38 protein-coding genes, 1 tRNA gene and 6 pseudogenes (2 of these 45 cut by a window edge) are annotated in these 57,671 nt (G+C 62.9%); 18 read left to right on the top strand and 27 right to left on the bottom strand.

Features of this window, described 5'->3' with window-relative positions:
* The 4 genes and pseudogenes from K3724_RS16050 to K3724_RS16065 form a co-directional block, all read left to right on the top strand.
* Window positions 1–872 carry the 3' portion of a pyridoxal phosphate-dependent aminotransferase gene (locus tag K3724_RS16050; protein WP_259987138.1) on the top strand. The gene continues 313 nt to the left of window position 1, outside the view, so 872 of the gene's 1,185 nt are visible here — the last part of the coding sequence; the start codon falls outside the window, past its left edge; it ends in the stop codon at window positions 870–872.
* On the top strand, window positions 869–2,473 hold the full coding sequence (locus tag K3724_RS16055; RefSeq protein WP_259987140.1) for a 5-guanidino-2-oxopentanoate decarboxylase: 1,605 nt from the start codon (window positions 869–871) through the stop codon (window positions 2,471–2,473). The genes K3724_RS16050 and K3724_RS16055 overlap by 4 nt, the downstream gene beginning before the upstream one ends.
* A gap of 5 nt (window positions 2,474–2,478) precedes the next feature.
* On the top strand, window positions 2,479–3,261 hold the full coding sequence (locus K3724_RS16060) for an arginine deiminase family protein (protein ID WP_259987151.1): 783 nt from the start codon (window positions 2,479–2,481) through the stop codon (window positions 3,259–3,261).
* Window positions 3,262–3,561: 300 nt separating this feature from the next.
* Window positions 3,562–4,371, top strand: a pseudogene (locus K3724_RS16065) (transposase); the annotation flags it as partial.
* 14 nt (window positions 4,372–4,385) lie between these two features.
* Here K3724_RS16065 and K3724_RS16070 read toward each other — a convergent pair.
* The 6 genes and pseudogenes from K3724_RS16070 to K3724_RS16095 all read right to left on the bottom strand — a co-directional run.
* Window positions 4,386–4,682 (bottom strand): hypothetical protein, encoded by a 297-nt coding sequence (locus tag K3724_RS16070; RefSeq protein ID WP_259987154.1) that lies wholly within the window; start codon window positions 4,680–4,682, stop codon window positions 4,386–4,388.
* Window positions 4,682–6,319, bottom strand: a complete 1,638-nt coding sequence (tnpC, locus tag K3724_RS16075) for an IS66 family transposase (protein ID WP_259992664.1) — start codon at window positions 6,317–6,319, stop codon at window positions 4,682–4,684. The genes K3724_RS16070 and tnpC overlap by 1 nt, the downstream gene beginning before the upstream one ends.
* A gap of 62 nt (window positions 6,320–6,381) precedes the next feature.
* Window positions 6,382–6,729: an IS66 family insertion sequence element accessory protein TnpB gene (gene tnpB, locus K3724_RS16080; protein ID WP_259987156.1), complete on the bottom strand. Its 348-nt coding sequence runs from the start codon at window positions 6,727–6,729 to the stop codon at window positions 6,382–6,384.
* Window positions 6,726–7,034, bottom strand: coding sequence for a transposase (locus K3724_RS16085; RefSeq protein ID WP_259992558.1), 309 nt, complete (start codon window positions 7,032–7,034; stop codon window positions 6,726–6,728). Before K3724_RS16085 ends, tnpB begins: the two co-directional genes overlap by 4 nt.
* Window positions 7,035–7,551: 517 nt before the next feature.
* Window positions 7,552–8,114: pseudogene (locus K3724_RS16090) on the bottom strand (tyrosine-type recombinase/integrase); the annotation flags it as partial.
* 88 nt (window positions 8,115–8,202) lie between these two features.
* Window positions 8,203–8,655, bottom strand: a pseudogene (locus K3724_RS16095) (integrase core domain-containing protein); the annotation flags it as partial.
* A gap of 162 nt (window positions 8,656–8,817) precedes the next feature.
* Between K3724_RS16095 and K3724_RS16100 the strand changes: the two are divergent.
* Both K3724_RS16100 and K3724_RS16105 read left to right on the top strand, forming a co-directional pair.
* Window positions 8,818–10,545, top strand: coding sequence for a DUF927 domain-containing protein (locus K3724_RS16100; RefSeq protein ID WP_259987158.1), 1,728 nt, complete (start codon window positions 8,818–8,820; stop codon window positions 10,543–10,545).
* A 403-nt stretch (window positions 10,546–10,948) separates the two neighbouring features.
* Window positions 10,949–12,121 (top strand): IS5 family transposase, encoded by a 1,173-nt coding sequence (locus tag K3724_RS16105; protein ID WP_259987160.1) that lies wholly within the window; start codon window positions 10,949–10,951, stop codon window positions 12,119–12,121.
* Between the two features lie 116 nt (window positions 12,122–12,237).
* Here K3724_RS16105 and K3724_RS16110 read toward each other — a convergent pair whose 3' ends face one another.
* Entirely contained in the window at window positions 12,238–13,143 is a 906-nt protein-coding gene (locus tag K3724_RS16110; RefSeq protein ID WP_259987162.1) for a L,D-transpeptidase family protein, read from the bottom strand.
* A 478-nt stretch (window positions 13,144–13,621) separates the two neighbouring features.
* Between K3724_RS16110 and K3724_RS16115 the strand changes: the two genes are divergently transcribed.
* The 3 genes from K3724_RS16115 to K3724_RS16125 all read left to right on the top strand — a co-directional run bounded on the left by K3724_RS16115 (window position 13,622) and on the right by K3724_RS16125 (window position 33,635).
* Window positions 13,622–24,949 (top strand): hypothetical protein, encoded by an 11,328-nt coding sequence (locus K3724_RS16115; protein ID WP_259987164.1) that lies wholly within the window; start codon window positions 13,622–13,624, stop codon window positions 24,947–24,949.
* A 15-nt stretch (window positions 24,950–24,964) separates the two neighbouring features.
* Window positions 24,965–32,578 carry a hypothetical protein gene (locus K3724_RS16120; protein WP_259987166.1) on the top strand — a complete coding sequence of 2,538 codons (7,614 nt, stop codon included), beginning with the start codon at window positions 24,965–24,967 and terminating at the stop codon, window positions 32,576–32,578.
* A gap of 97 nt (window positions 32,579–32,675) precedes the next feature.
* Window positions 32,676–33,635: an IS481 family transposase gene (locus tag K3724_RS16125; protein ID WP_259987168.1), complete on the top strand. Its 960-nt coding sequence runs from the start codon at window positions 32,676–32,678 to the stop codon at window positions 33,633–33,635.
* A gap of 384 nt (window positions 33,636–34,019) precedes the next feature.
* Here the strand turns inward: K3724_RS16125 and K3724_RS16130 are convergent.
* Window positions 34,020–34,109, bottom strand: a tRNA-Ser gene (locus K3724_RS16130).
* Window positions 34,110–34,260: 151 nt separating this feature from the next.
* Here K3724_RS16130 and K3724_RS16135 point away from each other — a divergent pair.
* The gene (locus K3724_RS16135) at window positions 34,261–34,458 is read left to right on the top strand and encodes a hypothetical protein (RefSeq protein WP_259992726.1); all 198 of its coding nucleotides are present in this window, start codon (window positions 34,261–34,263) and stop codon (window positions 34,456–34,458) included.
* Between the two features lie 11 nt (window positions 34,459–34,469).
* On the opposite strand, the pseudogene K3724_RS16140 reads toward K3724_RS16135, so the two are convergent.
* The 3 genes and pseudogenes from K3724_RS16140 to rlmF form a co-directional block, all read right to left on the bottom strand.
* Window positions 34,470–34,696: pseudogene (locus tag K3724_RS16140) on the bottom strand (transposase); the annotation flags it as partial.
* A 103-nt stretch (window positions 34,697–34,799) separates the two neighbouring features.
* A pseudogene (locus K3724_RS16145) lies at window positions 34,800–35,935 on the bottom strand (IS5 family transposase).
* 200 nt (window positions 35,936–36,135) lie between these two features.
* The gene (gene rlmF / locus K3724_RS16150) at window positions 36,136–37,062 is read right to left on the bottom strand and encodes a 23S rRNA (adenine(1618)-N(6))-methyltransferase RlmF (protein WP_259987170.1); all 927 of its coding nucleotides are present in this window, start codon (window positions 37,060–37,062) and stop codon (window positions 36,136–36,138) included.
* 458 nt (window positions 37,063–37,520) lie between these two features.
* Here rlmF and rsgA point away from each other — a divergent pair, with 458 nt between their 5' ends.
* Window positions 37,521–38,546 carry a ribosome small subunit-dependent GTPase A gene (gene rsgA, locus K3724_RS16155; protein ID WP_259987189.1) on the top strand — a complete coding sequence of 342 codons (1,026 nt, stop codon included), beginning with the start codon at window positions 37,521–37,523 and terminating at the stop codon, window positions 38,544–38,546.
* A gap of 250 nt (window positions 38,547–38,796) precedes the next feature.
* Window positions 38,797–39,339, top strand: a complete 543-nt coding sequence (locus tag K3724_RS16160) for a YaeQ family protein (protein WP_259987201.1) — start codon at window positions 38,797–38,799, stop codon at window positions 39,337–39,339.
* Between the two features lie 184 nt (window positions 39,340–39,523).
* Here the strand turns inward: K3724_RS16160 and K3724_RS16165 are convergent.
* The 8 genes and pseudogenes from K3724_RS16165 to K3724_RS16200 form a co-directional block, all read right to left on the bottom strand.
* Window positions 39,524–39,925, bottom strand: a pseudogene (locus K3724_RS16165) (integrase core domain-containing protein); the annotation flags it as partial.
* A gap of 481 nt (window positions 39,926–40,406) precedes the next feature.
* Entirely contained in the window at window positions 40,407–41,327 is a 921-nt protein-coding gene (locus tag K3724_RS16170) for a nucleoside hydrolase (RefSeq protein ID WP_259987203.1), read from the bottom strand.
* A 16-nt stretch (window positions 41,328–41,343) separates the two neighbouring features.
* Window positions 41,344–42,021: an aminoacyl-tRNA hydrolase gene (gene pth / locus K3724_RS16175; protein WP_259987212.1), complete on the bottom strand. Its 678-nt coding sequence runs from the start codon at window positions 42,019–42,021 to the stop codon at window positions 41,344–41,346.
* Between the two features lie 76 nt (window positions 42,022–42,097).
* Window positions 42,098–43,339: an FAD-binding oxidoreductase gene (locus K3724_RS16180; protein ID WP_259987214.1), complete on the bottom strand. Its 1,242-nt coding sequence runs from the start codon at window positions 43,337–43,339 to the stop codon at window positions 42,098–42,100.
* 136 nt (window positions 43,340–43,475) lie between these two features.
* Entirely contained in the window at window positions 43,476–44,111 is a 636-nt protein-coding gene (locus K3724_RS16185) for a 50S ribosomal protein L25/general stress protein Ctc (RefSeq protein WP_129371936.1), read from the bottom strand.
* A 126-nt stretch (window positions 44,112–44,237) separates the two neighbouring features.
* The gene (locus tag K3724_RS16190) at window positions 44,238–45,404 is read right to left on the bottom strand and encodes an alpha-hydroxy acid oxidase (protein WP_259987216.1); all 1,167 of its coding nucleotides are present in this window, start codon (window positions 45,402–45,404) and stop codon (window positions 44,238–44,240) included.
* A gap of 141 nt (window positions 45,405–45,545) precedes the next feature.
* Window positions 45,546–46,337 (bottom strand): tryptophan synthase subunit alpha, encoded by a 792-nt coding sequence (trpA, locus tag K3724_RS16195; protein WP_259987218.1) that lies wholly within the window; start codon window positions 46,335–46,337, stop codon window positions 45,546–45,548.
* Between the two features lie 93 nt (window positions 46,338–46,430).
* Window positions 46,431–46,928: an acyloxyacyl hydrolase gene (locus K3724_RS16200; protein ID WP_259987220.1), complete on the bottom strand. Its 498-nt coding sequence runs from the start codon at window positions 46,926–46,928 to the stop codon at window positions 46,431–46,433.
* 206 nt (window positions 46,929–47,134) lie between these two features.
* Between K3724_RS16200 and ychF the strand changes: the two genes are divergently transcribed.
* The 3 genes from ychF to K3724_RS16215 all read left to right on the top strand — a co-directional run bounded on the left by ychF (window position 47,135) and on the right by K3724_RS16215 (window position 49,257).
* On the top strand, window positions 47,135–48,232 hold the full coding sequence (gene ychF, locus K3724_RS16205; protein ID WP_259987229.1) for a redox-regulated ATPase YchF: 1,098 nt from the start codon (window positions 47,135–47,137) through the stop codon (window positions 48,230–48,232).
* Window positions 48,233–48,406: 174 nt separating this feature from the next.
* Complete coding sequence (locus K3724_RS16210; protein ID WP_259987231.1) at window positions 48,407–48,784, top strand: DUF2237 family protein; 378 nt, start codon at window positions 48,407–48,409, stop codon at window positions 48,782–48,784.
* Window positions 48,785–48,936: 152 nt separating this feature from the next.
* Entirely contained in the window at window positions 48,937–49,257 is a 321-nt protein-coding gene (locus K3724_RS16215; RefSeq protein WP_259987239.1) for an antibiotic biosynthesis monooxygenase, read from the top strand.
* 56 nt (window positions 49,258–49,313) lie between these two features.
* Here the strand turns inward: K3724_RS16215 and trpB are convergent, their stop codons facing one another.
* The 4 genes from trpB to ihfB all read right to left on the bottom strand — a co-directional run bounded on the left by trpB (window position 49,314) and on the right by ihfB (window position 52,370).
* Window positions 49,314–50,573 carry a tryptophan synthase subunit beta gene (trpB, locus tag K3724_RS16220; RefSeq protein WP_259987241.1) on the bottom strand — a complete coding sequence of 420 codons (1,260 nt, stop codon included), beginning with the start codon at window positions 50,571–50,573 and terminating at the stop codon, window positions 49,314–49,316.
* Between the two features lie 501 nt (window positions 50,574–51,074).
* Window positions 51,075–51,728: a phosphoribosylanthranilate isomerase gene (locus K3724_RS16225; protein ID WP_259987243.1), complete on the bottom strand. Its 654-nt coding sequence runs from the start codon at window positions 51,726–51,728 to the stop codon at window positions 51,075–51,077.
* Between the two features lie 7 nt (window positions 51,729–51,735).
* Window positions 51,736–52,086 carry a LapA family protein gene (locus K3724_RS16230; protein ID WP_129371945.1) on the bottom strand — a complete coding sequence of 117 codons (351 nt, stop codon included), beginning with the start codon at window positions 52,084–52,086 and terminating at the stop codon, window positions 51,736–51,738.
* On the bottom strand, window positions 52,086–52,370 hold the full coding sequence (gene ihfB / locus K3724_RS16235; protein WP_129371946.1) for an integration host factor subunit beta: 285 nt from the start codon (window positions 52,368–52,370) through the stop codon (window positions 52,086–52,088). Before ihfB ends, K3724_RS16230 begins: the two co-directional genes overlap by 1 nt.
* A 633-nt stretch (window positions 52,371–53,003) precedes the next feature.
* Between ihfB and K3724_RS16240 the strand changes: the two genes are divergently transcribed.
* On the top strand, window positions 53,004–54,365 hold the full coding sequence (locus tag K3724_RS16240) for an ammonium transporter (protein ID WP_259987245.1): 1,362 nt from the start codon (window positions 53,004–53,006) through the stop codon (window positions 54,363–54,365).
* Between the two features lie 113 nt (window positions 54,366–54,478).
* On the top strand, window positions 54,479–54,676 hold the full coding sequence (locus K3724_RS16245) for a hypothetical protein (protein WP_259987247.1): 198 nt from the start codon (window positions 54,479–54,481) through the stop codon (window positions 54,674–54,676).
* Window positions 54,677–54,957: 281 nt separating this feature from the next.
* Here K3724_RS16245 and K3724_RS16250 read toward each other — a convergent pair whose 3' ends face one another.
* Window positions 54,958–55,083, bottom strand: a complete 126-nt coding sequence (locus K3724_RS16250) for a hypothetical protein (RefSeq protein WP_259987249.1) — start codon at window positions 55,081–55,083, stop codon at window positions 54,958–54,960.
* Between the two features lie 47 nt (window positions 55,084–55,130).
* Between K3724_RS16250 and K3724_RS16255 the strand changes: the two genes are divergently transcribed.
* Window positions 55,131–55,478 carry an IS66 family transposase gene (locus K3724_RS16255; RefSeq protein WP_259987251.1) on the top strand — a complete coding sequence of 116 codons (348 nt, stop codon included), beginning with the start codon at window positions 55,131–55,133 and terminating at the stop codon, window positions 55,476–55,478.
* A gap of 274 nt (window positions 55,479–55,752) precedes the next feature.
* On the opposite strand, the gene K3724_RS16260 is transcribed toward K3724_RS16255, so the two are convergent.
* From K3724_RS16260 to K3724_RS16270, 3 genes are all read right to left on the bottom strand, one after another.
* Entirely contained in the window at window positions 55,753–55,938 is a 186-nt protein-coding gene (locus tag K3724_RS16260) for a biopolymer transporter ExbD (RefSeq protein WP_259987253.1), read from the bottom strand.
* 363 nt (window positions 55,939–56,301) lie between these two features.
* Window positions 56,302–57,303 (bottom strand): DUF6925 family protein, encoded by a 1,002-nt coding sequence (locus K3724_RS16265; RefSeq protein WP_259987255.1) that lies wholly within the window; start codon window positions 57,301–57,303, stop codon window positions 56,302–56,304.
* On the bottom strand, window positions 57,296–57,671 hold the 3' portion of the coding sequence (locus K3724_RS16270) for an adenosylcobinamide amidohydrolase (RefSeq protein ID WP_259987257.1). 281 nt of this gene lie beyond the right edge of the window; only the last 376 of its 657 coding nucleotides appear in the window; its start codon lies beyond the right edge, outside the window; it ends in the stop codon at window positions 57,296–57,298. The genes K3724_RS16265 and K3724_RS16270 overlap by 8 nt, the downstream gene beginning before the upstream one ends.

The following is a 57,671-nucleotide window of genomic DNA, read 5'->3' on the forward strand; positions in this document are numbered from 1 at the left end:
TTTATGCCGTTCTGCAGGGCGTAGCGGAACCCGGCACCGAGGTGCTGGTCGGCGACCCGATGTATGCGACATACGAGGGCGTGGTCCGCGCTTCCGGTGCCGATATGGTTCCGGTGCCGCTGCGGCCTGAGGCCGGATTCCGGATGCAGGCCAGCGACATCGCCGCGCGCATCACACCCCGCAGCCGCGCGATCCTGCTAACCACCCCGCATAACCCCACCGGCGCCATCCTGACCGCCGATGACCTGCGTGAAATCGGCGCGCTGGCAATCAAGCATGACCTCTGGATCATCTCTGACGAAGTCTACGAGCATCTGATTTTCGAGGGCGCAGAGTTCATCTCGCCGCTCTCTGATCCTGCCCTGGCGGATCGGGTGATTGCGGTCTCTTCGATCTCCAAGTCCCACGCCGCACCGGGCTTTCGCAGCGGCTGGTGCGCCGGGCCTGCGGCCTTCTGCACCGCGCTGCTGCCGGTGTCGGAAACCATGCTGTTCGGCAATCAGCCCTTTATCGCTGACATGACCGAAAAAGCCGTGCGCGATGGCTCCCCCGTGGCCCCTGGCATGGCCGCCCGTTTTGCAGCCCGCGCCGATCTGCTGGTCCAGCGCTTGCACGGCGAGACCGAATTGCGCGTCCACCGCCCCGAAGCCGGCATGTTTGCCCTTATTGACGTCTCGGCCACCGGCCTGGACGGTGATGCCTACGCTTGGGACCTTTTGGACAGTGGCGTCGCCGTGATGCCCGGCTCCGCCTTTGGCGGCAGCCTCAAGAACTGGGTGCGCGTCGCGCTTACAATCGACGACAGCAGCTTTGCTACCGCGCTGGACCGGATCACCGCCCACGCAAACCGCAAGGCAAGGAGCGTCGCATGACCGCAAAAACAGTTGGTGAAGCCCTGGTCACAGGGCTGCAGAAACGCGGTGTGACCTGCGTGTTCGGCATCCCCGGCGTTCACACGGTCGAGCTTTACCGCGGCCTCGCAGATTCCGGCATCCGCCACATCACCCCCCGCCACGAGCAAGGCGCAGGTTTCATGGCTGACGGTTATGCCCGCGTCTGCGGCCAGCCGGGCGTCGCCTTTGTAATCACCGGCCCCGGCCTTACGAACACGCTGACTCCGATGGCCCAGGCGCGGGCGGATTCGGTTCCGATGCTGGTGGTCTCGGGCGTCAACACCAGCGGCACCCTCGGCATGGGTCTCGGCCACCTGCACGAACTGCCAGACCAGCACGCCCTGGCAAAAACCGTGGCTTTGGCGTCAGAACACGTGGCGCACCCTGCCGGATTGGAGGCAGCGCTGGACCACGCTTTTGCCCCCTTCTCCGCCGGCCGCCCCGGCCCCACGCACATACAGGTCCCGCTGGACGTCGCAGGCGCCGCATCAGACGACGGCCCGGCACCAGCGGCCCCGCCCCCGCCGCAGCTGGACCCGGCCCTGATCACCAAAGCCGCAAACAGGCTTTTGGCAGCAACCAATGTTGTGATCCTGACCGGCGGCGGCGCGAAAACAGCGGGTGCAAACCTCCAGGCCCTGGCCGAACGCCTGGACGCCCCCGTCGTGCAAACCGTCAACGCCCGCGGCCTGATGCACGGCCACCCGCTGACAGTCCCAGCCAGCCCCAGCCTGCAAGCCACCCGCGCCCTGATCGCTGACGCAGATTGCGTGCTTGCCTTGGGAACCGAGCTGGGACCAACCGACTATGACATGTACGCCACCGGCAGCATGCCCCGGATGGCCGGGCTGATCCGGGTGGATATCTGCCCCGACCAGCTTGCCCGGCATGAAAGCGCGCTGGACATCACGGGCCGCGCAGAAGACGCCGCCGAGGCACTTCTCACCGCCCTGCCCGGACCGGCGAAACAAGGCCAGGGCGCTGAACGTGCACAACACGCCCGCGCCGCTGCTTATGAGGAAATCGGACCGGACTACCGCCGCCAGGTCGAAGTGCTGAACGCCATGCGCGCCGCGGTTCCGGGCTCCTTGATGGTGGGCGATTCCACCCAGCCGATCTATGCCGGCAACCTCTACTACGACCACGACCGTCCCGGCGGCTGGTTCAATGCCGCCACGGGTTATGGCGCGCTTGGCTTTGGCATCCCCGCTGCGATCGGCGCCGCCATCGCCGCGCCGGACACACCAGTGATCTGCATTGCCGGCGACGGCGGCGCGCAATTCTCCCTGCCCGAGATCATGGCCGCCGTGGACGAGGACCTGCCCATCACCTTTGTCCTCTGGAACAATCGCGGTTACGGCGAAATCGCTACCTCAATGGAAGCCGTGGACGTTCCGGTGGTGGGCTGCGACCCGACTCCGCCGGATTTTGAGGCCGCCGCCAAGTCTTTTGGCATCCCCTTCACCCGCGTCTCGATGGATCCGCAAACCGTTGCCGCCGCACTCCGCGAGGCTAGCAGCCGTGGCGCCCCCACCCTTCTTGAAATCGACATTACCGGACCCGTTCCGGAACAGGAGTAACCCCCATGCAAAACCCCACATTTGAGTTCACCCGCGCCATCACCCGCCGCCCCGCCGCCTCCATTGCAAAAGGACTGCGCGCCGAGGACATCGGCAACCCGGATCTGGACAGCATGCTGGCTGCCCATTCGGCTTATGTCATGGCCCTGCGCAGCACCGGCGCCGAGGTGATCGAACTGGATCCGCTGGACGCCTTCCCCGACGCGCAGTTTGTCGAGGACACCGCACTGTGCCTGCCGCAGGGCGCCATCCTGATGCGCCCCGGCGCACCCTCGCGGCTGGGTGAAGTGGCTGAAATGGCCCCCACCCTGCGCGGCAGCTATGGCGACATCCGCGAAATCAAAGGCCCCGGCCATATTGAAGGCGGCGACATCCTGGTGACCGGCAAGGAAATCCTGGTTGGCCGCTCCGACCGCACCGACGCCGCAGGTGTAGCCGAACTTGCTGAAATCGCCGCCGATTGGGGCCATACACTGCGCGAAGTCTTCACCCCGGAAGGCGTCTTGCACTTCAAAACCGATTGTTCGCTGATGGATGCCGAGACAATACTGTCGACCAAGCGCCTTGACGCCTCCGGCTGCTTCAAAGGCTACCGTGTGCTGCATGTGGCCGAAGGTGAGGAAGCGGCGGCAAATGCCATCAGGTTCAACAATCTGGTGCTGATGGCAGCAGGTTTCCCGCGCACTGCAGACATGCTCAACAAGGCGGGTTACCAGATTGTTGAAATCGACAACACCGACTGCGCCAAACTGGACGGCGGCATGTCCTGCCTGTCCCTGCGGTTCTGACCCCGGCAGCAAAGGCCCTGGAGCCCTTCCGCGCAGCGGTGTCAACCAAAGCTGCGCGGAACCTCGGAGTGGACGGCTTTCTGCAACCCTTGCGTCCAGAAATGGCCCCGCTTTTTTGACCTGTTTGCAGCCTGTTTAAGGTGGACCAGGGTTTCACATCAGGCTTCATGGGTTCTATTTTGCTTTCACAGGCCTCATCCGGGGTTAAGATGCCATGGGCCTGTTCTGTTGAAAAACCCGGGTTGTTTTGGGTGTTGAGTGCTGATTCACTTTCCGCGAGGCAAGCGGAGGTGCGTGGCAATGATGGGGCCACGGCAGGAAGCGCAGGGCGCGCTGTTCTATAAGTTCCCGATCGAGGATCATGTCCCGCAGGATCACATGCTTCGGGCGATAGATCGGTTCGTCGACCTGTCTGGCATCCGGCGGCACCTGGCTCCTTTCTACAGTCCGGCCGGCAGGCCGCCGGTTGATCCGGAACTGATGATCCGGATGCTCCTGGCCGGTTACACGATGGGCATCCGCTCGGAGCGGCGGCTCTGCGAGGAGGTGCATCTCAACCTCGCCTATCGCTGGTTCTGCCGCCTTGATCTGACCGGCCCAGTGCCCGGCCATTCGACCTTCTCAAAGAACCGGCACGGCCGGTTCCGCGATAGCGATCTCTTGCGGCATCTGTTCGAGACGGTGGCCGCGCGCTGCATCGAGAAAGGATTGGCGAGTGGTCAGCGCTTTGCGGCGGATGCCAGCCTGATCCAGGCCGATGCCAACCGGCAGAACTCGTCGCCGCAAGCGGACTGGGCCCCCGAGAAGATCAACCCCGAGAACGCGCCGCGCGCTGTCAGGGAGGATCTGGCGGCGCTCGGCGATGCGGCCTTCGGCGCGGCCAGCCCGGTAAAGCCGAAGTTCACCTCGCATTCCGATCCGGCCTCGCAATGGACCGGCGCACGGGGTGGACCCGCCTATTTTGCCTATTCCACGAACGACCTGATCGACACCGGCAATGGCGTGATCCTCGATGTCGAGGCGACCCGCTCGATCCGGCAAGCCGGGGCCGATGCCGTGCGGACAATGGTGGATCGGGTGAGCGATGCCTTCGACCTGAAACCTGAACGGTAAGCGCCCGATTTCTACCGCAGCGGCTGGTTCTTGACCCGAGCGATAATGTCCGGTTCCCCGACGAAGTCATCGAGGAAGCTGTGCCATGTCTCAACGGACACACGTGCTGACGCCAGCATGTCGCGCAATTCGTGGATGCCCTCGTCGGTCAGTGCCGTAATGTAGTCGTCGCGTCCGATGTGGACGCTAACTATGTTGCCGTAGGAGAGGTTGTCGTCGTTGCTAACAATAACCTCGAGAAGTCCGGGATCTTCTCTCAGCAGGTCGGCGGCATGGGCGATGGAGCAGACGTAGGTCGTGGCTGCCATTACGCAGCCTCGTTGCGTGTTTGATCTGCCGGCTTCCAATTCCAAGGAAGCAATTCGGCCAGCCGGTTGACCATGTGATCGTGGATGCGGTCCAAGACATCTGCAAGGTAGGCCTGAGGATCGAGGCCGTTCATCTTTGCCGTCTCGATGACGGTCATCGCGCGGGCGAGCGTGTTACCGCCGGTATCCGAACCCGCGAATAGCCAGTTTCGCCTGCCGGCGCCAATGGGTCTCAGCGCGCGCTCGGCGGGATTGTTGTCGATAGCCACGCGCCCGTCCTCCAGGAACAGCGTGAACGAGGGCCAGCGGCTCAGCCCGTAGCGGAACGCCTTGGCCAGATCACTCTTGCCGGGAATGCGCGTGAGCTGCTTTTCGGCCCAGTCCCGGAACGCATCGGCCTTGGGCTTGCTTTCCTTTTGGCGCACGGCCAGCCGCAACTCGGCAGGCTTGCCGCTGATTTCCCGTTCGATGTCGTACAGCGCTCCGATACGGTCGAGCGCCTCACGCGCGATTTCGGATTTCGTTGCTGTCCAGACATCGTGGAAGTCGCGCCGAAGATGCGCCCAACACGCGGCCTCCCGGAACTGGCTCTTGCCGTCCAGACCGGCGGCATAGAGCTTGGCATAGCCCTTGTAGCCATCCGCCTGGAGAATGCCGCTGGTCTCGCCAAGATGGGCAAGCACATGCTCTTCCTTCCAGTCCGGGGCAAAGTGATAGACCGCTCCGGGCGGAGCCGTGCCCGCCCATGGGCGCTGATCGCGGACATAGGCCCAGATCCGGCCTTTTTTGACGCGCTTTCCAAGCCCCTTGTCGCGCCGACCTCGGTCGAGAACCCGGATGGGCGTGTCATCTGCGTGCAGAAGATCGCTGGCCATGATCTCGGCCTCGATCTTCTCGATCTTCTCGATCAGCGGCGCCAGCGTCCTCATCGCGCCGCCGCACCAGTCGACCAGGGTCGTGTCCGGGATGTCCGCGCCCATGCAGGCGAAGATCTCATTCTGGCGATACAACGGCACGTGGTCGTCGAATTTCGAGGTCAGCACATAAGCCAGAAGGTTCGGGCCCGCCATGCTGCGGGGAATGGGACGGCTGGGCGCGGGGTTCTGAACGATCTTTTCGCAGCGCCGACAGGATTTTTTGATGCGCGCGATCTCGATGACCTTCAGCTTGGCTGCGATCATGTCGACCAACTCGCTGACATCCTCCCCGATCACCCGCAGATCGCCTCCGCAATCCGGGCAACTGTCTCCGGGATCAAGCTCGCGGCGCTCGCGCGGCGTGTCCTTCGACACCTTCGGACGGCGGCGCTTCGGGTCCCGCGGCGCGGCTGGTTCCGGGGTCTGGCTGTCCGTCTCCGGCTCCTCACCGCCATCCGACAGCAGTTCATCCGCCTCGGCGAGTGCAACCCGCAAGTCTTCCAGCGCCAGTTCCAGTTGTTCGATCTCGCGTTCGATCTTTTCCGAACTGGAGCCGAATTTCTGCTTCTGCAATCTGACGATCCGGACACGCAACGCCTGAACCAGCAGATCATGGGCCCGCAAACTGGCAGATATCTTCTGGTTTTCCGCCTGCAACGCGGCGATCATTGCCTTCAGAACGGCGGGGTCGTTGGGGAGAGGCATGGCTTCTGCGGACATGGCCGTGGATACCATACCTCCAGTCCAGACACCATAAAAACAAGAGATTCCAGAGGGATAAATCAGCCTGTCCGGGCTGGTGGCGCGCCCCAATCCGGCCTGCGCCAGTCGATCCCCTCCCAGAGCATGGCCAACTGATCGGCGGTCAGGCGCACGCTGCCATCCGTCGCCGCGGGCCATGGGAAACGCCCTTTCTCGAGGACTTTGTAATAAAGGCAAAAGCCCTGGCCATCCCAATACAAAAGTTTCACCCTGTCGCCGCGGCGCCCCCGGAATGCGAACACGGCACCGTTTGACGGCCTCTGCCGCAAGACATCCTGCGCGATGGCGGACAGGCCCGCGATACCCATGCGCATATCAGTGTGACCGCAAGCCAGGTAAACGCGAACGCCGGTGCCTGGGCCGATCATGCCGCCTCCACCGCTTGGATCAAACGGGTCAGCACCGCCGGGTCCAAATGGGCATCGACCCGCAAGCTGCGGCTATTGCGTAAAACCACCTCGATCAGCGCCGAGTTCGCTTCAGAGGTGCAAGGTTCCAGCGGACCGGGCGGCAGCGCCGGAATATCAACCGGCAAAAACAGCGCGGTGTCGTCAGGCCCCAGAAGCCCCTTCCTCCTCAGCTCGTATCGCCAGGCATAAATCTGCTGCCGTCTGATCTCGTGGCGCTGTGAGACCTGCGACACGGTCGCGCCGTTCACCCCAACCGAAAGCACAATCGCCAACTTCTCGTCGTCACTCCATCGGCGCCGACGTTTCAAGCCCAGAATTTCGCCCCGCACAGCTGTCTCCATCCCTGTAGGAGACGTCATTAAAGACGTCTTTATGGACGTCTCTTAGCAATCTCCGGGACACACGAGCAGGCGGTTCAAATCGGGCGGTTACAGCACATGATGTTCCAGACCGCTTACGGCACGGGCGAAATGCTCGATTGGCTGGACCGGCAGCGCGGGATCGCCCCGCATATCCCGGTGATCCACTGCCCGGCAGGGCATTGCGCAGCAATGTCCAGAGAGGGGACAAGTCCGGGCGCAAGGACGGCACCTTTGAACGGACCGACTTCAACTACGATGCCGGGAACGACGCCTGCATCTGCCCTGGCGGCAAGGAGCTCAAGCAATACCGGCGCGCGTTCACGACACCCAGATCGGGCGCCAATAAGGACGGCACCTTGCGCTACCGGGCCCGCAAACCAGACTGTGAGGCCTGTGCCCTGAAGCCGCGGTGCTGCCCCAGCATCACGTCGCGATCCTTGCCGCCCTTGCCGCGCTCAACATGGATCAGCATCCGATCACTGTCGACGTCCCGAACCTTCAGGTTGGTTACTTCAGATGCTCGTAGCCCGGCGCCATAGCCGATGCCGAGCGCCGCCCGATACTTGAGACCGGGGCCAGGTGCCGAGGCCAGAACCGCAGAGACCTCCTCGAAGCTCAGCACAATCGGCAGCTTCCGTGGCTCGGTGCGGAACTGCATGTACTTCGTTTGGCGGGAAAATGATCCCCCGGATCATTTTCTACTCCGCCTGCACTTTCCTCCCGGTCGCAGGTCATGCCGAAGAAGAACCGCAGCGCTGTAATCCGGGCGTTGTAGACCGAAGGCGTGACCTCCGTGTCGGTCATGTGAAGTTGATAGGCGCGCAACTCATCCGGTGTCGCCGTATTTGGCGACCGCCCCAGAAACGCAGTGAAATCCCTCAGCGCCCGGATATGCGCCTTCTGCGATGTCTCCGCCATCCCGCGAATGCGCATATCTTCGATCATCCGCGCACGCAGCGGGCTCATCTTCTCCTGTGTCATGGGACCCTCCTGTCCGATTGAGAAACCTCAATCGTCAGGCAGGTCAGTCACATTGACCTAGCCCCACTTGAGTGGTCCAAATTGAAAGTTAGTGCATGGTTGGCCTTTGGTCTATCAGGACGATGGCCTCTGGCGCAGGCGGGCGGTAGCCCAGAGCACTGTGGGGCCTTTTGGTGTTGTAGTGTTTTCTCCAGCTTTCGATAATGATCTGGGCCTCGCGTAGCGAATAGAAGATTTCACCATTCAGCAATTCATCTCGCATCCGCCCATTGAAGCTCTCGCAGTATCCGTTCTCCCAGGGCGATCCAGGCTCGATGTATGCGGTTTTGGCCCCGACAGCTTTGATCCAGCCTCTGACGGCCTCAGCAATGAACTCAGGGCCATTGTCCGACCGAATGTATGCTGGTACGCCACGTAGGATAAACAGGTCCGTCAGTGCATCGATGACCTCGTTTGCATTCAGCTTCCGCTTCACTCGGATCGCAAGGCATTCCCGGCTGTGTTCGTCCAGGATGTTCAATGTTCTGAAAGCCCTGCCATTACCTGCAGGGGTCCATCGACCTGTCTTGGTTGTCTTGGGTAGCAACCGCAAACGATCTCGATAGGGTTCCGGATCCGATCAAAGACAGGATGAAAACCTTCCAGATTGACGCCCCTCGAGGCGAGGGGCTCTGGAAAGTCGTGGCCGCTCATCTCGGCCCTGTTGGAGCTGATCCCGAGCCTTGGCGTGATCAAGCATGATGTGGACCGCCGCGGTAATCCGGTTGACATCTATGCTGGCTCGCCGTGTGTCGTCCTGGGCCGCACAAGAACGGACAGCACCGGGCATGGTTGGGGCTTCTTGATTGCCCTGCGCACACCGCTGGAACAGTGGGAGACGGTTTCGATTCCCGCGCGCTTGCTTGCGGGCGACGGCCGCGAACTCCGCGAGGTTCTCGCGGCTTCTGGTGCAATCGTGCCGCAGGACCGGGCCGGACGGCAGGCTCAAGCCGAGTTTATCGGCTACGCGATGCACGGGCCCATCGTGCATGTCGCAACGCGGCCTGGCTGGCATGGCGGCAGCTTTGCCCTCCCACAAGGGAATGTCCTAGCAGAAGGTGCCGTACAGGATCTCATGCTCGACATGGGCGTGCAGCAGCATTTTCTGAAACGCTCAGGCACGTTGGAAGGCTGGCGCGACCTGGCGCGTTATGCTGAAAACAACAGCCGCGCGTGTTTTGCGATCAGTGCTGCCTTCGCACCCCCTTTGCTTAGAATCATGGATCGCCCGGGAAACGGGTTCAATTTTTTCTGCAGGAGCTCACGCGGAAAGACGACCGCCCTGATGCTCGGAGGTTCGGTCTGGGGCGGCGGCGGCAAAGACGGCTTCGTGCGCAGCTGGCGCCTGACTGACAATTTTGCCGAGGCCCTCCTGGCGGAGCACAACGACTTGCTCCTGGCGCTGGATGAGATGACGGCCGCCACGCCGGAACTCGTCAGCCAGCTCAACTATATGTTCGCAAACGGTCATGGCAAGGGCCGCGCGAACCGCGATGGGTCCGCAAGGGCGACATTGCAGACGCGCCTTATCGTTCTGTCGAGCGGAGAGAATGCCACAGCGGATCAGGTGGAGAGCGGTCGGGGGCGGACCCGCATGACAGGTGGCCAGGCCGTGAGGATGATCGATATCCCCTTCGAATACGAGGAAGATCACAGCTTCGAGGATCTGGCCGGTTTCGACAGCTCCGGCGCTTTCGCGGAAGCCCTCTCCGGGCTTGCGAAAATGCATTTCGGTCATGCCGGGCCTGCGTTCATCGAGGCGATCATCAACCGGCAGGCGGAGGTTTCGCAGGAGGCAGAGCGGATCATCCAAATGATGATCGACAGTCTCGTCGAAGAAGGGAACGATCCCCAAGTCCGGCGTGTCGCTGCGCAGTTTGGCATGGTGGCTGCCGCGGCCTCAATTGCAAGTGATGCGGGTATTTTGCCATGGCAGAACACCGCAGGCATCAAGGCCGCTGCCACGTGCTTCCGAGCTTGGAAGAAATGGCGTGGCGGGGGTGGATCTCATGAGGAAGCGGCCGCTCTTAAGAACCTGAAGGCGTTCTTCGAGCTTCACGGCCGGACCCGCTTCGAGAGGATCTCTGGCAGTGACGATGGCCATGCGGGCGAGGTCCCGAGCCGGTCCGATGGCTTCGCCGTCCGGGATCGTTGCGGATACTTTGAAGAGCGGGAAGACCAAGGTAAGGGCCCCCTTTACTATATTCTGCCTGAAGCGTTCCGGAACGAAGTCTGCGGCGATCACAGCATTGATCTTGTGCTGCGAATTGCGAGGAAACACGGGGCTCTGCACCACGACAAGGATGGTCGGCGCTGGCAGAAGAACAAACGTCTTCCGGACTTCCCGCAAGGCAAAAAAGTCTACGTTCTGGAGCCTGACCAGCTGCCGTGAGAGTGAAAGGGAATAGGTTCGGAACCGGCCCTGCGCCGCTTATCGGCGGCGGCGTGGGGGGCGATCCCAAGAACGCGGTCGGTGTTGAAATGGCAGTGCTGATGGAAAGGCAATTGTCAGCAGCATGGCATACGACCTCAAGAGCAAGGAGTCGGATACTGATGAAACCTGAGCGTATTAAGGCGCGAGATCGCCGCATGTCGGCCGTTCACGAGGCCGGCCACATCGTGATCGCCCAGCACTTCGGAATCGAAGTCGCCATATCGCAGAGCTACGGGCAAGGGAAGCCACTCGCAAACAGGATGAAGAAGTTCGGGACCTAGCAGGCTGCTGAAGAAGTCGGCTCTCGACGCGGCCTGAGGAACATAATTCACCCTCAGCACAATTTCGGCGGGGGGTGGTGATGCGCGGGACGGACGAAGCGAGCGGATCGCTTTTCAGCTATGTCGATCTGGAAGAGCGCATCCCCGCACGGCACCCTCTCCGCAAGATCAGGCAGGTGGTCAACGGCGCGCTGGCCAGTCTGGATGCCGATTTCGAGGCGGTCTACACCGATTTCGGCCGCCCCTCGATCCCGCCGGAACGACTGATCCGGGCCAGCCTGCTGCAGATCCTGTTCTCAATCCGCTCCGAGCGGCAGTTGATGGAACAGATGCAGTACAATCTGCTGTTCCGCTGGTTCGTTGGCCTCGGGATCGAGGATCCGGTATGGGTGCCGACGGTGTTCACCAAGAACCGCGACCGGCTGCTGACGGCCGACATGTCGCGCAAGGTGATGGCGGCTATCCTGGCGCATCGCGAGGTCGCGCCGCTACTGTCGGACGACCACTTCTTGGTCGATGGCACGCTCATAAAGGCCTGGGCGTCGATGAAGAGTTTCCAGCCGAAGTCGGCGGGCACGCCGCCCGGCGATGATGGGCCGGATGACTCGCCCGCGACATCCATTGCCCCTGCCGCACAACCTGCCCAGACCGAACCCGAAACCACTCCAATGCCCCGCTACAGCCGCCGCACCCGAAATCCCGAGGTCAACTTCAAGGGCGAGAAGCGTTCGAATGCGACCCATGCCTCGGTCACCGACCCGGACGCACGGCTCTATAAGAAATCCCCTGGCACAGGTGCGGTGCTGTGCTTCATGGGGCCTGCGCTGATGGAGAACCGGCACGGGCTGGTTGTGCAAGGCGACCTAACCCACGCTGACGGCCGCGCCGAGCGAAAGGCTGCGCTGGACATGCTGCACCGCCACTCCCCCGGATCGACTCGGCAGCTGACCTTGGGAGCCGACAAGGGATACGATGCGGCCGAATTCGTCGCAGATCTCCGCCATGCTTGCGTCACCCCGCACGTCGCCAGGAAGGCGCGGTATTCAACAATCGACGGGCGCACAACCCGGCACAAAGGCTATGCCCTGTCCCAGAAGCACCGCAAACGGATCGAGGAGGCGTTTGGCTGGGCCAAGAACGTTGGCGGCATGTCCCAGACTGTCTATCGCGGCGTCGAACGGGTGCGGTCGCGCTTCATCTTGACGCTCGCAGCCGGAAATCTCGCCCGGCTGCCCCGGTTGCTGGCGGCATGAGGTTGTATGAGGCGGCCACAGGCCTGCTTCCAGCCGCCCGATCCGGAAGGGAGATAAGGAAGACCATCCCCTCAGAGAGAACAGCGTCCCGCTCGCTTGACTAATTCAGCGACCTGTTAGGCGTCGATGACCTTGACGGTCACGTTCTTGCCGTCCATCGGCGTGATCTCGTTCCACATCTCCATCATCTTGTCACGGGTCAGAACGATACAGCCGTCGGACCAACTGGGGTCCTTGCCCTCGTGAATGAAGATCGAATGATTGTCCGTCCCCGGCACGACAGCATCCGGCAGATAGATCCCGGGCCGTTTCTTGCCGGTGACCGAATCCTTCTTGGATGACATCCGAGTTTTGGAGCATTTGGTATAGGTTCCGGCGGCAATCTTGACGTTCGGATCCCACCAGCAGGTTTCATCCAGCGATACCGACCCTGACGAGAACTCCAGCTTTCCCGTGTCCTTGCCCGTGCGGGTCACGGTGATCGTATAGCTGGCCAGCAGATGCGCTTCATCCGAACCCGCAGCCTGACCCTCGGTTTCGAACTTGGTCGAGACGCTGAGGAACCCGCCGCGGATGATCTCGGCCAACTCGTGAAACAGCACCGCGCCGCCTGCCATCAGGCCTGCCGAGACGATGATGTCGGTGCCGTGCCAGATCAGCGAGGTGATCCAGGCCGGGTCTTCGGGTTGACCCAGCGTGGCCATCAACCGCACACCGGCGGTCGCCACCAGCAGGCTCAGGACGATGGCCGCCGTGTTCGCAACCGGCGTGGCGTTCTTGCCCCTGTTCCGATGGGCCGGGGCAAATCGGTCATCCCCGTTCTGATGGCTGGCGTTCAGATAGACCTCGACCGACCGTTCGATCAGGACGGCGAAAATGAACATCTGCTGAAACCGGGGCCAGAAGGCGTCGGACCAGTTGTCGGTCGGCGTGACCTCGGCCCCGATATGGTGGCCAACCCAGCCCACGGCGACGCAGCTTGCGATGATGATCAAGGCCCTGACGATCTTGTCCCCATTCATGTTCTTTCCTCCTCTGACTTGCGTTGAAAACGGCTTTTCAAATGGCTCTGACCGGGGCGCTTGGCCTTGGAAAACAAGGCTTGGGCGGGGCCGCACGGGCGGCTTGCCGCCTGGCGCAGGGCACCGGATCAGGATGGCGCAGCCACACGATTCAGGCAACTGTCTTGATTTTCACTCACCTTCTGATAGCGTAAATATCGGACGCAAGGCGGAGCGCGCAGACGTGTCGCGCAGGCAGATTGCCGGATGTCCAGTACGGATTGGACCTGATTTTCTTTCGGTTTCACCTTCATCCGGGCCACCAGAATCGCGACGGCTGAAACGGCTGACATAACGCGGCAGACCTCGGCCCGGGACATTTGAACAACAACGCATGCGGGTGGCTTGGCTGCCCGGCCAGCAAAAAAGAAATTCGAGCTGAAGAGGGGCTTTCTGGGCTTTCGGGACCTGTCACGCTGGGACAGAGCGGGGGGATTGTATGAGCCTGCAGCTTGAGCTGTTTCGCCAGACGCGCGGAAGCGATTTCCTGTCAATTGTCGGCACTGTCGAAGAACGCGGCGCAGATTACGTCCTGACCGATATCACCCTGTCGGCCCGTGCGCAGGGGGGCGGCAAGGTCGAGACCGACCTGTCCATTCTCGAAACCGCCGACACGCGCGTCGAATTGCCCGGCAAGCTGTTGCGCCAGGAAAACGGCGGGTTGCGCTTTGTCACCCGCGCGGAAATCGACGCGATGGCGCGTCACGAGCTGGAGCAGCTGGAAAAGCTGCGCCGCCGTCTGCGTCAGCGCCTGGCCGATCCGATCGTGCTGAAGCGCGGCGAAACGGTCCTGGGGTTGACGGGCCTGGCCCAGGTGTCGTTGAAACTGTCGCCGCTGCTGGCGGATATCCCGGACGCCAAATTTCACGACGACACGGTCCTGCTGGCGCTGCAGGCGCGAGTCAAGGTCGAAGGCAAGCTGGACTTTGATCAGACCATCAGGGGCAATCGGGTCGAGGCCAAGGTTGATGTGGACGGTCAGGTTGGGCTGGACCTGTCCATCACATACGGCGACGTTCAGGATGCGGGCGCGAAACTTCGCGAGGCGTTCAAGGCTCTGGTTTCGGTCGACATCCCGGCACTGCCCGGCTTCGATTTCGATCTGCCCCGCGTCAGCCTGCCTGGCCTGAGGTTCGACGGGATCGACATCCCCTTTCCCGATATTCCCACAAATTGGCCCTGGCTGGTGCCGATCAAGCTGCCGCTGGGCAAGCTGCCGATCAAGGCCGCGTGGACGCAGGTTCCGAAACTCAAGGTCGCGAATGTCGAAGGCGGACCGCCCAAGGTCACCGCCACGGATGGGGCGATCAAGGTGACCTATGGGGATGAGAACGCCCGGGCGTTGACGCTGGACCTTGCCTTTACCGGGCTGGAACTGAGCGCGGCGGGCAGCAAGGGCAAGATCACCTATACGCTCACTTCGCAAGACATCCCCCTGCCCGCCCCCGACCCGGTCGAGGTCATGGGGCTGAAAGTCGCGATCGGGAAATCGGCCCTGACGCTTGTGGTGAAAGACCAGGGGGGAAAACCGCATCTGCTGATCACCCACAAGATCACCGGGGCGCAGGGGGTCGGCATCGTGCTGGCCGATGCGGGCAACCCCGACACCGCCCTGCATCTGGACCTCGAGGTAACCTACACGGTGCCGCTGGAGGGCGGTGGCCAAGTCACGACCCAGGTCACCAGGTTCGCCATTCGCGCGCCCTATCCGTTCGAGCTGATCGACCAGGCGATCGGACAGGCGGGCCGCCTGTTGCGCTATCTGGGCCAGATCAAGATCCCCAAGCCGGATCAACCCGACCTGCCCGAGCTGGAAGGCCTCAAACAGGTGTTGCGCCGGATCGCGGACCTGGTGCAGGCCGCCGCCAGGTGGCTGGCCCGCCAGGCGGGGGCGGCGGGCAATGTCATCGCCGGCGCCGCCGAGGGCCTGGCCGAGCTCATCAAGGCGCTGTTCGAACGGGTGTCGCAGGTCGACCCCGGCGGCAACGCCTTCCCCGCGCTGGCCTTTGACATTCGGCTGGATCCGAAAACCTATCTGCCGGTTCAGGTCATCGTCATGCCCGCCGGGACCGCGCCGAGCGTTGACTACAAGGTCGAGGCCCTGGGCGTGTCGCTTGCGGTCAATGCGGGCATGCGCCCGGCCCTGGTGTTTGACCGCACCGGGGCGGATTGGTTCGGCCTGTGCCTGTTTCCCGAAAGGGACGCCAAGCTGACCCTGGGCACCGACCTGTGGTTGGACCGTGATGACGGCCCCGACCGGTCGCTGGGCACGATCCAGGATGACAAACCACCGACCGACAAACCGCCGCATCTGATCGCGCTGAAGGCCAAGGGCTTGTCCGCGAATGGCGCCCCCCGGGTGGTGGTCCTGGCGGCGCTGCAGCGGGGCAAGCTGAAACTGTTCCAGACCTATTCCGACGGGAAGCCCGAAAAGACGAAGATCGGCAACAACACCGTCATCACCCTGGGCCGTCCCGGTCCGCTGAAAACGGCAGGCATCGTCTTTGGCTCGGGCGCGGCGGGCGCAGAGGATGTGCTGCGGGTCGAGCATGACATCGACGTTGACGAGCTGAGAAAACGCGCCCTGGCCTTGATGCCGAAAAGCGAAGGCACGGGCGACGGTGCCATCGGCAAACTGGTCCAACGGGTGCAGATTACCGAGGTCCAACCATCCTTCGACGGCCGGGTGTTCAAACTGTCACTGGGGGTCAAGGTCACGCTGGACCAGGGGTTCGACCCCAGCACCAAGCTGAATGTCCTGGTGTCGCTGGACGACCTGTCGACCCGGCTTACGGGCGGCACTGACATTGTCATCCACGCCGACCGGGAACAGACCTATCGCCCGCTTGGCCTGGACCTGAAAATCGCCCCAAAACAGGGCCGACCGCCCTGGCCCGCCTTCCGTCTGAACCTGGCCCGCGGCGCCGAGCGGTTCGAGATGACCGAAGACACCCTGGCCACGCTGACCTACAAGCGGGTCTCGACCAGCGGGCGCGGCCTGGTGTTCCAACTGAACGAGTTCGGCGCCAGCCGCGGCGGTTTTGACCTGACCGCCGAGGTTCTGCCCGAGCCGGTCAAACTGGGCGGCATTGATGTGCCGTTCCGCTTCACCAGCGGGCAATTGTCGATCAAGGGGTCCAAGTTCACCTCGGCGGGCCTGGCGGGCAAGGGCCAGCTGCCCCCTGCCCTGGTCGGCGAGGCAAATGCCTCGATCGCGATGCAGCTGGGGCGCGATGACAACGGCAATGTTGCGGTGCTGGGGGCCACGGCTCAGCTGGACAAATCGGGCGATCCGATCCGCTGCCATGGCACGATGTTCGACCTGACGATCACCAACTTGGGCTTTGATTTCGTCAATGATGGCGCCTATCACTTCTTCTTCCTGCTCACCGGGTCGGCGGTGTTCCGGCCGGATAGCGGCGCCTTTGCCGCCGGGCTGATGAAGAACATCCGCAACATCGAAATCAAGCTGGACAAGGCGCCGCTGGGCGGCAACAGCGCGACCCTTCTCAGGTCGCTGTCCTTCCTGATCCCGGTCGACCCGCCCTCGCGCACGAAAGTGTTCGATATCTTTTCCTTCGACCTGCGCGGCATCGCCTTTTATCCGGCGTCGGACCGGTTCGATGGCGACCCGGCCATGGGCATCTCGGGGGTGGCCAAGTTTTCCAGCTTTGGTGACCTGCCCACTCCCCGGTTCGACTTTCACGAGATGCTGGTTGCGAAATCCAAGGGCGACAGCCTGCTGCCGCGGGTCAAGTTCGACGGGCTGACCGTCGGGTTGAAGATGGGGGCGGTGGATGTCGAAGGCACCGCCTTTGCCGTGGACGACCGGCTGCCCAGCCTGGTGCAACCGGCCCGCGATGATCTGGACCTCAAGGCCAATGGTTTCCTGGCCTCGGCCAAGGTGGCGATGCCCGGCTGGGCGCCGATGTCAGGGGCGGCCGGATACCTGGAGCTGGACCGGCGCGACGGCCCCTCGGACAAGCGCCACGCCTTTTTCATGTACGGTCAGTTGAACAAGCAATCGGTGCAGATCACCACGCCGCTGGGCACGATCTTCCTGCGCGAATACGGCTTCGGCATCGGGCGGCGCTATACCCTGGCCGGCATTGCCAAGGCGGAAACCGCCCGCTCGCCCGGCGAGCTGATCCGCATCCTGGACGAAGTGTCGAAATACCAGGGCAGCCTGGACAAGTTCGAGGCCTGGACCCCGACCTATGACAACAGCGACATCACCCTGGCCCTGCGCGGGATGTTCTCGGTCGCGGCGGCCAACCCGGGCGGGCCTTATGACGAAACCCGGGAAAAGAACCTGCCGAACCCGCTGCTGTTCGATATTGTCGCCGCCTTCCGCACCGATTTCACCTTCCTGATCAACTTGCGCGCCTGGTTGACGACGAACTATAACGATTGGGTCAATCCCGAGGATGACGAGACGTTCAAGACCAACCCGACCCTGCGCGGCTATATGTACTTCTCGGTGCCACGCAAGGAATTCCTGGCGCGGATGCTGTCGGACAAGGGAGGCCATGTCGGCAACCGTCCACAGCTGCCCGATCCCCTGGTCAAGGCGATCAAATCGGTTCAGTTTTCCTCAACGCTCTACATCCGCCCCGGCCTGTTCCACATGGAATTCGGCTGGCCCTATGAACTGGGCTTCGACCTGGGCGGGCGCGACAAGGCGTTTTCCCTGAAGCTGCGTGGCGGGTTGATCAACCGGATCGAAGACGCCTCGCTGCTCTATGGCATGGCCTTCCGCGCCGATGGGCACGTCAAGTTCGGCGGCTCAATCGACCTGGGCATCGTCGGCGCCTCGGCGCGGGCCGAGGCGGTGTTCAGCCTGCAGGCCAAGATCCTGGCCTATCTGTCGCTCAAGAAACCCTCGGATTCGATCTTTTACGGGATGCTGCGCTTTGACTTGACCCTGTCGATCCGGGTCGAAGCCTGGTTGCGCATTCCGCTTGTTTTCAAGACGATCACCCTGCGGATCGGCTTTTCCATCCACATCGCCATTTCCATCGGCCTCGAGGCGGTCGTCTCGCCGCGTGGCCTGGGCGGCCAGGCGCATGTCACCGTTGGGGTGCGCGCCTTTGGCCGGACTCTCAGCCTGGGTCTGAAGATGAGCTTCAACAACGGGCTTCTGGCCCGTGCCCGCGCCCAGGTGGCCCGGTTCGAGGCGCTGGGACTGGCGGCGGATATCCCGCCGGCCTCCGAGGATGGCCAACGCGCCGAGCGGGTGCCGCGCCCGGATATCCCGCGCGGCGAAACCGTGCAGATCGGTGACGATCGCCTCGACAATGACCTGGGGCAGATGCCGATCCCGCAACCCGCGCCGCAGCCGGGCGAGCCCCTGCCCCCCTATGCCGAATACAAGGGCGACACGATCCGCGCGACGGATTTCTGGGCGCTGCTGTTCCCGCTGGCCTCGGGCAGCAATGAGTACGTTTTGCAGTTGATCCCGCGCGATCAGAGCGACCTGGATGATCTGCGCGCGGATCGCTCCAGCTTCTACGCCTCGCCGTTGATCAAACAGCTGGGCGATATCAACACCTTCTCTGCCAGCCACACGCTCGAGGCCGCAGACCAGACAATCCTGAACAAGCTGACAGTTCAATCCGACCCGCGCCTGGCGCATACGCCTGAGATCGTGCAGACCGACGAAGGCCGTGCGCAACTGGTGCTTGACCTGAAGATGGACACCAAAATTGCCGGGGCCGAGGATGGCAGCTCGCTGTACCTAGGCGAGCTGCTGCAGACCCTGTTCCTGAACCAGAAAAGCGGCAATGGCGCGACCCTGTGGGAGCCCCGCGCACCCCTGCAGACGCGCGAACAGATCGCTCTGCCAGACGACCCGCAGGCGGCGGCGGATGAGCTCGGGCGCATCGGCCGCAGCCGGGCCCATCTGACCGGGCAGGTCAAGTTGGAAGCCGAGATCGAGGAACAGCGCTCGGCCCTGGTGTCCGAAATCGTGGAGGGCGCCGATTGGCTGGCCCGCAACGGCGTGACGGGCGGGGCTGCGAACCCCGACGCCCCGGTCGACCCGCGCAGTTTTGGGCTGACCTTTGTGGTGAAAGACGAAGACCTGGCCACGCTGTTCGATTTGGAGGGGGCCGACACCATGCCGCCCGATGGCCGGTTCGGGGTGATCAAGAGCGACGACATCACCGAAGAGTTTGGCAAAGTCCACCTGTTCAACCCGCCGCAGCGGATGTTCCGCAACGCTCAGCCCCAGCTCAAGCCCAGGATCCTGGGCCTGGACGACCATGACTGGCTGCGCGAGCCGGATCGGGGCCTGCGGTTTGACTGGGACCTCGAGCCCGCCTGGGGCAGCTCGCGCAGTTTCTATGACGACCCCGAACAGCACCTGAAGCATTACAAGATCACCCGCCATATCTTGGGCTTCCCGGGCGGGCGGTACAGCGCCAGCTTTATCGTTAAACCGGCCACGCCCACCGAGTTTTCGCTGGAGAAGGGCGCAGGTGACCAGCTTGTCACCCGTGTGCGCCAGCTGCGCGCGCCGCAGCAGTTCGTGGATGACCTGCGCGAGGCGGACCCGGGCGCGGACGGGCGGGCGCGCAAGCTGCCCGAGGCCCTGCGCGACGTGTTGCTGGGCCGCCAGCCGCTGGCGGGTGACGAGGAGACCCCGGAACAGGCCCGGCTGCGCCAGCAGATCACCGAGCTGCGCGACCTGCGGGTCGAATACCAGTTCACCCCGGTTGATATCGCCGGCACGTCGGAAACCGCCCGCGACGGCAGTTTCGGCGCGGTGGTGACCTATTACGCGCCCCATGCCCATCGGTCCCGTCCGGTGGCGCCGCAAGAGGCCACGCTGCAGGTCATCTACCCTGCCCTCCCCTCTCTGGTCGCCGCGGATATCGCCCCCGACAGCCGCCCTGACGGTGGCGAAACCGGCGTGCCGGACCTGCGGTTGATGCTGCGCGAAGCAGCACCTCTGGACCCGAACGGACGGGCCGCACCCGCCCCTGATTGTGCCTTCCATGACGCCACTTTCGACCTGCGCCTGTGGACCGACCATGCACTGCCCTCGGGCGGCTATGGCGCCGATGCGGTCAGCGAGGCGCGCAACCGGTTGGGTCAGGAGCAGATCGATGACCTGGCCGAACGGGGCGTCGCGGTGGATATCCGGCTGCTGCTTGAGGCGGCCAAGGCAGGGGATGACCTGGCCGAAGACGCCATCCCCGTCGTGATCGAACGGCACGGTTCCGGCGCGTTGGAGACCTATCACGCGACGCTTTCGAAACCTGATGGGTCGTCCGTCACGGCGGCGCAGCTTGCGGGCGACCTGGGCGCCACCTGCTATCAGACCAGCAGCGATGCAATCACCCCGGTTCCGGGCCGGGTGACCCGGGCCTACCTGCGGCGTCGCCCGCCCGCACATGGCGCCGTCAAGGATGACACCACAGACCTCAGCGCCTGGCGCGGCGTGACCATGAACCTGGCCATCCTGGGCCAGGGGCACGGCGAGGGGCAGACCCAACCGTTGCCGGTCGACACGATCCTGGAAAGCTTCGAACAACCCGTGGCATTGGCCTTCCGCGCGCTTGCCCGGGGTGACATGCAGGCCCGCAGCGGGCGGATGCATATCTATCGCCCGGCGGCGCGGGGCACCCTGGCCGGTCTGGCCAGTGACAAGATCGAGCACAACCTGTCGATGGCGCCCGATCCGCTGCGGCGAACGGCCACCCGGCTGCGCTGGAACGTACGCCCGAACAGCCTGGCTCTGGCCGGGGCCGACGGCGAACCGGTCGCGACCACGACGCAGGAACTCTATCGGCTGGTGTCGGGCTTCCGAGTGTTCTCGCTCAACCCCGAGAGCTTCACCGGCGATGCCAATGATCCCGCCGATCTGGCGGCCGCGGCCGAGAACCTGGCTGATCTGCGCCTGTTGCCCGCCGAACAACGCGGGTTGTCGCCCGCCACTTTCGGCGACATGGCGCGGCTTGAAATGGCCTTCCCCTCGCAGGCCTGGCGCGATCCCGGCCAGCGTGACCCGAATCTGGCACAGGCCACGGTTGCCGAGGATGGTGAATACCCGGGCGAACCGCCCTGGTTCTCGCTGGCCGAAAGCCTGGCGTTGTTCCCGCTCCCGCGCCTGCGCCGGATGATCCTGGCAGACCTCGAAGATGGCGCAGTGTCGGACCTGTTCCAGGGCGGCAGCCCCGATTTCGTGATCGCGAAACTGGCGCATTCGGACGCTGCTCAGACCGGGACCCTGGCCCAGCGGCTGTCGGGCTGGCAACTCAGCACGGATGAACCCGAGACCGCCAGCACCGATCTTGAGATCAAACTCATCGCCAAGGACAGGTTCCGCGTTGCCGAGCTGCGCGAAGCCCTGCGCAACCTGCTGCTGTTGCCAGCCCGGGATCAGAACACCGAGGCGCTCGCGGCCGAGCAGGCCCTGCTGGACAGTGCCGAGGATCGCGCCCTTCTGGCCGGGGCGCAGATCGTGCTGACCGGATGGCGCTATGCCCGCGACGCCCAGGGCACCAAGATCGGCAAGCCACAGCTGGTGGCCCAGGACATTGCCCTGCCGCTGGACCTGGTGCCGGGGCTGCATCCGATCCTGGCCGATACCCTGGCCCGGGTGACCCTCAGCCGTCTGGACCAAGACCGGCCCGGCCCGGTGTTCCACCGCTATGCGCTGGTCCCCGACCAACCCGCCAATCCAAAGGCGGCCACCTTTACCGAACACCTGTCCGAAATCCCTGCCAAACGCGACCCGCACGGCTTTGCCGCGCTGCGCACATTGGGGCTGGCGACGGGGTTCCAGCTCTTTGACACCGATACCGGCAGCTTCCTGCGCGGCAGCGAGCTCTTGAAGCGGATCAACACCGCCTTTTCTCAAGTGATCGAGGTCTATCGCCGCGGCAGCGCCCTGCCCCTGGCCGACGAAGGGCTGCCCTTTGCCGATCTGCTGACCATGCCCTGGGGCAATGGGCGGCTGCATTGGTTCGATGGCGGCCAAGAGGACATCCAGGAAGGCGACTCCCTGCGCCTGCGCGACGACGAAACACTGGCCGCCGTGCAAATCTCGCTGCGCCCGGCCCCGGACCGCCTGATGCCGCGCCAGGAACCGCCCAAGGTCACCTATTGGTCGATGAACATCTCGGGCGATTGGTTGCAGGAAAACTCACTCGTTCAGGATCCGGAAAGGGGCCCCCTTCGGCTCGAGCGGTTCCGGGTCACCTGGAAACAGCCCGATGGCGGGCATCCATTCCTGGTGGACCTGCACCCGATGGTGCAGGGGATCGAAAGCCTGCCGCAGACACGCATGCACGATGGCCCCGACAGCCAGGGCGGCGGCAATGGCGGCGGCGAGCTCCCCTCGGTTCAGATCGGCTATACCGGGCCAGTGGGGCTGTCTGAGGGCAATCCGGCAGACCACCTGCTGGCCTTCCTGCGCCAGGCCCGTCTGAAGTCGCTGGGCAGTGGCGACCTGCAAGCACTCAAACCTTTCACGGTGCAGGCAATCCTGGTTGCGCCGGACGGGTATGAGAGAACCGTCGAGGCGCCCGACAGCGCTTTCACACTCGACCGTTCGCATCTCGACCCCACCCGGTTGGGCGGGATCGAGGTCGGGATGGGCGTGTTCAAGCCGCTGCCGGATCAGGATTGGGGCCGGATTCTTTGGCAGACGGCGGGCAAAACCCCACAGCCGATTTCCGCTTTGCGCCGCCTGATGCACTATGCACAACGGCGGTTTGACCGCCCCTATCCCGAAGCGCAGCAACCGATCCCCGTGCCGGGCGACAATGATGATGGCAGCACCGCGCGCACCGGCCTGGCGGGTGCCTTCACGCGGTTTTGGCTGCGTTTCGTGGAACATACCGTTGTGCCCGCCAGCCTGGACGCGCCCGGGTTGGATGTCGCTCCGGACATCCACTTCTCGCTTGGGACGATCGCCGATCCGGGGGTTTGGCAGCAGGCGCCCGATCGGCGGGGCCGCGTGTCGATCGTCATTCCCGACAGCAACCGGCGCGGCGGGCGCCGCGCCTATGCGGTGCGTCCGACCGGGCGGTATGACGATTGGGCCCAGGCCGCGCGTTGGCGGATGGTGCATGACGGCACCGATTGGACAAAGGCCCAGGTTGCGCCGGATCAGGCCGTGACACAGGGGTTGGACGGTGCCCTGGGCAAGAACGCGGCGCTGGCGCAATGGATCGGGGTGACCCTGCCGCGCACCGCGCCGCTCGAGAAACCGGTGATCCTGTCGGCCCGCCGCGTGCCGCTGAATGGCGGTTTCGATGGCCGTGGCCGGTTCGAGGTGGTGGTGGCGCACCCTGCCGACATGGTCCTGGCCGAGGCGAACCGCAACAACGAGGCCCTGTTGGCCTTCGAAGCGATCTCGCCCGAGCTGTATCGCTCGTTTGCCCATGGCGCCTGGATGGAATGGATCGTGACGCAGGACGCGAAGGGCCGGGATCGGCTGCGGGGCTATGACCCGCTGGGCGCCTTTGGTGCGGCGCTGTTGGCCAGCGATGACCGGACCACCCACCGCGAGCCGCTGACCCCCGCCGTGGCGCGCACACGCCTGCGCCAAGTGCAGGCCCATGCGCCGGATGCCTGGCTGGGTGCCACGGCCTTCTCCTTTGCCCAGCTGCCCTATTTCTTCCGCACCCATATCAACATGCATTTCAGTGCAGGCAACATGGTGTCGCAACGCGCGCATGTCGCGCTGGAAGAGGGATTTGCCAAGCTGCACATGGCCTCGGCTGACGATGGCTATGATCAACGCGCGAAATCCGCCCCGGCCAGCTGGCAGGTGAATGCGGCGCGCGACGGGCTGGAGTTCGACCTGCCGCTGACCCGTTTCGTCGATGCGATGTCGGCCCAGGACGGCACCCTGTGGTTCGGCGCGGACGGGTCCGGCTTTGGCGCGATCAAGCCCGTGGCCCACCTGCCTGATCCGCTGATCAGCTATCGGCTGGGGATCGAGACCCTGGCCGACACCGCGGTCACCGGGCCAACCCGCGCCACCCAGGCACAGAGTTTTGACATCGAAATCATGCCCCGCCCCCCACAACAGCCCACCGCGGGGCAGAAGGTTAAAACCGGCCAGACCCTCAAGGGCACGCCCTATGTGGCGAAATACAGCAGCGGTCAGTTGCAGCTGGCCGGAAAGGCCTCGCAAACCGATCTTGTGCCCGAGCTGGTGCGCGAGGATCAGTTCGATTGGCGCATACGGGTGACGGCGGCCATCGACACGCCCGCCCCGACTTCCCTAGCCCTGGCCGAGGGTGGCGGGGACGCCCTTCAGGACAAGGCAGAGGAACTGGCCGAAACCGGGGTGTTCGACCTGACTTGGCAGGCAACCCTGCGTTTTGACAGGGGCCTGCCCGAGGACGAAACAACCAAGCGCGCCGCGATGCTCAAGGCGCTGCGCGACATGGGTTACGACGCCCTGGCAGATCGCCTGGAGGTCGAATTGAAGGCCGCCGCCGATGTGGGCACGCTGGCGCAGTACCAGCTGCAGGTCACCCTGCCCGCCCTGTTCTGGACCGATGTGCCCGAGGCCTTGCAGGACTATTTCCAGACCGAAACGGTGGACCGCAGCGGGGCGCTTCTGCGCCTGATCGCGCCGCCGACCCCATCGGACATGGACCTGGTGAAGGTTGAGCTTGCTGACCCGAATGGGCTGACCCAGACGGTTCAGGACTGGCTGTTCGGCCCGGGCCGCCGCCCCGCCTTTACCGCGACACGCGGCGACCTGCCGCCGCTGTCCGAAATCGTCGCGCCGGCCCCGTAAGTGAAGGAGAAGACCATGTCAGAGCTGAAAACCTTCCTTGCACAAACCGCCCCGCAGGCCACGCCCCTGGGCACCCTGACCCTGACCCTGGGCGACGCCCTGCCTTTCTGCCTGCTGACCTTGCGCAGTTTTCACCCCGAAGGGGACGAAGGCGGTGACCTGTCGATCACCCGCCGCACCTTTGGCGCGCGTGCGACGATGCTCAGCGGCGAGGATGTCCTCTATGGCGACGAAACGGGCGAAACCCGCGCACGGCTGCCGACCCTGCTGCGGATCGCGGCGCGGGCTCGCGATTTTGGCGCGAATGAAAACCGCGCGCGCCTGGCGCTGTGGTCGCCCGCGGGCACGGATCCGATCGAGGGCGCACTGATCCAGGGCGACGCGGCGCAGGACATCCTGGCGGTGCCCGAAGCCTTTGAAGACCTGCGCGGCGATCACAGCATCCACCTGCCGGCCCTGCGCCTCAGCGACGGGGCGGCCGCCCTGGTGCTGGACCTGGGCGACGGTACGAACGAGCTGGCCCATTTCCTGGGGTTTGACCCGGCCCACGAAACGCTGTTCGGCCATGTTGCCATCACGTTGGACAAGACCACCAAACCGGGTCGGCTGTTCTGGCCGGTCACTGTAGTGGCGCAGGGCATCGAATTTCCCGCCACCCTGCCCGATCCGACCATCGGCATGTCTGCGACCAAAGAAACCGCCCGCCTGAACGCCTGCCTGCGGCTCGAGGTTGACGACGACCGGGGCGCCTATCGGCTGCGCCTGATCGGCCCGGGGGCGACCGGTGAACTGGCCCCGCCGCGCGAGCGATTGCAGCAGGTCGTGACCAGCCTGATCAATGCCGAGGCCCCGCAACGCTATCGCATTGACCTGGGCGGAGACACGCCGCCGTTGCTGTGGCCGCTGACCCATGCGAAGGGGCAGCTTGCCCTGTCCCAGGTCCCCGGCGCGACCCCCCATGTTCTGGCCGAAATCGACCCTGACCGCATCGACCTGCGCCTGGTCACCAGCGCGGCAGGGGTTGGCGAAGGCAGCGCCCTGGCGCAGGTCGCATTGTCGCGGGTGGAGATGCATTCCTCGGATAATGATTTCAAACTGATCGCCCACGCCGGGCAACCGGTTCAGAAGCCGACCTATGACCTGACCTATCGCAAGAACGGCTCAGTCTGGAGCGGCAGTTTCACCGGCACGTTCGGGCGCAAACCCGTCGCGCTGCCGCTGGATCAGCTGCGCGACCGCCTGACCACCCGCTATCGGGATGCGGGCCTGTTGGATGCCGAAAACGAAACCGCGCCGTATGCCTTCTTTGCCCTGCGCGATGGCTGGTTCCAGCACCCGTTGCCCGCGCCGGATGCTGCCCCCGAGGTGCCCGGGCTGGAGGGGGCGAAGGGCGCCCCCGAGGCCGAAGATCGCGCCCGCAGCGCCCTGTCCGGGCGCATCCTGTTTTCCGCCTCAGACCCTGGGGGCGGAGCGGACAGCGGTTTGCCCCGCGCGTTGGAGTTGACCTCGGCCGAAGGGCTGATGGTCACCACCACCTGGCGCGGCAATGAAGACGGCATGCGCCGGCTCCGGAAATTCGTGATCAACCCCATTGGGGAAATCGGCTCGATCTACGGGTTTCTCTATGTCGCCGATACCAGTCCCACCGCCTTCGAGGCCGTGCCGGATTGGACCCTGGGCCCGGCCACGGTGCGCGAGGTTGCGCTGGGGTTCGACAGTTCTGACCGTGACGGGGCAAGCTTCCGGTGGACGGCCGAACAGGAGGGCACGGACACTTGGGACCTGGCCTTTGATCTTGGCCCCTCGGCACAGGTGGGCGATGCGGAAACGGCGCCCCCTGCCCTGGGCTGGGTGACCATGCAGGATGCGCCGTTCATCACCAACTACCCGATGAGCCGCAGTGCCCGTTCCGCATCAACGCCCTCGCGCAGTCGTGGGCTGTTTCCACGCGCCTTGTCGGGCCGGGTGCATCTTCGGTTCCAAATGGACCAGGGTGGCTCGGTTGAAAACGACCTGCCGGTTCTGAAGGGGCCAGAGGCGGTGACCGCGCCGGGCGCGCCGTTCGGGCCTGCCCCGGTGGACCCTCTGCGCGACCGGTTCGTGCAGAGCGCCATATTGCCGACGCTGCACGGGATCGAGTTCAAACCCGACCCGGACAGCGCGGATTGGCAGTTCACCGCCGCCCTGCGCTTTGACTATCCCGTCCTGGACGAGCTGTTTGCCTGGTCTGACCTGCCGCCGGTCGAACCGGACGGTGCCCTGGCCCCTCGGCCTGGGCCGGAAGCCGAACCGGCAGACAAGCCCGCCCCGATCGTCACCGCGCTGCACCCCGAACGGCTGGTCGCGCTCTGGCGCGACGCGGAACAGCGCATGCAGCTGACTTGGACACAGGATGCCGTCATCACCAACACGCTTTCGGTCAACGCCGGGCCGGTCGACATCCGGCTGGACACGCTCGCCTATCCCTATCGGTTCAGGGAAGAGGCCGCGGTGCAGGTCGATGCGCAAACGCTGTTTGGCGACCTGTTGCTGAACGGGCGCGAGGGGCTGGCCGCCGCCGCCGTCGGCCTGGGGGGCGCCGTGGGGCCCAAGGATGTCGGGGTCGAGCTGCAGGACACCACCGAGTCTGGCAGCGCAAAAGTCCATGTAACGGGCTATGGCATCGACCAATACCCGGCCCACCCGATGGATACGGATGACACGGACGCCGCCGAACACCTCGCAGACGCCCGCGGTGCGGCCCTGCGCACCATAGCCACGCGCGATGGCACGTTGCGCGCTACGCGGACCTATGCCCGGAACGCCCGCACCGATAAAATCGAAAACCGGCCGGTGCTGCTGGCCACGTTGCCCCAGCCGCATGGGGCGGACATGTCCATCGGCCGGGCATCGGCAGAGGTTCAGCTCTATTTGCGCGACCTGCCGATCGACCCCGAGGATCTGAGCTTTCTCGGCATCATCAATGCCGGGGATGATCAAGGCGCCGCTGGTCCGCAAGGCAACCCGATCGAGGGCACCCGCGGCAATACGGGGCAGGCGCTTGATCGAGGTAACTTCTTGTTTTCGCTTTACGAATGGCGCTTTTTCCAAGCGCGTGACCGGTCGGATGAGGCGGAGATCCTGGGCGAGTATGATATCCCCGTCGGCCCGTTCCGCTTCCGCCCGCTGCGCCTGATCGACGCCGAACTGGCCGAACAGGGCGGCGCGGACAAACCGCTCGGCCTGGCCAGCGCCCGCATCCTGGGCAGCTTGTCCTTCCGCGCGGACGGGCAACAGGGCCACGATGATTTCGCCTTCGGGGTCGACCGCATCTATGACCGCGATGACCTGTTTGTTTTCAGCATGGGTGACACGCCCATGTGGCAGAGCGCCAAGATCGCCAGCGGCGCGGCGCCGAACACCCTCACCTGGTCGGATCGCGCGCCCACCCTGACCTTCACCCGCAGCCTGCCGGTCGTTGCGGACAGGAAAGCGGGCTGGTTCACAAGCGTGGACGCGGATGGAAACGACCAGCCGGTCGATGTGACCATCGAGCTTGGGTTCGACATCTATGACCATGGCATGGAGCCCGAAACCGCCACCCTGCGGGCCCGTCTTTTTGGGGCGCAGCGCACGATCACCGGCGGCAAGGTCGCGCTGAGCTCGGATGACGGCGGCACCTTGGATATCACCTTTGAGCCGGACTTTCCCTGCACCCCTCCCCTGCCCGACAGCCTGAAAGATGTCACGATCCGCGCCCGGTGTTCGGCGCAGGGTGACACCCAGGATCTGTCCATCGACGGCACGGTCGAGCTGCGGTCCCAAAGCGGCTCGGGACCGGTGGTCTTCGCGCTTGGCAAAACGGCGACACGCTGGCTCGACCTTGACCTCGGACACCTGGAAACGCCGCCAAACATCGACCACCAATCCGGCGTTCTGACCTGCAAGGTCCAGCAAGAGATCGCCGGGGGCACCGCCCCGCTCTTTGGCTTGCCGATCGGCGCAAAGGGGGCCAAGATGGCCGATCTGGAAATCTCGTTTGCCGAGGTGCTGGACAGCTCGGACAAGGTCGCGGGGCGCGTCCTGCATTTCCTAGCCGATCTCAGCCTGGGCAATGGCGACAGCTTCCGACTGAACCACGAGATCTTGCGCGGGGCCGGCGATGCCGACCTGAACGCAGCTCGCCTGACCTGGCAATCTGAACAACAGCCCTCGCCCATCCACTGGCTCACCCTGAAGGGGCTAGAGCTGGAGGGCAGCCCCAGCCTGATGGACATCGCGGGCGGCGCGCTTGCCCCGCCCGCGGATACGGCCAACAGCCCCTCGGGCGTGCCCGGCCGCCTGCTGACCCTGACAAATCAGGGCGATTCAATCACACACAGCTTTCAGTTCCGCCTGTCCGACTTCCATATCGACCTTAACCGGTTGCAACGGGACGGTGACGGCAAGCTGTCCCCTGCAGACGGCCCGCTGCGCGGGTTGGCACAGGTCCGGCACAGGCTGGTTGACGGTCGCTGGTCCCGCAGCTGGCTCAGCTGCGATCACATCGCCCTGACCACCGCCGCGGCAATGACCGCCGAGGCGCGCCAGGTGCTGTCCTTCGTGCCCCGCCATTCGCACCAGTTCCGCAAGGAAAAAACCTCGCCAGCGCTGCGGTATCGGGGCAAGCCCGAACATAATGGCAGTGATCACCTGGCCGAAGGCATGGCGCGGTTAGAGAATGCGAACCTGTCGGGCTGGCATGACGCGGGCATGGTTGAACACCTCTGGACCAAGATTGATCAGAACCAGGTCTTTGTCCTGGCCGTGGCCCCCCTGTGGATGCCCCTGGACGCCGGTCACAAGGCGTTTCAGATCAACCTGCCCTGGGCCTATGGGCTGCCCAAGGACGTGGTCTTGCAGACACCGCCCCAGGACAGTCCGGATATCTACCGCATTCCAACCATGGAAAGCTGGGCGGCCCATGCCATGGCCTCCACCCGGCGCGCCGCCCCGGTTGGGCTGAGCACACATATGCGCGAAGACGAGATGCTGGCCGCCCTCGCAGACAGCCGCACCGACCGGCCCAAGCTGCGCGACATGCTACCCACCTCGCCCGGGTTCTTCGAATCCTGGGTGAAAGGTGCGGCGGCCGATATCGACAGCGCCGATCTGCACCGGCGCGCGCCTTATTTCCTGCGTGCGATGCTGGCGCTGGCTGCCTATCGGCAGGCGAATGGGGCACAGGTAGATGTGATGACGCTGGTTCCGGATATGAACTGGAACGACAAGGCCTATCAGGCCCCCACCCGTGCCGCCACGCGGGCCCGGCTGGCCCGTTTGCGCGACAGGGCCGTGCCCACGGCCCCGGGCGACCCCAGCCGTGTGCCGGTCGATCTGGTGATCCTCGGTCGGCATGGCGCGCGGATGGTGGCGCGTTATCGCCAGGCGCTGGTCACCGATCAGGATTGGGGCCGCCCGGCCGAGCTGTTCGACGCGGCGCATCGCCTGATGGAGGGCGCGCGCTTTGCGCTGATGCGCCATGGTCCCCAGGGCCGGGTTGTCGGGCGCAGCGTCAGCCCCCCAACCGATCCGCTGGCCCGCTCGGGTGTGGCCCTGACACCGCGTGACGCGGATATCGTGGCCTCGCCCGCGCTGGGATGGCCGATGGAACCCACCCAGGGCCACACCGCCCATGCCCCCGGTTTCGAAGCCGAACTGGCCCTGCAATCACCGCAGGCGGGCTTTTCCGGGCGCGGTCAGCGCACGCTCTGGCCCGCCACGGCCGAACACCCGCCCCGTCAGAGCGGCGACATTCAGTCGCTGGGGCTGCGGTTTTCGGATCAGGTCGTGTTTGATCGCGGCAGCGCGCCTTTCCCCCATGACGGGCCTGCCGCGCGGCATCTGGTTGCCGCCAATGCGCGCCGCCGTGTGCCGCTGCCGGTGGTGGCCAAGGACGGGTCGGCGCCGCCATGGGCGCCGATCATGCCGCCGGTGGTCGACCGCCTGTTGATCGGGCGCCGCGCGGGCGTTCTGGACATCACCACAGTCTCGGCCACGCTGGTCACCCAGGCGCCCGGCCCGGCCCTGGACGCGGGCTGGCCCGGCATGGGACAACCGGCCACGTCGGGGCCGGTGATCGGGGCCCAGATGCGCAATCCGCGGGGCATGATCCTGCCGCCCCATCCCAAGGATGACGCCCTGTTCGAACCCGGGCTTTCGACCGCCCAGATCCTGCGCTTCAGCCGCCGCACCTTCGTGTCACGCACGGATCTCGAACGTGGCCGGGGCGACAGCAAGAGCCTGACCCCCTTCCTGTATCAACAGGCCTTCTCGGACGTGCTGCGCCTGGAGGGCCCCGGCGCGCTTGATTGGCGGATGAGCCTGACCGGCAGCGGCGGCACCCTGACCTTGCCCGCGAAAACCCGATGGGAGGGCATGTGCGACCTGTTTCTTGAACTCAAGGCCGTCGACGCCGCGGGGGATGACGCGGCCACCCAGGAAAATATCGCGGGCCTTTTCAAGGCGGTCGATGGGTGGGACCTGAAGCACGCAATCCACGCCAGACTGAATATCGGCGCCCGGAACTGGGATTTTTCGGTGCGCCGCGCCTGGGTGGTCGAATCTGGGGTGCGCATTGAGCTCGAGATGCCTTCGACCCCGAAGATCGAAACGGACCCTTCCCCGCTCGAGTTCGTCAATCAACTGCTGCGGCAGGCCAATCCGGACACGCCGATGTGGATAGATCTGGGGTTCAGAAGGACAGCAGGCGTGGTGCAAACCGAGCAACCGGTCCTGCCCACCGCCGGGTTGGTGCGGTTCCAGGTGCCGGTTTTGTTGGACCCCGAAAGGCCCCGCGAAATTCCGGTCCGGTCCGAAACCCTGTGTTTCGGCGATCCCTCCTATGACCGGGCGCTTGGCAGCCCCACCCTGGCGCGCGATTTTCAGGCGATCCATGCCGATGATACGGTCGAACGGTTGCGCCTCGCGGTCGACCGGCAGCAGGCCAATGCCGACACGCAGCTGCACATCGCCTTCGACCTGATTGATGATGCAACCGGCGGATTTGCCACCAAGGGGAGCGTCAAGGAAGGTGGCAGGATCGAGCTGGGCTTCGAACGCATCCTCTTGCATGCCGACAGCACGGGCGAGGAACCGGCGCAACAGGATCTCCTCCTCTGGCGGGCGGATATCGGGCATCAGGTCAATCAACTGTATCCTCGCATGCCCCACATGCTGCGTCTTGGTGACTTGTATGTGTCCGGTCAACGCGCAATGGGATCGCCGCTGAAACCCGGCGACATCCTGCGGCTGACGGCGCGCTATAACGTCGGGAACACCACCCTCGCCACCGAGACCCTGGACATCCCCATCGTTGCCGGCCCTGTAATTCCCCCTGCCCCGTCGGTCTTTGACTTCATCGAAGAGACCGGCGAGGAGCTCGAGGACAAGGTTGCCAAGGCCGCCCGACTGCGCCTGCACGCCCCCGCGCCTCTGCCCAGCCGGGTCGAATACCCGGCGTTGCTGGTCGATCTGGGTCTGGGGCATGTGCGGCGTGAGGGCCTGTTCGTATGGCACTATGGCGTTCCGAACGGGACGCGGGCGCCGTGGGACAACAGGCCACATCTGCTCAAGACAGACCGTTCGGGCGGCACCCAGCTGCCCCAGTGAGGCCGCCTGCCCTCTTGCTGAGGATTGCTGGGGCGGCTAGGTGTTTGATCCCAGGGTTTGATGGTGCGATCCATTCGATTGAATGGAAGGATGCTTTATGGGACAGATACGTCACGGCTGCGCCACGACAACGCACGCCATCCGAGCAACAATACAGCGATCGCAAGCTTCGAACGCGGAGCTGAGCCGCGAGCTTGGCATCAACGTCAAGACCGTAGCCAAGTGGCGAAAGCGTCAAACGGTCGAGGACAGAAAGACAGGCCCAAAGGAGCCGAACTCGACTGTTCTAAGCAAAGATGAAGAGGCAATGATCGTTGCCTTCCGGCGGCATACTTTGCTGCCGCTTGATGATTGCCTCTATGCTTTGCAGCCCTCTATTCCTCATCTGACACGATCTTCGTTGCACCGCTGCTTGCAGCGGCACGGCATTTCACGCCTGCCGGACATGGATGGGGACAAGCCGAAACGGCAGAAGTTCAAGCGGTATCCAATCGGCTATTTTCATATCGACATCGCCGAACTCCGGACTGCCGAAGGCAAGCTCTTTCTCTTCGTAGCCATTGACCGAACCAGCAAGTTCTCCGTGGCCCAACTGGTAGACAAGGCAAACAGGAAAACCGCCTGGGAGTTTCTGGAGCACCTGCTTGAAGCGGTGCCCCACCGTATCCACACAATCTTGACTGACAACGGTATCCAGTTTGCCGAACAACCCCGGAACCGGAACACCTTCTATTCCCGACCAATGCGGTTCGACATGATTTGCGAGGCCAACGGGATTAAGCACCGTCTCACCAAGCCGAACCATCTTAGGACCAACGGCCAGGTCGAGCGCATGAACCGCACCATCAATGATGCGACCGTCAAGCGTTACCACTACGGCAGCCACGATCAACTCCGCGCCCACTTGGCCGACTTCCTCGATGCCTACAATTACGCGCGTCGCCTGAAGACCCTCAGCGGCCTCACTCCTTACGAATACATCTGCAAAATCTGGACTTCAGAGCCAGACAGATTCATGGTGGACCCGATCCACCAGATGCCGGGACTGAACACCTAGGACTTCCAACCGATCTTGCTCGCGAGGCGTCAGCTGGGCGCCTATCGCCTTCTGCTGAAGGGCTGCGAGCCTCTTGACGTCGGCCTTTTTCATAGTGTGAGCCCCGACCCTGTGCTGGGCGAGGCGGACCCGCTTGATCGGATCGATGTCCATGTACGGATGCCCGTACCATTCGGCTATGTGAAATCTCTCTGCCATGAAATCTGCCCCTCAAACGGTTTTCTCGCAGAAGAAACGGATTCCCATTGAATCTCAAGGCTTCCAAGGCAACTCGCTACAGGGTGGCGGGCTGACCGGATTACCGTTTGGTAACGAAGCCGCTCCCCAAATACCTCTGGCCACCAAGGCGTGGCTACGTGAAATACCAACAATTTCAGAGGCTTGTGGCGGAGACGAAGGGATTCGAACCCTCGAGACCCTTCCGGGCCTACTCCCTTAGCAGGGGAGCGCCTTCGACCACTCGGCCACGTCTCCGCTGACCCGTATATTTGCCAGAGCCTAGAGAAACAAGGCGTTTTTTTAAATTTTTGCCGCGCCAGAAAAACAGGGAGATTTCCCCGATTTTCCGGGAACTTTTACGGAACTGCACGTGATTCGCGTGCAAAATCCGTGCAGCCGTGTTCGCATGATGTTCACGGCAACCGGCCTGAAATTGATTCCCCCTGCTCCAGCCGTAATGAGAGCCGCCAAGGCGAGCGCTGCCATGGAAGAAGCGCTCGCGATCCTCGACACCATGTTGGTGGGCATCGGCGAGCGCGGTGATTTCATCACGCTTCACCTTGGCTCTTTTACCACATGCAAGAACGGATGCTGTTTTCGCTGAGAGGCGGCGTGAGATCTTACGCCGTTGCAGCATAACCGGCCAGGAGCATCCGGATCATCAGTTCCGGATCAACCGACGGCCTGCCGGTCGGACTGTAGAAAGGAGCCAGGTACCGCCGGATGCCAGACAGGTCGACGAACCGATCTATCGCCCGAAGCATGTGATCCTGCGGGACATGATCCTCGATCGAGAACTCATAGAACAGTGCGCCCTGCGCTTCCTGCCGTGGTCCCATCATTGCCACGCACCTCCGCTTGCCTCGCGGAAAGTGAATCAGCACTCAGCACGGCGTTGTTGCAAAACTCCCTCTTGAGGCCTGACTACCCCTTTCCCCTCTGAACTTAGGCGACGCGGACGATCTCGGCGGTGCCGAGTGCATTGAAGCGATTGATGAGGGCGATGCGGATGTGGATTTCAGCGGTTTGGCTACCAGGGTCTCTTGCGGCGATGCGTTCGCCGAATGCCTTCAAGCAGCGCATCTTTGCCTCGACCCGGCTCCGGGCGTGGTATCCTGTCCAGCGTTTCCAGAAGGCCCGGCCGTAGTGCCGGGTGGCGCGCAAGGTTTCGTTTCTGACCTGTGCCGCCGGGCAGTTTTCTTTCCACGGCTGGCCATTCTTGCGGATAGGGATAATCGGGACGGCCCACGCTTGATGATGGCGGAGTGGCAACGGCGCGTGTCATAGGCCCCGTCTGCAGTCACGCTGCCGATCTCTTCGTCCTTCGGACTCTGGTCGCGCAGTTCCGGCAGGACCGGGCTGTCCACTGCCCGGCAGTGGTTTGCGCAGCATAACCACGAGAGGGGCCGTCGCGGCTGGGGGTGAATTCCCTCTCGTCAGATTTGCTTTGCAAATCGCCTGCCGGACAAGGGACAGCACGGATGTCAGACGTGGCAGCATCCATCGCAAGATGCACCTTGCGCCCCTCTCATTGATTGCTCTGCAATCAACTGCCGGGCAGCGATTGGCGTCGCCCCTGAACGCCGTGCTTGCGGGCCTGCCACTCACCATCGCCAAGGAACTTGATCCCGGTGCTGTCCGTTGCCCGGCAGGGCATTGCATAGCAATGTCCCGAGAGGGGACGCAGGTTCAGCGGACCATCGGCGCGGCGATACGGGATCTGGACGGCCAGCGTTCTATGGGCTTACGCGGCCCCACTGGGGCCACGGTCCCATCTCACTCTGCCGGCGGCACAGTGTAGAGAAATCGGGAACGGGCCAGTCCAACCCCGCCAGGTGCAAAAGGCTGGCGACCATCCCGGCGGTCTGCCGGAGTGGCAACTTGAACAGAACCTTGATCGACAGGCAGAACTGGATCGCCGAGTTCGAGAAGACTGGTGGACGCCCCGGTCGCCCTTCATGCGGCGCGAGCCAGGTCATCTCTTTGTCCAACCGGATCAGAAGCGACCCGCGCTTCCTGAGCGCATCGTTGTAGCTGGACCAATTCGTCGTGCGGTAGCGGGCAGGTGCGGGCTTGCTCATCTAACCCGTCTAACCGCATGGATTCGTGATGTGAATCCTTAGCGGTCAGAGTTCTGCAACAATGCCACTCAACACCCAAAACAATCCAAGTTTTTCAACAGAATAGGCACTTAGCGGACATCCACAGTGCCCTGGAATGCTGCGATGCTGCTTCACCGAAGCAGACTTTGTCTGCACACCAGAACTTCGATTGAGGGGTCCTACGTCCGAGCTTTCTTCGCAAAGGAGGAGCGCAGACTTTTCTTCATGTAAGTCCAGGCAACAAAACGACTGGTTTTTTGCCCCTGTGCCATTTCGACGACTTTGCATTCAGCAACCCTGGCTTTCCCAAGAATTCGATTGAGGGGCTGGAGGTTATCTTTTTTCGACACCAACGAAGTAAACCACAGGCACTGGCCGGCGAACTCCATGCTCTGTTCAACCATGCAGGCGAGAAACTTTATCTCCCCACCGGGACACCAAAGTTCAGCGTTTTGGCCACCAAAGTTGAGTTTTGTTGAACGCCCCTTGCCAAGGTTCGCCCACTTGCGCTGGGTACCCTTTTTCGCTTTCTCGATAGACCCATGGAATGGCGGATTGCACATGGTTACGTGAAAAGCATCGTTGGGCTGGATCACACCGTGAAAGATATTCTCAGGTTTTCTTTGTCGCCTAAGCGTAATTGCCAGCTTGTTGAATTCACAGATTTGCCGCGCCGATTTGATTGCGCCTGCGTCGATATCGACGCCCGTGAAGTGCCAGCCGTATTCGCTCTGGCCCGTAAGGGGGTACACCAAGCTTGCACCAGTGCCGATGTCCAATACCTTGATATGGCGCCCACGCGGGACTTCTTGGTTATAGCTGTCAGCAAGCAAGTCCGCGAGATAGTGGATGTAGTCGACACGGCCGGGGATTGGCGGGCATAAATAACCGGCGGGAATATCCCAAAAATCAATATCGTAATGCGCCTTTAGCAACGCCCGATTAAGCATACGGACTGCCTGCACGTTTTGAAAATCAATCGTCGCCTGATCGGCTGGGCTTTGGATCGTGAAGGCCTCAAGCTCAGGTGTCTGCGCCACCAAGAGCTCGAAATCGTAGCCTCGTGAGTGTTGATTGCGGGGGTGTAGCTTCGTCTTGATGGTCATGGGAACGCCTTCATTAAAGTTTGGTAGACGTCACTCGCCAGACGATTTGTTGCTTTTAGCCCCTCATAGACAAATAGTAAAATGTGGAGCGGTGCGGATCCTCCGCTGACGCGACGTCCCGACCGTTCGTTACTTTTGCAGCATCTGAAATGTTGGTCTCGAAGCTGACTTTCTATAAAGCGCAGCATATCGCTGTTCCAATAGGTGAGTCCGCCAACCACAGCCCAATGGAGAAACCCATTCGGTCGGCTTACGCTGCGGTGCGGCTTACGCATTCCTGCCATTCGTGGTCTTGCAGCGTTTGCCAATTACAGTTGATAGGTGTGCGAGGTGTGGCGCTACTCATTTCTGGCAACGTGGAAGCGATCAAGTAAGGATGCCTTGATTGTCGCCAACCGGCTGTAGATCTGGCCGGAACGGGTTGCTGTTCCCTGATACCGTGGCCATGCAAGGTCACCGTGGTACATTCCATTGTTCAATCACCTCTGTCTTTGGCCGATCTCGGCTGGTCTCAGTTCTTTGGCAACCAGCTGGGACCTGACGAAATGGATCTTGCCCGGATGCGCATAGCGGCTGTCCACCGGTCCCGTATGACTGCTGTATCTGCAATGGGCCCAGTGAAGCTGAACCTGCCCGCCCAAACTACTACGGCAGATTTCGCCGTGGGGGACTGGATCTTAGCGGATCCTCCAACTCACATAGTCCTTAGCCGTTTGGAAAGACGTGCCCTATTGCAACGCCGGACCGAGTGTCCCCGGACCCCGCAACTGATCGCCGCAAATGTGGACACGCTCTTCATCGTTACATCCTGCAACGGTGATTTCAATCAAGCCCGGCTGGAACGCTACCTGGCCCTCGCAAATGAGGCGGGCGTAAACCCAGTGATTGTCTTGACGAAAGCCGATCAAGCGGCGGATGCGGAACCGTACCGGCAGCAGGCGGCAGACCTTCAGCGCGGAGTGGCCGTCATTGCGGTGAACGCGAAAACCCGCGATGCGGTGACGGCTTTGGCTCCGTGGTGCGGGTCAGGGCAGACTATTGCTCTGGCCGGATCATCCGGGGTGGGGAAATCAAATCTGCTCAACACTCTTTCTGCCAAGCCACCTGAGGAAGCACAGCTTACTGGCGGCATTCGGGAGGACGATGCTAAGGGGCGCCACACAACCACGTCGCGCTCCCTGCACTCTATCAAGGGCGGCGGCTGGGCAATTGACACGCCGGAAATCCGTACGCTGCATGTCAGCGATGTCCGGGCTGGTCTGGACATGCTGTTCGCGGAGATCACAGAGCTGGCACCCAAGTGCCGCTTTCGGGATTGTACCCACGCACACGAGCCAGGCTGTGAGGTTCAGGCAGCGGTTGCGGTTGACCCAGGTCGACTTGGCCGGTGGTGCAAGCTTGTCGAAGAAAATCCCAACAACACACGCTCTGGATCCAGGGCCCGTGGCTACAAGACCCCAGACGTCCGTGGCAAGCGACGCTGAGTCCATTCCCACTATGCGCGGCCTATGATCCACCGGGACTGACCTCTCCAGCACAGTCGCATTAGCCCGGCTCATTCAACGCTGCCCGCAGCTTACCCAGGCCAGCCATTCGTGCTCAGTTCAACACTGTGATGGCTACTAAGGTCGGCGGCGGGTCGGGAACCTCGCGGAGCGATGCCAGTTGCTTTCCGCTTTCGCAAAGCCATGCTGCGGTCTAAACATCCCTATCTTCGCTAGTCCGGGAAAAATCATGGCGCAAAATGCCACCATCTATAAAGTAGAGCTTTCCGTATCTGATATGGATCGACACTATTACGAGACCCACAAGTTGACCGTCGCCAAGCATCCTTCGGAGACGGATGAACGGTTGATGGTGCGTATTCTCGCTTTTGCGCTGAATGCCCATGAGCAATTGGAACTTACTAAGGGCCTTTCAACGGATGATGAGCCAGATATTTGGCAGAAAAGCTTGAGTGGCGAGCTTGAACTATGGGTAGCGTTAGGGCTTCCAAGCGAGAAGATTGTTCGTCAATCTTGTGGCAAAGCCAAAGAGGTGATTGTCTATAGTTATGGCAGGACCGCTGAGGTGTGGTGGGAAAAGATCAAAAACAGCACCACCCGGTTTGATAACCTTCAGGTTGTTAATTTTTCAGAGACGGATACCCGTGACCTGGGAAATCTTGCAAGTCGGTCGATGAAGCTGCAGGTCAATATTCAGGATGGTGATGTCATGGTCAGTGTTGATGATAGTATCGTCTACGTGACCCAGGCCAAATGGAAGAATGCGGTGTAGGCACGGCAGATTAGGCATCTGCCTTACCTCTGGATGATGCCCTCTTTTATGTGCCATAATCAGCTCCCCCAAGGCGACCGGCCCAATGCCGACCTTGAGCGGGTCTGGCTCTTGCTGCAGTGCGGCTCGTCAAACCGGGCCTTGCTCCACTGATCAGCCCCACTTGAATGGTCCAGTTTGCTTGTTAGTGCATGACTTGCCTTGGGTCCATCTGGACGATGGTTTCCGGCGCCGGTGGGCGATAGCCCAGAGCACTATGTGGGCGTTTGGTGTTGTCGTGTTTCCTCCATTCTTCGATGAGGATTTGCGCCTCGCGCTGGCTGAAGAAGATTTCGCCGTTCAAGAACTCGTCCCTGAACCGTGCGTTGAAGCTCTCGCAATATCCGTTCCCCCATGGAGACCCTGGTTCGATGTATGCGGTCTTCGCGCCAACAGCCTTGATCCAGTTCTGGACGGCCTGAGCAACAAACTCCGGACCGTTGTCTGAACGAATGAACGACGGCACCCCGCGCAGAATGAACAGGCCGCTCAAGACATCGATGACGGTGCCTGAGTTCAGCTTGCGATCCACACGGATGGCAAGACAGAGAACGGAGGGCTGGTTATGAGCATCAACGATCAAACGTCACAGTCAGCAACTGGCAGGTGCGCGCCCTTGAGGGGGCATACGTTGGCCTCGAACACCAATCTGAGGGAACGGCAATCTGAAACCGCAAGGCTGTCGAGCGTTTTGGGTTTTCAGCAGATTCCAGGCAGCTCTGGCCGGTGGCCACACAGAGTACCGAAGCGCGCCTTCAATCGGGCCGAGGGCCTGCATCGATATTGGGAAAACCTCGGCAACGGGCCTGCCGTCCTCCGTCTGCTTGATGATGAACGCCTTCTGCGCGTCCGTGAACTTTGATGCCTTCAGGCGTTTCCGGTTCAGCGGGAAAACAGTCCTCTGGACTGTTTCCTGATCCGCCTCACTCTCCCAGCCGGGGGTTCTCTTCGGGAAACTCCAGCTTCAAACGGTCCAGTTTTCAGGGGGCAGAGCCCAACAGTGGAGTTCCCCCCGGTCCGGTCCCTGCTTAGGGCAACAGCGCCAGGCGCCGCAGAAACAGTGATTTCACCGCATCCGCCTCCACCGTCATGCAGACCTTGACCGGCGCCCGTCCGCTGTCCGGTGCAGCCAGGGTCGCGCCGGAGGTTTCACCCTCGCAGGACACCTCAAGCGGCACGTCGCGCATTGCGAACAGATCCGGGTGAGTACAGGCAATCACCGCCGCCGGGTCGTGCAGCGAACAGCCGTAGAGGCCCGCAACCTCCCTGTAGAACTTGATATAGAAATGCGACATCTGCTGCAGCATGCCGCCCAGTTCCGGAGATTTGGCGGCGATGGCGGTAAAATCCTCCGGCCGGCACAGGATCCGGTGGGTAACATCCAGCCCCACAAAGACCACTTTGGCGCCGCCCTGGCAAACCATGTCCGCAGCATGCGGGTCGTGATAAATATTGGCCTCGGCGTGGGGCGTGATATTGCCGCCCTCTTCCAGCGAGCCGCCCATCACCACGATGGATTTGACGTTCCCGATGAACTCCGGGTCGCGCTGCATTGCCAGCGCAATGTTCGTCAGCGGTCCGATCGGACAGACCACCAGTTCGCCCTTGTGCTCGCGCGCCATGCGGCACAGGAAGCCCGCAGCCTCCTCGTTCAGCGCCCGGCCTCTGGGCTCGGCGGCGGGGATATCGCCAAAGCCCTCCTCGCCATGCACATAGGCCGAGGGTTTGAACGGCGGCAGCACCAGCGGCGTGGCGGCGCCGCCGGCCACCGGCACATCCAGCCCGGCGGCCTCCAGCAGGCGCAGCGCATTGCGGGTGGCGGTGGCGGTCGTGACATTGCCAAAGATCGTGGTCAGACCCAGCAGATCAATATCCGGCGCCGCGGCGGCATAGAAGATCGCCATCGCATCGTCGATGCCCGGATCGGTGTCGATAATCAGTTTCACCATCTGCTTGCCTCCCGGCTTACTTGAACTTGTCCATCAGCTTTTCCATCGCTGAGCGGGTGTCGGGCGCAGGCTCTGCCTTGGCGGGCTGTTTCGCCTCCGCTTTGGGCTTGGTGGTGGAGCTGCGCGGCGGCGCCACGCGCAGGGCCACCGCATTCATGAACTTGCCGCCATCGCCGCGGGCCAGGTCCGCCGCGCCGTCCGAGATGCCGCGCATCACATCGTCCAGCCAGCCCTCATCCGCTTTGGGGAAGTCACGCAGCACATAGCCCGCCACCGCATCCTTGTGGCCCGGATGGCCGATCCCCAGCCGCACCCGCGCATAGTCCGCGCCGATATGGGAATGGATCGAGCGCAGACCGTTGTGTCCGGCATGGCCGCCGCCCTGCTTGATGCGCGCCTTGCCCGGCGCCAGATCCAGCTCGTCATGCAGCACCACCACATCGGCAAGCGTCAGCTTGTAAAACCGCATCGCCTCGCCCACCGACTGGCCGGACAGGTTCATGAAGGTTTGCGGCTTCAAGAGCAGCACCTTTTCGCCACCCAGATTGCCCTCGCAGATCATCGCCTGGAACTTGGCCTTCCAGGGGCTGAACCCGTGATCGCCGGCAATATTGTCCAGCGCCATGAAGCCGATGTTATGGCGGTTGCGCTCGTATTTCGGGCCGGGATTGCCAAGGCCGACAAAGAGTTTCATGGGTTCTGCCCGATCTGCGTTTCAGTAGACCCGTTTGATGCCCTATTTGACGTCCGGAATCCAGTGGTCTCCAGCGTCAGGCAAAGGCCCGGTCTGCAGCAAAGGGCGCCAAATCCACATTGGGCTGCCGGCCTTCCGCCAGATCGGCAACCAGCCTCCCGGTGATGCCGCCCAGGGTCAGGCCGATGTGCTGATGGCCAAAGGCGTGGATCACCCGGTCCGACTGCGGGCTGCGGCCAATCACCGGCAGCGAGTCCGGCATGGTCGGGCGGTAGCCCAGCCAGTCGCTGTCCGGGTCCGGCAGCGACCCCAGCATCTCTGCCCCCTTGCGAACGAGATAGTCCAGGCGGCGCGGGTTTGCAGGCGCGTCCAGCGCGGCGATCTCCACCGTGCCGGTCAGCCGCAAACCTTTCGCATGCGGCACCGCATAAAACCCGGCCTCGCCCCAGCCGACGGGCCGCGTCACCCGATGCCCCTCACTTTCATACATCACATGATAGCCGCGCTCGGTGCCAAGCGGCAGTTTCTGCGTACCCGCGCCCTTGATTTGTGTGGAGAACGCGCCACTGGCAATCACCGCGTGGCCGGCGGTGAGGCTCTGCCCGCCTGCCTGCAGTTCCACCCCTGTGTCCGAGGCCCGGACTGTCTCCGCCTTGGCCCGCAGCGTGGTGCCGCCCAGATCCGCAAATGCCCGGTGCATCCGGGTGATGAATTCCAGCGGATCGCGCAAGTGCCGGGCGGCGTGAAAATGCACCGCGCGTTTGACAGGCAGATGCAGGCCAGGCTCCATCTCCAGCGCTTCCTCCGGGTCAACCTCGCGCCAGGGCACGCCCAGCGCCCGGCGGCGTTCCAGGCCCGCGGCGGCAGCCTTGGCAGCCTTCCCGGTGGACCAGACCGACAGCTGACCGCGCTCGACCACCAGATCCTGGGCGCCTGCGGCCTCGATCAGCGGGTTTATTCCGGCATCGGCATGGGCCAGCAGATCTGCCAGATGGCCCGCAATCCGGCGCGAAGGTGCGGCGCGGCAATTGGCCAGAAAGGACAGCATCCAACGCGGATTGCGCAGCGCATGGGCATAAGACAACGACAGCGGACTGTCCCTGGAGAACATCAGCTGCGGCAGGCTGGTCAGCACCGACGGGTCATTCACCGGCAGGCAGGCATAGGTCGCCAGGGTACAGGCATTGCCGTAACTGGTGCCGGATCCGGGCGGCTCCGGGTCCATCAGCAGCACCTTATGCCCGCGCATCTGCACCCACAGCGCGCAGCTCATCCCCACCGCGCCTGCGCCCGCTATGGCAATGTCAAAATCCGCCATGCCCGTCCCTCCCCTGTCCTCGGGCGGAAATGGGGCAGCGGCGCAGGGAAAAGTCAACCACATGCCTGCGGGGCGGACAAACAAAAACGGGCCCCCAGATGGGAGCCCGCAAACCAAACCCGGATGGGCGCGGTTCTTATTCTTCGGCAGCCACTGCTTCGGCTTCGCCTTCTTCGCCTTCTTCGTCATCCGATGCGGTCAGGCCGCCCGGGGATGCGATGTTGGCAATCACGAAGTCGCGGTCGATGGTCGGCTTGGCGCCGGCCGGCAGCTCGATCGACGAGATGGTGACAACGTCGCCGATGTTCAGGCCTGCCAGATCGACAACCAGCTTCTCGGGGATGTCGCCAGCGGTCACGACCAGCTCAACCTCGGGGCGGGTCACGTTCAGCATGCCGCCTTTTTTGACGCCGGGTGCTTCGTCCTCGTTGATGAACTCAACCGGGATGTACAGGTTGACTTTCGAGGTGCGGCGCAGACGCATCAGGTCGAGGTGGGTCGGCAGGTCCTTCACCACATCGCGCTGAACGTCGCGGCAGATCACGCGCACGTCGTCCTGGCCTTCCACTTTCAGGTTCCACAGGGTGGACTTGAACTGGCCGGCTTTCAGCTTTTTCAGCAGAACGTTGAACGGGATCTGGATCGCAACCGGATCCACGTCACCACCGTAAACAACGCCCGGTACCATGCCTGCGCGGCGCGCAGCGCGAGCGGCGCCCTTGCCCGTCCCCGCACGTACTTCGGCGACGAGATCAGGAATCTCTTTTGCCATGTCAATTCTCCAATGTATCTAGGGCGGAGTGCCTCCAAGGCTGTCACCCCGCGTGAAGCCGTGCCTATAGACCGCTTGCGGCAATTTGGGAAGGGGCAAAGCCCCCTGCCCGGTTCCGGGGCCGCGTTATTCCTGCCAGCGCCCGCCGAAATCCTGCGGCACCAGCAGATTATGACGCCCCAGGCCATCAACTGAACGTTCGCCGCACAGTGCCATGGTGGTGTCCAGTTCCTTGCGAATCACTTCCAGAGCCTCGGTGACGCCTTTCTGGCCCCTTGCCCCCAGGCCGTAAACAAAGGCGCGGCCGATCATGGTGCCGGTGGCCCCCAGCGCCAGTGCCTTCAGCACGTCCTGGCCAGAGCGGATGCCGCTGTCCAGATGCACCTCGACGTCACTGCCCACAGCATCCATGATTTCCGGCAGCATCCGGATGGAACTCAGCGCGCCGTCCAGCTGCCGCCCGCCGTGGTTCGACACAACGATGGCATCGGCGCCCAGTTTGGCGGCCATCCTCGCGTCTTCGGCGTCCAGAACCCCTTTCAGGATCACCTTGCCGCCCCACATCTCCATCAGCTTTTCAACCTTGCCCCAGTCCAGCGCCGGATCGAATTGCTCGGCCGTCCAGGCGCCCAGCTGCGAGGTGTCGGAAACGCCGTGCACATGGCCGACGATATTGCCGAAATTGCGCCGCTTGGCGCCCAGCATCTGCAAGCCCCAGGTCCATTTGGTCATCAGGTTGACAATGGTCGCGGGGGTCAGCTTGGGCGGCGCCGACAGCCCGTTTTTCAGATCCTTGTGCCGCTGGCCCAGGATCTGCAGGTCCAGCGTGATCACCAGCGCCGAGCATTTGGCATCCTTGGCCCGCTGGATCAGGCGGCGGATGTAGTCCTCGTCCTTCATCGTATAAAGCTGGAACCAGAATGGCTTGGTGGTCGCTTCCGCCACTTCCTCGATCGAGTTGATCGACATGGTGGACAGCGTGAACGGCACCCCGAACTCCTCAGCCGCGCGGGCCGCCTTGATCTCGCCATCGGCGTGCTGCATCCCCATCAGCCCCACCGGCGCCAAGGCCACCGGCATCGCCACGTCCTGGCCGATCATCCGGGCCGCGGTCGTGCGCCGGGTCATGTCCACCGCCACCCGCTGGCGCAGGCGGATCTGCTCAAAATCTGAGGTGTTCTCGCGGAAGGTCTGCTCGGTCCAGCTGCCGCTTTCGGCATAATCATAGAACATCCGCGGCACACGGCGTTCATAGATGCGCTTCAGGTCGTTGATATTTGTGATCACCGGCACTGGATTCTCTCCCGATCTCATGTGGTAAAGTTTTCTTACCAATTTGTCGAAGCAAAGGCAACGCCGCGATTGCCGCACCCCTTGAGACGCAAAAAGCCGCACCCGAAGGCGCGGCTTTTCAAACCTGTTTGCTGCAGACCCTCAGCCTTTATGCGCACCATCCGCGAGGGACTTCACAAACGCCAGCACCTCGGCCGGCGACTTGCCTGCGCCGATCTGGCTGACAATGGCGCTGCCCACTACGGCGCCGTCCGAGATCGAGGCGATGTTCTGCGCCTTCTGGGGCGTATTGATGCCAAAGCCCACGATAATCGGCAGATCGGTGGCCGCCTTGATGCGGGCAACCTCGGGGCCGACGTCGGTGGCCTCGGCCTCTGCCGCGCCGGTGATGCCGGTGATCGACACATAATAGACAAAGCCCGAAGTGTTCTGCAGCACCTTGGGCAGGCGCGCGTCATCGGTGGTGGGGGTGGCCAGGCGGATGAAGTTCAGCCCCGCTTTTTGCGCCGGGATGCACAGCTCGTCATCTTCTTCCGGCGGCAGGTCCACCACGATCAGCCCGTCTATGCCGGCCGCTTTGGCGTCTTCCAGAAAGGTATCCACACCACGGTTATAGATCGGGTTGTAATAGCCCATCAGCACGATCGGCGTGGTGTCGTCGCCTTTGCGGAAATCTGCCGCCAGCTGCAACGTCTTCTCCAGCGTCATACCGCCGTCCAGCGCGCGTTGGCCCGCCAGCTGGATGGTCGGCCCGTCAGCCATTGGATCGGTGAACGGCAGGCCCAGCTCAATAATGTCCACACCGGCGCCCGGCAGCCCTTTGACCACTTCCAGCGAGGTGTCATAATCGGGGTCGCCCGCCATCACATAGGTGACAAAGGCTTTCTTTCCGGCGGCTTTCAGGTCGGCGAATTTGGCATCAATGCGGGTCATGGGCGGGCCTTTTATTCAGGTTTCCGCCATGGTGTGCCGAATGTTGCGCGGGAAATCAATCCCGGGCCGCGCGCAGGCCCGGGAATGCACCGGTCAGCGGTTCAGCGGAATGTGCCAGCGCAGCGTCAGCGAATTCACGCCCGGGTTCTGGTCCGCGGTCGAGGCGTTGGATTTGTGGCTAAGCGCCAGCGACACCGCCTTGCCATTGTGAAACCGCTTGCCAACCGCCAGCAGGCTGCGGATTTCAAAGGTAGAGCCCAGATCATTACCCAGCGAGCTTTCGTGATAAGCGCCGGGCATCACGCTGGTCTCAATGAACCAGTTGTTGTTCAGGTCAACCACGCCGCTGATGCCGACGCCGGCGAACACATCGCCGGTTTCCTGCACTTCCAGCACCGCGCCGAACCGGGTCGACAGCAGCCGCCCCTCGTGGAACGGCGCATGCAGATACTCCGCTGCAAACAGCGCGCTGTCTTCGGAACCCGCACGGGAATAATTGGAATAGCCCAGCCCCAGCGTCACTTCCTGGGCGGCGGCAGGCATGGCTGCGGCAGCACAAAACGCGGCTGCCAGCATAGCTGTCTGTTTCATTTCTAGCCCCTCGCAGAATTATTTTCTTTGCACCAAGATATTTTAATTTGCTGCTTTTCCTAGTCACCTCACGAAAAAGCAATATGAGGGTTCACTGTGCGACCCCGCACAGAGAGAGATTGTGGCACATATGTCAGCCATCCTTGCCTTGCGTGCAGGCTCAATGCTGCCTAGAAGCAGCTCCCAAGTGGTATCAGGAGGCCGGTATGGGCTTTAAGATGGGAATCGTCGGCCTGCCCAATGTGGGTAAATCGACGCTGTTCAATGCGCTCACCAAAACCGCCTCGGCGCAGGCGGCCAATTTTCCGTTCTGCACGATTGAGCCCAATGTGGGTGAGGTCGGCGTGCCGGACGCGCGTCTGGACAAGCTGGCGGCGATTGCCGGCTCCAAGCAGATCATCCCGACCCGGATGACATTTGTCGACATCGCCGGCCTGGTCAAGGGCGCGTCGCAGGGCGAGGGCCTGGGCAACCAGTTCCTGGCCAACATCCGCGAAACAGATGCAATTGCCCATGTGCTGCGCTGTTTTGAAGACGGCGACGTGACCCATGTGGAGGGCCGTGTCGACCCGGTTGCTGACGCCGAAGTGATCGAGACCGAGCTGATGCTGTCGGACCTTGAAAGCATCGAGAAACGCCGCGCCAATCTGGTGCGCAAGCTGAAGGGCAACGACAAGGAAGCATTGCAGCAAGACCGGCTGCTGGCCGCGGCCCAGGCGATGCTCGAAGACGGCAAACCCGCCCGTCTGGTCGAGGTTGACGCCGACGACGCCAAGGCCTGGAAGATGCTGCAGCTGCTGACCACAAAGCCGGTGCTCTATGTATGCAACGTTGGCGAATCGGAATCGGTTGAGGGCAACACGCATTCCGCCAAAGTGGCCGAAATGGCCGCGGCGCAGGGCAATTCCCATGTGATCATCTCGGCTCAGATCGAAGAAGAGATCAGCCAGCTGGACGCCGACGAAGCCCAGATGTTCCTCGAGGAGATGGGCCTGGCCGAGGCCGGTCTCGACCGTTTGATCCGCGCAGGTTACGAGCTGCTGCACCTGGAAACCTATTTCACCGTCGGCCCGAAAGAGGCCCGCGCCTGGACCATCCGCAGCGGCACCGCAGCGCCGCAAGCGGCCGGCGTGATCCACGGTGATTTCGAGAAGGGTTTCATCCGCGCCGAGACCATCGCCTATGACGAATTCATCGCCTGCAATGGCGAGCAAGGCGCCAAGGAAGCCGGCAAGATGCGGGCGGAAGGCAAAAGCTACGTCGTCAAAGACGGCGATGTGCTGCACTTCCTGTTCAGCAAGTAACCCGGGGACTGCAGCCTTGATTTTCAACCGCCCGCCAGCCCGTCTGGCGGGCGGTTTGCGTTTTACGGCCAGTTGGGGCAATCCTGTGCAAACCAGGCATTTCAAGCCGGAACCTACGGGACCGGCGGCGCAAACGCGCTATCCTTAACCCTGAACGCGCCAAGGACGGGCCTCATGGAAAAAGACGACAGCATCAATGTTCTGGGCGGCCCGCTGGCGCCTTGCTCCACTGCGCCGGTGACCGGATTTTTCCGCGATGGGCATTGCAACACCTGCGCCGAGGATCAGGGCAGCCATACAGTTTGCGTGGTGATGACTGCGGAATTCCTGGCGTTCAGCAAATACGTCGGCAATGACCTGTCGACCCCGCGGGCCGAGTTCGGCTTTGCCGGCCTGCAGTCTGGCGACCGCTGGTGCCTGTGCGCGGCCCGATTCCTGCAGGCAGCGGATGAGGGCTGCGCCCCCAAGGTGCATCTTGAGGCCACCCATCAGCAGGCACTGGAGATTGTGCCGCTCAGCATTCTGCAAAGCTATGCCGCCGATCCGGCCTGAACCGGTCCGGATTGCTGGATTGACCTGCCCGATTGCCCTCCCCGATTGACCGGCAGCGGGAAAAACCGTTATTGCATCGTCAAGCCAGCCCGCCGGACCCTCGCCTGCGCCAGCCTCCCTGCATTTCATCACACCGACAAGGAGGCTCCTGCATGAGCTACATCGCCATGAACCGTTTCAAGATCCGCCCGGGCCGCGAAGCCGATTTTGAGACCATCTGGAAACAGCGGGAAAGCCGCCTGAAGGAGCTGAAGGGGTTCCGCGAATTCCGCCTGCTTAAAGGCCCGGAAGGCGCAGACCACCATCTCTATTCCAGCCATGTGATCTGGGACAGCCGCGAAGATTTTGAGGCCTGGACCAAATCCGAACAGTTCCGTGCTGCGCACCGCGATGCGGGCAAGCGCGAAGGCGAAAGCCCGATCCTGGGCCATCCGCAGTTCGAAGGGTTCGAGACCGTCCTGCACGAGGCCTGACCCGAACAGAAAAAGGCGCCCTGCGGGGCGCCTTTTGTGTTACCGGGTTGTTGCCGTTACTCCTCGAAGCTGCGGCCTTCTTCGGTGTCGGACATATCAAAGCCCAGATGCTTGGCAACGGTGAACACGTCCTTGTCGCCGCGGCCGCACATGTTCATCACAATGATGTGGTCCGACGGCAGCTTGGGCGCGATCTTCATCACATGGGCCAGCGCGTGGCTGGGCTCCAGCGCCGGGATGATGCCTTCGGTGCGGCAGCTGACCTGAAAGGCTTCCAGCGCTTCCTTGTCGGTGATCGAGACATATTCGGCGCGCCCCGACTCATGCAGCCAGGAATGTTCGGGGCCGATGCCCGGATAATCCAAACCTGCGGAAATCGAATAGCCTTCCTGGATCTGGCCGTCCTCATTCTGCAGCAGATAGGTGCGGTTGCCATGCAGCACGCCCGGACGCCCGCCAGTGAGGGAGGCGCAGTGCTGGATCCGGTCATCCACACCCTTGCCACCGGCCTCAACCCCGATGATTTTCACCGATGGGTCATCCAGAAACGGGTGGAACAGGCCAATGGCGTTAGAACCGCCGCCGATCGCAGCAATCACAGTATCCGGCAGACGGCCCTCGCCTTCCTGCTCGGCCAGCTGCCAGCGCACTTCCTTGCCGATGATCGACTGGAAATCGCGCACCATCGCGGGGTACGGGTGCGGGCCTGCGGCGGTGCCGATGCAATAGAAGGTGTCGCGCACATTGGTCACCCAGTCGCGCAGCGCGTCGTTCATTGCGTCCTTCAAGGTGCCGCGGCCCGAGGTGACCGGGATCACTTCAGCACCCAAAAGGCGCATGCGGAACACATTCGGCGCCTGGCGCTTCACGTCATGGGCGCCCATGTAGACGATGCACTTAAGGCCGAACTTGGCGCAGACGGTGGCAGTCGCCACACCGTGCTGGCCGGCACCGGTTTCGGCGATGATCCGTGTCTTCCCCATACGGCGTGCCAGCAGGATCTGGCCCAGCACGTTGTTCACCTTATGCGCGCCGGTGTGGTTCAGCTCGTCACGCTTCATATAGATCTTGGCGCCGCCCAGCTCTGCGCTCAGACGCTCGGCGTGATAGAGCGGACTGGGACGGCCGACGTAATGCGTCCACAGATCCTTCATCTCCGCCCAAAAGGCAGGGTCGTCCTTGGCGCGGTTATATTCGGCCTCAAGGCTCAGGATCAGCGGCATCAGGGTTTCCGAGACAAACCGTCCGCCAAAGATGCCAAAACGCCCCTGTTCATCCGGACCGTTCATGAAGCTGTTGAAAAGATCGTCGGCCATGGTTCTTCCCTCTCTCGCAGCGCCCGCAATGACTATAGCGCCCCGCTGCCTTGGTAAAGAGGGGTTCAAGCAAGCAGGCACATCCGGCGAAGGCCGATGCCCTGCCGGAATGTCTGATAGCCGCCGCTTGCTGCTGGTCCTGAAAATTAAGAGGATAAGTTTGGCGGCGCTGCCAACAAGCGGAGGCGGGCGGGCGTATTCGCCCGCGTGCTATACGTTGTCTCTGCACGCCCCCAATGATTGAGGCCCTGTTCCTAAGTGCCGGAAGTGTCAGGTCCAGGGTGACCGCGATCAGGGGAAAGCATGGCAGAACGGGTTTAAGACGGCGTGAGGGCAGCGTGCGCCGGCTGCGCAACACCCGGAAGGCATACCAGCTAGGCGCGGTCGCGTAGTGAGTATTTTTGGAAAGATGAAGACACGGGACGATGCATCTTCATCTTTCTCCAAATACTCAAATCCCGCCGGCTGCCGCATTTGCACCGGCTGCTGCGGCGCGGGGCTTCAGCCACGGGAAGCGTGCGCCGCCCTGGTGAAATCTTCGATCAGCGCGGCGTCTTTCTGCCCCGGCGCGTTTTCAACGCCGGAGGAGACATCGACCTGACGCGCACCGGTCATGCGGATCGCCTCGGCGACGTTGCCCGGGGTCAGGCCGCCGGCCAGCATCCAGGGTTTCTGCCAGTATTTGCGGCCCGCCAGCAGCCGCCAGTCAAAGGCCAGGCCATTCCCGCCCGGCAGCGCGGCCTCCTTGGGAGGCTTGGCGTCGATCAAGAGCTGATCAGCCACCTGTTCATAAAGCGCAATCTGCGGCAGGTCGGCGGCATCGGCGATGCCAACGGCCTTCATCACCGGCAGGCCGTAGCGGGCGCGCACCTCGGCCACCCGCTGCGGGCTTTCCTTGCCATGGAGCTGCAGCATATCAAGCGGCACCGCGGCTGTGATCGCATCAAGCTCTGCATCTGCGGCGTTTACTGTCAGCGCTACTTTGCACAGGCCGGCGGGGGTTTCGACGGCCAAAGCTGCGGCCAGTTCGATGCTGACGTTGCGCGGGGACTTCGGGAAAAATACAAAACCGGCATAAGCCGCCCCTGCCCCGGCAACGGCCGCAACATCCTGCGGCGCGCTAAGCCCGCAGATCTTGACCCGGATCTCTGTCATGGCGGTGTCAGCCCGCGTCTTCCAAAAGCGCCAGAACTTCGTCTTTGCCTTCGTTCTTCTGCTTTTTCAGCTTGCTCACTTCGCGGTTCAGCCTGCGCGCCTCGCGCGTCTTCTGCGCGGCTTCGCTGCGGTGCTTGTGCTCGCGCAGCCATTCCCACAGGAAGCCGATCACCAGCCCGGCGCCAACCCCGCCCAGCACCACCGCAAACAGCGGCAGCGCAATGGTGAAATTGAAACCAAAAAGCTCGCCCAACGCCGAGGGCATCAGCTTCAGTTCGACAAAAGATCGGTTTGCAAGGGCAACCGAAACCAGCACAATGGCCAGAGACCCCAGAACCGCGTAGCGAATGTAACGCATCAGGCTTTCCCGTTCAGGCGGTCCCTCAAGAGCTTGCCAGTCTTGAAGAACGGCACATGTTTTTCATCGACATGGACCGTTTCACCGGTGCGGGGATTGCGGCCGGTCCGCGAGTCCCGCTTTTTGACCGAAAAGGCGCCAAAGCCGCGCAGCTCAACCCGGTCGCCGCGGGACATCGCATCGGTCACTTCCTCGAACACCGTGTTCACGATCCTCTCCACATCCCGCTGATACAGGTGCGGGTTTTCGTCTGCAATCATCTGAATCAACTCAGAGCGGATCATGTTCTTTTTCCTCCCAGGCTGCCGGTATGTTCTGGCTATTATTTTGAGAGTATAGGAAAAATTCTTGCGTGGGGGAACAAAATGCCGCGGGTCCGGCAGCTAAATCGGTGGGAGTTCACCGGGTTTTCCGCCTCCAGCCTGCAATTTCGGGGCGGCAAGCTGCCGCCGCAGTGCGGCATTCCCCGTTACCAGGCGCGCTGCGGCGATTTGATTCGGAGCGGCAGACAGCACCCGGATCACACAGGCCTCCGGGGCCACCCCTGCGGTGTGCCGGCCACAGCGGTGTGATATTTCCCTGCCATAGAATCTACTGAGACCGGTTGATTCCGCCGCCAAGGAAGGCCGAAGCCGAAACCATTCACTTAACCGGCAGCGCGGGATGCGGCATACAGCCGCCGCATACGCCGCAAATGAAACTTTATTTCCACAAGGTAAAATTATTTGTTGTAAAGCGCCCTGGATCCGCCATCCTTTCCGTGAACCAGGCGTGTCAGAGGACCTGACCGGCCCGGTGCGTTTCGAACCGGCATGCTCGGCCCATTGGCGGCAGCATAGGCCGGCCTGTCAAAGCTGGTGGCAAACAACCGGCAGGACGACAAACCAACTTGGAGAAAACTGGAAATGCCATTGGACGTGAGCACGATACACGCTCAGCAAGTTACGCTGAATTCACTGGTACAGAATATTCTGTACGCTTCCGGGATCGTCGGGGCCATTCTGGTCGTCGTCGGCCTGCTGCTGATTGATGCAGGCACTGCACGGCGCAGGAATCTGTTCAACTCGACGATTGAAAAAACGCTGGGGTTCTTCCTCGGGTTTGCGACCTACTACGTCATCGGTTTTGGCCTGTGGGCCGGGCAGTATTACATCATGGAAGGCGCGACCATGATGGATTCCATCAAGGATTGGTGGCTGGGCGGCGCCCTGACCAATGCGATGGCGCATCATACGGATCCGGGAACCTTTCCGGGGCTGAACACCTTCCAGATCTTCATCTTTTTCCTGGCGGTGTTTGCCGGCATCATCAACATCCTGCTGCATTTCGCAGTATCTGAACGGATGAAGGCCTCCGCCTATTTCATCACCTGCATTGTCGCCGCGGTGGTGTCCTCGGGCCTGAGCTGGGCAACCTGGGGGTCGGTCGGGCCGCTGACCAATGCGGGCTTCCACGATTTCTTCGGCGTCGGGTTCGTCTATCTGTTCCCGGCCGGCATGGCGCTGGTATTCACGCCCAAGCTGGGCGCACGCCCCGGCATGATGGCGCCGCATCCGCGGATCTCGGCCTATCTGGCGCCGAGCATCGGGTTGTGCGCTCCGGGCCTTTTGCTGATCTTTGCCGGCTTGCCGATGGTGATCCTGTCCTGCCTGTTTTTCTTTGATCCCGAAGCGCTGGCCGTCAGCATCACCATGGCCGACACCAGCGTCGGCATCGCAATCAACAATTACGCGCTGGTCTGGGCCGGCGGTGCGGTGACTGGCCTGCTGATCGCCTATGCCACCGGTAAATACGCCTATACGCTGCTGGGCCCGCTGGCGGGCTATGTCGCGGGCGCGTCCGGCTTTGATGTCTATCTGCCCTGGCAGGCGTTCATTGTCGGGCTGGTGGCGCCGTTCATTGCCTATGCGGTCTATGAGTTCACGCTGAAGCGCGGCATCGACGAACACAAGCTGTTCCCGCTGTTCCTGGGCTGCGGTACCTTCGGAATGATCATGCTGGGCCTGTTCAAGGCTGGCACCCCGCGCGGCGGCTACTTCGGGGTTGAGGAAGGCGCCTATGCGTTCCAGCACGGGGAAATCTCGCTGGTGATGCAGCTGGCGGGTACTGCTGTCTGCATCGGCACCGGTGTTGTCACTGCGCTGATTTTGGCCTTCATCCTGGAGCGGACCGTGGGGCTGCGTGTGTCCGAGGACGACCAGATCGACGGGCTGGACGGCAAGGTCTGGGACCTGGAGCCGGATGTCATCACCCACGCGGACAGCGTGCAGCGCGCCTGATCGCACCGGGATCGGGAGAGAGGCCCTGGCGGAAGCCGGGGCCTCTTTCGTTCGCGCCCCTGATACGGCGGGAATCGGCTATAGTCACTCTCATCAATAGAGAGGAGACCGCCATGCTGTACCCGCTTGCCTCGCTTGAGGCCGACAAACTGGACGCGATCAAGAGCCTGGAAAAGGACATCGGCAGCCCTGTGGTGGCGCTGGCGGGTGTCGAGGCAAACACCGCCGCCCTGCCCGAAGACCAGCTGAAGAAACTGCAGGAGCTGGAAGCGGAACTGGGCGTTGTGCTGGTGGCCGTCCGGCCGAACTAGCGGGCGCAGCGGACAGGCGCGGCACTGGCCCGGACGCGGCTGAAACGCTGGCCGCTGCTGTGGCTGTTAAGGTCCGCTATGCGGCACATTTTCGGACGTTTGCCCGTGCGGCTATTGCTTGCGCAGAAAATGCTCGCGGGCGCGGCATGGCTCCCGGCGCTACGCAGCGTGTGTCGCCAGAGCGGATGAAGTGGATGGCTCCTGCTCCACCGGCGTCGGAACCCCAACCAGCATTGGAATGCGCCTGGCATGTCCGCTGGCTACAGCCGCATCCTCCGTCGTCAACGCATTTTCCCCATAGACAGCCCCAAGAGCCCAGCGGCTTCCACCTTGGGGGGTTTTTCAACGCGGGCCAGTGTCGCGCCAAGCCGCACCCTCATGCCGCGGGCCGCGTCAGAAAACTTCATCAGAGCCGGTCTTGACCGGGGCAATGGCGGTGCCCCCCCCCAGGCCCATGGTGATGTTCCGCTACGCACCTGGCTGGGGCGCCGGGCATGCTCTCCGCTTCTTCAAGGTCCATCGCAAGCAAATCGTGCAATGCAACGGCTATGAAACCTATGAGAAGCTCACCAAGGCCGAGCGGACCGTGAGCCCATGGGTGCTCGTCCATTGCTGGACGCATAGGCGCCGACGCTTCGTGAAGCGGCTCGAAAAGGACAGCTTGCCGATCGCTGAAGAAACTCTGCGCCAGATCGCCGAGCTCAATACCGTCGAGAAATCCGTGCGCGGCCTGCCCGCCGAAGCCCGGCTTGCTGCCCGGCACGAACTCTCTACGCCGGTCATCGCGGCCTTCTGGCCCTAGCTCGAGGCGCGGCTGTCACGCATTCCGCGTTCGTCCGAACTTGCCAAGGACAGCTGCCTTTCCGGCACGCTGCGCGCGTTGCTCGACGGCCATCCCAGAAGCCGCATCGACGACCTCATGCCCAGAAACTTCCCGCCCGTGTCAAGCTGCGCCGCGTAAGGGAGCGCCAGTGCGCTTGTTTCAGGTCATGAAACGGGGCGAGAATTCGAATGCATAATTCCCAGGGGCATCTGAGGTTCGATTCGGGAGAGTACAGCCGCACCCCACCGTCGCTTCAACCGGGCTTCACGTGCAGAATTCCCGGTGTTGCGCTGTCTCCGTTCTCCGGCCTGGGCGGCGCAATCGAAAGAGGTGCCCGCGGAGCGATCTGCAAGGTCAGCAAGAAGAAGATCAGCAGCAGGAACACCACGTTAATCATCGGCGCGAGGCTAAGGCACTTTTTTCGAGCGCGGCGGTCCAAAGGCCAGCCTCATTCTGCGGCGTGCCGCAATGCTGGGCGGGCAGTTCCGCCTTGGCGGTGTGGGTGGTTTCCTTCTTTGCCCTCTCCGCATTGAATTCGGGCTTCAGCACGGCACGCACCGCAGACAGCGTTACCCGGTCCAGCGGTGTACGTCCTGCGGTGGCTAGGCGCTGCGTGCCCCTCGCCCCTTGAACAAGCTATGCTTCGGTCCGCGATTTGCGCCAGGCGCCCGCCTGCACAAGCCTGGTTACACACCAGAGAAACAGCGCGAGGGTCAGCACCGACAGCCCTGCAATCACCCACAGGGCGGGGCCGCCGCGGCCATGAAATCGATCAAAGGGGCAAGGAACATCGCAGCCTCCTTCAGTGGCCCGGGTTTTCCGGTTCTGTTTGCTCTGCACCGCGGTCAAAGCGCTCGGTGTAGGACGCTGTCAGGCGGCTGGGGCCGTGCAGCAGCCGCCATTGCCGGATGCCATTGCGCCAGCCTGCCCGGCCTTCGCGGGTGTCCGGCTCTTCCGCCGACCCGGCAGGGGTTTCTGTATTAAGCAGCTCCCAGACCGCCTGCTTGCCCTGGCAGTATGCTTCGGCGCCCCAAGCGCTCAGCAGGTCTTGGAATGCGTCGAAGGCCGCACGGTTGAACACCTTGTCCTCGCCCAGGAGGCCTATCACCGGGTTCTCAGGATGGACGCCGCAGCAGGGCACCCAGCCTTCGGGGATGGGCGTGTTGGCGGAATGGGTGCGCTCGGCGCGCAGCAATTTGGGCAGCACATGGGTATGCGGGCCTTCGGGGGACTTGCCGCCGGTGTCGGGACCGCCGATCATCTGGTAAACCTCTACCCGGCCGAGGCGGGTCAGCAGCACCCTGTGGGGGTGATGTTTCAGGATTGCGCCCATCACCGGGTTGCCATGTTCAAACAGCGAGCGGCCGGCGTTTTTGTTCAGCACGTCCAGCAATTCCGGATCGGCGGTGCGGATGCAGAAATCCGCCTGGTACTGGCCCAGGCCCATGTCGAACAACTGGGCGCGGCGGTCTTCGCCGCGCAGGGCGCCTTCGTCAGGGCCAAGCGCGGTCAGAACATCGCGCTGGTTCATCGCGGCCTCGGCCTGCGGCAGGCACAGCGACACGGCTTGCGTCCAGCGGTGCGGCTTGGGGCTGAGCGTTTCATAGGCAACCGGGCGCACGCCCTCCAATGTGTCGATGCGCACGCCGCCGCGGGAGGTTACCTGCATCAGCCCGGCATGTTCCTGCGGGGCCGGGTCGCCATAGACATGGTGGAACTCGGCAATGGCGCCAAAAGACCCCATGTTCCAGCCGCAATCTTCTTGCATCAGCGCGTCTTTCAGCACCTGTTGAAGCTCAGGCATGTGCTGCCCTCCTGTTGGTTGATTTCCATTCCAGGGCGCCCAGATGGACAGCCTGGTAAACGGCTTTGCCTATGGCTTCGCCGGTAGCGGTATGCAGTCCGGCATAAGGAGTTGCACCAGCCGGTGCCGCCACCGCGACACAGTCGGTTCCGGTACCGGTCGCAATGCCGCCTGGCAGGGCGATGCCCGCCTCCATCACGGCCGCTGTGCGGGCCTGGACCGCGATACTCATCGCTTCGATCAGCCCGGCCTGGGTCAGCCCTTCGGAGAGGCGCAGTGCGACATTGATGGTTCCCCAGTTGCGGCTGGCGTAGTCCATCCGGCTCCCAACCCGCTCGGCGTTGGACAGGCCGACGGTGGCTACCGCA

The sequence above is a fragment of the Leisingera sp. M658 genome (genome assembly GCF_025144145.1).
Lineage (GTDB): Bacteria > Pseudomonadota > Alphaproteobacteria > Rhodobacterales > Rhodobacteraceae > Leisingera.

What these genes read in the sequence shown, in the direction of transcription:
- K3724_RS16055 (WP_259987140.1), top strand. Translation starts at nt 869, where the DNA reads ATGACCGCAAAAACAGTTGGTGAAGCCCTGGTCACAGGGCTGCAGAAA.
- K3724_RS16060 (WP_259987151.1), top strand. Translation starts at nt 2,479, where the DNA reads ATGCAAAACCCCACATTTGAGTTCACCCGCGCCATCACCCGCCGCCCC.
- K3724_RS16070 (WP_259987154.1), bottom strand. Translation starts at nt 4,682, where the DNA reads ATGGCAGCCACGACCTACGTCTGCTCCATCGCCCATGCCGCCGACCTG.
- tnpC (WP_259992664.1), bottom strand. Translation starts at nt 6,319, where the DNA reads ATGTCCGCAGAAGCCATGCCTCTCCCCAACGACCCCGCCGTTCTGAAG.
- tnpB (WP_259987156.1), bottom strand. Translation starts at nt 6,729, where the DNA reads ATGATCGGCCCAGGCACCGGCGTTCGCGTTTACCTGGCTTGCGGTCAC.
- K3724_RS16105 (WP_259987160.1), top strand. Translation starts at nt 10,949, where the DNA reads ATGCGCGGGACGGACGAAGCGAGCGGATCGCTTTTCAGCTATGTCGAT.
- K3724_RS16110 (WP_259987162.1), bottom strand. Translation starts at nt 13,143, where the DNA reads ATGAATGGGGACAAGATCGTCAGGGCCTTGATCATCATCGCAAGCTGC.
- K3724_RS16115 (WP_259987164.1), top strand. Translation starts at nt 13,622, where the DNA reads ATGAGCCTGCAGCTTGAGCTGTTTCGCCAGACGCGCGGAAGCGATTTC.
- K3724_RS16120 (WP_259987166.1), top strand. Translation starts at nt 24,965, where the DNA reads ATGTCAGAGCTGAAAACCTTCCTTGCACAAACCGCCCCGCAGGCCACG.
- K3724_RS16125 (WP_259987168.1), top strand. Translation starts at nt 32,676, where the DNA reads ATGGGACAGATACGTCACGGCTGCGCCACGACAACGCACGCCATCCGA.
- K3724_RS16135 (WP_259992726.1), top strand. Translation starts at nt 34,261, where the DNA reads ATGATGTTCACGGCAACCGGCCTGAAATTGATTCCCCCTGCTCCAGCC.
- rlmF (WP_259987170.1), bottom strand. Translation starts at nt 37,062, where the DNA reads ATGACCATCAAGACGAAGCTACACCCCCGCAATCAACACTCACGAGGC.
- K3724_RS16160 (WP_259987201.1), top strand. Translation starts at nt 38,797, where the DNA reads ATGGCGCAAAATGCCACCATCTATAAAGTAGAGCTTTCCGTATCTGAT.
- K3724_RS16170 (WP_259987203.1), bottom strand. Translation starts at nt 41,327, where the DNA reads ATGGTGAAACTGATTATCGACACCGATCCGGGCATCGACGATGCGATG.
- pth (WP_259987212.1), bottom strand. Translation starts at nt 42,021, where the DNA reads ATGAAACTCTTTGTCGGCCTTGGCAATCCCGGCCCGAAATACGAGCGC.
- K3724_RS16180 (WP_259987214.1), bottom strand. Translation starts at nt 43,339, where the DNA reads ATGGCGGATTTTGACATTGCCATAGCGGGCGCAGGCGCGGTGGGGATG.
- K3724_RS16185 (WP_129371936.1), bottom strand. Translation starts at nt 44,111, where the DNA reads ATGGCAAAAGAGATTCCTGATCTCGTCGCCGAAGTACGTGCGGGGACG.
- trpA (WP_259987218.1), bottom strand. Translation starts at nt 46,337, where the DNA reads ATGACCCGCATTGATGCCAAATTCGCCGACCTGAAAGCCGCCGGAAAG.
- K3724_RS16200 (WP_259987220.1), bottom strand. Translation starts at nt 46,928, where the DNA reads ATGAAACAGACAGCTATGCTGGCAGCCGCGTTTTGTGCTGCCGCAGCC.
- ychF (WP_259987229.1), top strand. Translation starts at nt 47,135, where the DNA reads ATGGGCTTTAAGATGGGAATCGTCGGCCTGCCCAATGTGGGTAAATCG.
- K3724_RS16210 (WP_259987231.1), top strand. Translation starts at nt 48,407, where the DNA reads ATGGAAAAAGACGACAGCATCAATGTTCTGGGCGGCCCGCTGGCGCCT.
- K3724_RS16215 (WP_259987239.1), top strand. Translation starts at nt 48,937, where the DNA reads ATGAGCTACATCGCCATGAACCGTTTCAAGATCCGCCCGGGCCGCGAA.
- trpB (WP_259987241.1), bottom strand. Translation starts at nt 50,573, where the DNA reads ATGGCCGACGATCTTTTCAACAGCTTCATGAACGGTCCGGATGAACAG.
- K3724_RS16225 (WP_259987243.1), bottom strand. Translation starts at nt 51,728, where the DNA reads ATGACAGAGATCCGGGTCAAGATCTGCGGGCTTAGCGCGCCGCAGGAT.
- K3724_RS16230 (WP_129371945.1), bottom strand. Translation starts at nt 52,086, where the DNA reads ATGCGTTACATTCGCTACGCGGTTCTGGGGTCTCTGGCCATTGTGCTG.
- ihfB (WP_129371946.1), bottom strand. Translation starts at nt 52,370, where the DNA reads ATGATCCGCTCTGAGTTGATTCAGATGATTGCAGACGAAAACCCGCAC.
- K3724_RS16245 (WP_259987247.1), top strand. Translation starts at nt 54,479, where the DNA reads ATGCTGTACCCGCTTGCCTCGCTTGAGGCCGACAAACTGGACGCGATC.
- K3724_RS16250 (WP_259987249.1), bottom strand. Translation starts at nt 55,083, where the DNA reads ATGAAGTTTTCTGACGCGGCCCGCGGCATGAGGGTGCGGCTTGGCGCG.
- K3724_RS16255 (WP_259987251.1), top strand. Translation starts at nt 55,131, where the DNA reads ATGGTGATGTTCCGCTACGCACCTGGCTGGGGCGCCGGGCATGCTCTC.
- K3724_RS16265 (WP_259987255.1), bottom strand. Translation starts at nt 57,303, where the DNA reads ATGCCTGAGCTTCAACAGGTGCTGAAAGACGCGCTGATGCAAGAAGAT.